Genomic DNA, 56,510 nt, shown 5'->3' with positions numbered 1-56,510 from the left:
ACCTGGGGCGCGAGACCCTGGCCGCGGTGCTGGCCGGTGACCTCATCTGGGACCAGCACTGCCACCGGGCGGACGACATCGCGACGGCGATCCGCCTGTCGGAGGAGTTCGGGTACCGCCTGGTCGTCAACCACGGCACGGAGGGCCACCTGCTGGCCGACTACCTGGCGGAGAAGGGCATCGACGTGATCGTGGGTCCCCTCATGACCAGCCGCTCGAAGGTGGAGCTGCGCAACCGGACGCTCGCCACCCCGGCCGCACTGGCCCAGGCGGGCGTGCGGATCGCGCTCACGACCGACCACCCCGTCATCCCCATCAACTTCCTCATCCACGAGGCGAGCCTCGCGGTGAAGGAGGGGCTGGACCCGGTCGTCGCCCTCGAGTCGCTCACGATCAACCCCGCGGCCATGTTGGGGCTGGACGATCGGGTGGGCGCACTGGCGCCGGGCCGCGACGCGGACTTCGTCCTGTGGACCCAGGACCCGCTGGAGCTGGATGCCCGCGCGTCCCGCGTCTTCGTCGACGGCCGCGAGGTCTTCCGCTACGACGAGGAGTCCGGCCTGGCCGATGTCGCGGACCCGTGGGGTCCCACCCGCATCGCCCAGCCCAGCACCCGCTGATCACCGACCCGGCCCGACTGCAAGACACCACCCGCCCCGCGCAGAACCAGGAGGACGCAGCTCCACGTGACTCAGGACGACCGACTCCGCCGCCCCCAGGAGGACACACCCGCCGGCACGCCCGCGGGTGACGCCGTCGTGCGCCCGGACGAGCGCGGCACCGCGCCGCGGCCGGGCGCGTCCTCCACCGGGTCGGAAGCCGGCACTGCTCCGCGAGGCGGCACGGCCGAGGCCGGCACGGCGCCTCGGGGAGGCGCGGCTGAAGCCGGCACCGCACCGCGCGGGGGAGCGTCGGAGGCCGGGACCGTCCCCCGGGGGAGCATGGCGGAGGCTGGCGCGATCCCCCGGACCGGGACCTCGGGAGCGGACTCGAAGGGCTCCCGGCGTGCCCGCGTGAGCGGTCTGCTGGGACGCAGTCGGCCGGGAGGGACGGCGAACGCGGCGCGGTCCGCGCAGCAGATCGCCCGGCGGGCGGTCACGAAGATCGTCGAGGATCCGTCGCCCACGACGCAGCCCATCCCGATCGTCGCGGTCCTGCGGAACACGCCGTACTCGGCGCCCGTGCAGGAGGCCGCGAAGAGCGAGGACGAGGCGCGGATGATCCTCGACCTCGCCGTCGATCTGGGGCAGATGATGCTGCGGGCGGGCGCGTCGTCGCAGGACGTCGAGGTCTCCGTCATCGCGACGTGCACCGCCTACGGACTGGCGACCGTCGAGGTCGACCTCACCGCGAACTCGCTGACCGTCCACTACACGGACGGCATGGGCAACATCGTCACGGTGATGCGCGTGAATCGCGAGGACTCCGTCCATTTCGCGAAGCTGTCCGCGATCCACGCCCTTGTGACGGAGATGGTCGACGGGAGGATCGATTCTGAGCGGGCCCGCGAGCGCCTCGACGCGATCCGCAAGCAGAAGCGTCCCTACCCGGAGTGGCTCGTCGACGTCTCATGGGGCGCGCTGGTGGCGGGCTTCGTCAACCTGGTGGGCGGGTCCTACGTGTCCTCTGCCCTGGGCTTCCTCATCGCGATCGCGAACCAGCGCTTCGGCGCGCTGCTGGGCCGCACCGGCATGCCCTCGTTCTTCATCGTCGTCATCCAGGCGCTCACCATCACGGTGCTGGCGATGGGGGCGGCGACGCTCCACCTCATCGCCAGTCCCCAGTTCCTGGTGGCCGCGGGCATCGTCCTGCTGCTGCCCACGATGGGACTCATCTCCGCAGTGCAGGACGCGATCACGGACTTCCCGCTCACCGCGTCCGGGCGCGCGATCTCCGTGGCGCTCACCTTCGCTGCGATCGTGACGGGCATCGCCGCGGGCATCATGATCGGGCGGCTGCTGAACCTGCAGACGATCGAGGTGACGCTCCCGGCGACCGGCACGCAGTTCCTCACGACGCTCGTGTCCCTCTTCGCGGCCGTCATCGTCGCCGCCGGTGGCGCGACGGCGATGCAGGCGACGAAGCGGTACATCCTCCCTGCCGCGATCATCGGCGTCATCGGATTCGCGATCATGGTGGCCTGCCTGGTGGGCGGACTCAACGGGATCCTCACGAGCTTCCTCGCCTCGACGGTCGTGGGGGTGCTGGCCCGGCCGGTCGCCCTGCGGCTGGGCGCGCCCGCGATCGTCCTCGTCATCCCCGGGCTCTACCCGCTGCTGTCGGGACTGTCGATCTTCAATGCGGCCTACCTCATTGTGCAGCCGGAGGAGTCCGTCGGACTGGCCACCGGTCTGTCGTCCCTCTTCACTGCGCTCACCGTGAACGCGGCACTGGGGGTGGGCGCAGTCTTCGGCACCTTCCTCGCGACGTGGCTGCCGTACGGCCAGGGCCGCCGGACGAAGGCCGAGGCGATCGTGCAGGACGAGGGTGGGGACGCGGAGGAGACCGCGACCGGCGCGCCCTGACCGGGAGGCCCAGGCTTCGACCTGACGGGGAGGCTCAGGCCTCGAGGCGCCAGTCGACCGGTGCGGCACCCATCTCCTGGAGCAGGGCGTTCGTGCGGGAGAACGGGCGGGATCCGAAGAAGCCCCGTGAGGCGGACAGCGGCGAGGGGTGCGGCGATTCGATGCGCGGCACGTCCGTGAGGCGCGGCGCCAGTGACTGCGCGTCCCGTCCCCACAGGATCGCGACGAGCGGTGCGCCGTCCTGCGTCCGCCGCTCGACGAGCGCCTCGATCGCGCGGTCGGTCACCTGCTCCCAGCCCTTGCCGCGGTGCGAGGCGGGTGCGCCCGGCGCCACCGTCAGGCACCGGTTCAGCAGCATGACGCCCTGGCGGGACCACGGCCGTAGGTCGCCCGTGGCGGCGGGCGGGACGCCCAGGTCGTCGTGGAGCTCGCGGTAGATGTTGACGAGTGAGCGTGGCAGGGGTCGGACGTCCGGGGCGACGGAGAACGACAGCCCGATGGGGTGCCCGGGGGTCGGATAGGGGTCCTGTCCCACGATGAGGACCCGGACCTCGGTGAGGGGTTCGCGGAACGCGGCCAGGATGTCGTCACCCGACGGCAGGTAGCCGCGGCCGGCCCGCACCTCCTCGCGCAGGAAGTCGCCCATGCCCCGGATCACGGGTTCGACGGGGGCCAGGGCCTGCGCCCAGTCCGGGGCGATGAGTGTGTCGAGACGGGCCTGCGGACTCATGCCCTCCACCATACGGCGGGCCGTGGTGCGTGCTGTGCGCCGGGCGTCGGTCTGTGAGCGACTCATGGGCGGCGCACAAGGCGTGTGCGGACCTGCTCATGGGCGGGGTCTCGCATGCGCAGGCAGGGGTGGATATGCTCGAACAGGTTCAGTGACGAACGGTCACGCGCACGACGATCGAGGAGGCGGCATGACAGGATTCCCGGAGAAGAAGCACTACCCGATGCTCATCGGCGGTGAGTGGGTCGACGCACTCGACGGCGACACGGCGGATGTCATCACCCCCATCGATCGCAACGTCGTCATCGCGACGGTCCCGCGCGGCAAGGAGGCGGACGCGGATCGCGCCGTCGAGGCAGCGAAGAAGGCGTTCCCCGCGTGGTCGGGCCTGCACTTCAAGGAGCGGCAGCGCCTGCTCCTCAAGGCCGCGGACGCGCTCGAGGAGAACATCGAGAACCTCGCGCAGCTGACCGCGCTGGACACCGGCAACGCCCTGCGCACGCAGGCGCGTCCCGAGGCCGCAACGCTCGTCGACCTCTTCCGCTACATGGGCGGCATCGCCGGTGAGGCGAAGGGCGTCGTCCTCCCCGCCGGCGACGACCAGCTGCAGTACACCCGTCGCGAGCCCGTGGGCGTCGTCGCGGGCATCCTGCCGTGGAACTCGCCGCTCATGATCGCGGGCTTCAAGACCCCGGCGGCGCTGGCGGCCGGCAACACGCTCGTCCTCAAGTGCGCCGAGGATGCGCCGCTCACCATCCTGGAGATGGGCCGCATCATCGCGGACATCCTCCCAGCCGGTGTCCTCAACATCGTGACGGGCCGCGGCTCCGTCATCGGCGAGCGCCTCGCCGTTCACCCGGACGTCGCGAAGGTGTCATTCACGGGCTCGACGCCGGTGGGCCGCCACCTGGCGGAGGTCGCCGGACGCCGTCTGGCGCACACCTCGATGGAGCTGGGCGGCAAGTCGCCCGCGATCGTGTTCCCCGACTCGGACCTGGACGAGGTCGCGGACCAGGTGGTCCTGTCCACCCGCTTCGCGCGCCAGGGCCAGTCCTGCACCTCCGGCTCGCGTCTGTTCCTCCACGAGGACATCTACGACTCGTTCCTGCAGAAGGTCGTCGACCGCGTCTCGAAGATGAAGGTGGGCGACCCCCGCGACGAGGCCAGCGACATCGGCGCCGTCAACTCGGAGAAGCAGTGGAACACGATCCAGACCTACATCGAGCTGGGTGAGGCGATGGACGGTGTGGAGGTCGCGTACGACGGGCGGAAGACCCTCGAGGTGGGCGAGCCCGGCTACTACCACGCGCCGATCATCTTCTCGCAGGCGCGCAACGACTGGCGGACCAGCCAGGAGGAGATCTTCGGTCCCGTCCTGTCCGTCATCCCGTGGAACGACTTGGACGAGGTCATCGACGAGGCGAACGACACGGAGTTCGGCCTCGCCGCGTTCGTGTTCTGCCGTGACCTGGACCAGGCGATCGCCACCGGCAACCGGATCCAGTCCGGCTGGGTCCAGATCAACCAGGGCGGCGGCCAGGTGGTCGGCCAGTCGTACGGCGGCTACAAGCAGTCCGGCCACGGACGCGAGGCCTCGCTCGAGGGTCTGCTCGAGGGATTCACACAGATCAAGCAGGTGAATGTGAAGCTGCGCTGAGCACCGCCCGCTGACGCCGAGGCGCCGGTCCTCCCCACCCGGGGGAGGCCAGCGCCTCCGCGCGTTCGAGGAGGGGCGCACCGGCGCCCGAGCGGATCGTCGGCGTCCGCGATCAGCTGCGCACCGGCGGGGACTCCGCGCAGGTGGGCGACCCGCGGGTAGACTCTGCAGGCGAGGGAGGTGTCCATGACGGAGAAGGCACAGGGCGAGGCGGTGCACCCGCACGGGGAAGCCACCGCACAGGCGGACCACCAGCAGGGGGAGCTGTCCGCGGTGGACGCCGCGATCCTCGAGTTCGAGCGCACCTGGTTCACCTACGGCGGTGCCAAGGACCACGCGATCCGCGAGCGCTTCGACCTGAGTGCCGGCGCCTACTTCCAGCGCCTCTCTGTTCTGCTGGACGATCCCCGCGCCTACGCGCACGACCCCATCCTCATCAAGCGCCTGCGCCGGATCCGGGACTCCCGGCAGCGCAGCCGCTCCGACGCGCGCCTGGCACGGTGAGGAGCTGAGCATGCCCACCTACCCGGAGGACGAGTTCGACCGACTCCCGCCCACCGGGCGCCGCGGCGCCCACCGGCAGGAGTCGACCCTCAGCCAGCGCAGCGCCTACGTGCTCATCGCGATCGTCGCGATCGTCGCGGTCCTGCTGATCGTGGGCGTCGTCAACATCATCCGCACCTCGTTCCACGACCCGGAGGAGCAGGTCCAGGAGCCGCCTGCGGCGACGGAGACGGACTCGCCCGGCGAGGACGGGACGGACGAGGGTGAGGAGACGACCGCGGACGTCGACAAGGAGTCCGTCGTCGTCTCGATCCAGAACATCTCCGGTGTGAACGGCGCAGCGGCCGCCTTCCAGGAGGCGATCGAGGGGAACGGCTGGACCGTCCAGGACGTCGGCACGCTCTCCTCCCCGGAATCCGTCTCGACCGTCTACTACTCCGCGCCGGAGCACGAGGCGCAGGCCGCAACGCTCGCGGAGGAGCTGGGCGTCGAGCAGATCGAGGAGTCCGCGGAGTACCCGGCGGAACTCACGCTGGTCCTCGCCTCAGACCTCGCGGCGGAGGGTCCGCAGGGCACCGCGACGGACGGTGCGGAGACCGGCGAGGAGTCGACTGCTCCGCTGGGCTGACCTCTCCCGTCCGCCTCCGCGCGGCGATCGCGTCCCGCTCTCAGCGAACATTTTTGCACTCTCGGGTGTCGAGTGCTAAATGTAGTGTGTGATCCTCGCTCATCACTGAGGGCTCTGCACCCTGCGGAAGGGAGCAGCGGACAGGGCCCCGCCGTCGCGGGCATGATGGCGCGAGGGGGACATCCACCCCGAAAAGGGAGGCAGCAAGCCACATGGCAAAGCTCATCGCATTCGACGAAGAGGCCCGACGCGGCCTCGAACACGGCCTCAACACGCTGGCCGATGCGGTCAAGGTGACACTGGGGCCGCGCGGCCGCAACGTCGTGCTGGAGAAGAAGTGGGGCGCACCCACGATCACCAACGACGGCGTCTCCATCGCCAAGGAGATCGAGCTCGAGGATCCCTACGAGAAGATCGGCGCGGAGCTCGTCAAGGAGGTCGCGAAGAAGACCGACGACGTCGCCGGTGACGGCACGACGACGGCGACCGTGCTGGCCCAGGCACTGGTGCGCGAGGGCCTGCGCAACGTCGCGGCCGGCGCGGACCCGCTGAGCCTCAAGCGCGGCATCGAGAAGGCCGTCAAGGCGGTCTCCGACGTCCTGGTCGACTCGGCCACGGAGGTCGAGACGAAGGAGCAGATCGCGGCGACCGCGGGCATCTCCGCCGGCGACCCGGCGATCGGCGAGCTCATCGCCGAGGCGATCGACAAGGTCGGCAAGGAGGGTGTCGTCACCGTCGAGGAGTCGAACACCTTCGGCCTGGAGCTCGAGCTCACGGAGGGCATGCGCTTCGACAAGGGCTACATCTCCGGCTACTTCGTGACGGACACGGAGCGCCAGGAGACGGTGCTCGAGGACCCCTACATCCTCATCGTCAACTCGAAGATCTCGAGCGTGAAGGACCTCCTCCCGGTCCTCGAGAAGGTGCAGCAGTCGGGCAAGCCGCTGTTCATCATCGCCGAGGACGTCGAGGGCGAGGCCCTGGCGGTGCTCATCGTCAACAAGATGCGCGGCACCTTCAAGTCCGTCGCCGTCAAGGCACCGGGCTTCGGAGACCGCCGCAAGGCGCAGCTGGCCGACATCGCGATCCTGACCGGTGGTCAGGTCATCGCGGAAGAGGTGGGCCTCAAGCTCGAGAACGCCACCGTCGACCTGCTGGGCACCGCCCGCAAGGTCGTCGTGACGAAGGACGAGACGACGATCGTCGAGGGTGCCGGCGACTCCGACGAGATCGCGGGCCGCGTCTCGCAGATCCGCGCGGAGATCGAGGCCTCGGACTCGGACTACGACCGCGAGAAGCTGCAGGAGCGCCTCGCGAAGCTGGCCGGCGGCGTGGCCGTCATCAAGGCCGGCGCCGCGACCGAGGTCGAGCTGAAGGAGCGCAAGCACCGCATCGAGGATGCCGTGCGCAACGCGAAGGCCGCCGTGGAGGAGGGCATCGTCGCCGGTGGTGGCGTGGCCCTCATCCAGGCCGGTGAGTCCGCGTTCGACTCGCTGTCCTCGCTCGAGGGCGACGAGGCCACGGGCGCCTCGATCGTGAAGGTGGCCATCGACGCGCCGCTCAAGCAGATCGCGACCAACGCGGGCCTGGAGCCCGGCGTCGTGGCCGACAAGGTGCGGGGCCTCCCGGCCGGGCACGGCCTCAACGCCGCGACCGGTGACTACGGCGACCTGCTGGCCGCCGGCATCAACGATCCGGTCAAGGTGACCCGCTCCGCACTGGAGAACGCGGCCTCGATCGCAGGCCTGTTCCTCACGACGGAAGCCGTCGTCGCGGACAAGCCGGAGCCCGCGGCTCCGGCCGGCGACCCGACCGGCGGCATGGGCGACATGGGCGGCATGGGCTTCTGACCCACCGCGCACGCGCGCTGCACGCAGGGCGGGAGTGGATCCGGACGGATCCACTCCCGCCCTGCGGCGTTCCCGGCGCCTGCGCACGGAGGAACCGACACGATGCGGGCGCCTCCTCATGCATGATGCACAACCCTTTAGGCTGGGAGCATGGGCCCCGTCATCTTCCTCATCCTGCTGGCCGTCCTCATCGGATCGCTGTCGCAGCGGGTCACCGGGATGGGGTTCGCGATGGTGTCCGCCCCGTTCCTCGTGCTGCTCATGGATCCGATCGCGGGCGTCGTGCTCGTGAACCTCTGCGGGATCGTGTCGTCCGTCCTCGTCCTGTCGCGGACCCACCGGGAGGTCGACTGGTCGCGCGCGTGGCGGCTGATCGTCACCGCGATCGTGGGGACCGTGCCCGGCGCCCTCCTGGCCGTCGCGCTCCCCGGCCATGCGCTGGAGATCCTCATCGGTGCGCTCGTCGTCGTCTCGCTGACCACCTCGATGGTCCTCACGCGCTACGCACGGCCCGTGCGGCTGGGAATGCCCGCACTCGCCGTCTCCGGGCTGACCGCGGGTGCGATGAGCTCGGCGGCGGGCGTGGGCGGTCCGGCCCTCTCCGCCCTGGCGCTGCTGACCCGCTGGGAGCAGCGGTCGTTCGCGGCGACCATCCAGCCCGTGTTCGTCGCGGTGTCCTCCAGTGCCGTCATCATGAAGCTCGTGTTCGACCACGACGCCTGGCCCGGCCTCGCCTGGACGACCTGGGTGCTCATCTTCGTCGCGCTGGGCGCCGGCCAGCTGCTGGGGGAGTGGCTGTCCCGCATCGTGCCCGTGTCCGGTGCGCGGGCGGGCATGCTGATCCTGGCCTTCCTGGGCGGCTTCCTCACGATCGCACGGGGTCTGGGACTCATGTGAGCCGCATCGGATTGTCGGGCCCAGGGAGCAGTGGGGCGGACCGACCCCGCTCAGAGCGCATACAGGATCGGCTGGGATACTTGAACCCGGAATGACATCGGTTCGCACGCCGTCGGGTGATCGCGACTCGCAGTCTCGCCGTCAGAAAGGTCCGACAGGATGATGTCCCTCGTCTTCTTCCTGCTCCTCGCGGGGATCGCCGCAGCATTCCTCATCGGCTCGCGTCGCCAGAAGGCCCGGGAACTGGAGGAGCGCGCAGAGGAACTGGAGCGCGTGAAGAAGACGGTCGAGGAGGACGTCGTCGCCTTCGGCGAGGAGGTCGCGGACCTGGACCTCATCACGGCCGGTGCAGAACTGGACGAGGGCGGTCGGCAGGACTACTCGCGGGCGATCGACGAGTACGACCGGGCCAAGGACCTGCTGGACCGCATCGAGACGCCGCAGCAGGTCTCGCATGTGACCGAGGCGATCGAGGACGGCCGCTACGCGGCGAAGTGCGTGCGCGCCCGCGTCGAGGGCAAGCCCCTGCCGGTGCGCCGCCCGCCCTGCTTCTTCAATCCCCAGCACGGTCCGTCCGTCGAGGACGTTGACTGGGCGCCCGTGGGCGGACAGCCGCGCCCGGTCCCGGTCTGCGCCGCGGATGCGGAGCGCGTGAGCTGCGGAGCAGAGCCGAACGTCCGCACGGTGCCGGTGGGCAACGGCCTGCAGCGCCGCGCCTACTGGGAGGCGGGACCCGCCTACGCGGAGTACAACCGCGGCTACTTCAACTCCTACGCGGGCTCCGGCCTGCTGCCCGGCGTCCTCATGGGCGCGATGATGTTCGGCGGTTTCGGCGGCGGCTGGGACGGCGGCATGGACGGCGCCGGCGACATGGGCGGAGGCGACTTCGGCGGCGACGCAGGCGGTGACTTCGGTGGAGGCGACTTCGGCGGGGACATGGGCGGCGGATTCGACCTGGGCGGGTTCGACTTCTGATGATCGGTGACGGGATACCCGGCATCGAGATCCGCGACGAGGCGATCACACTGGGCCAGCTGCTCAAGCTCCACGGTGTCGCCGGCACCGGTGCGGAGGCGAAGGACATGCTGGCGGCCGGGGTCGTGACGGTCAATGACGTCGTCGAGACCCGACGCGGAGCGAAGATCCGCCCCGGCGACATCGTCGACGCCGCCGGTGAGGTCTTCTCCGTCGTGACCCGTGCGGACTGACCAACCCGCATCTCCCGCGCGCTGACGCGCACGCGTGCCCGTCACGCACCGGCACGGTGCGGACCGGATCACTCCAGCACGTCGACCTCGTCGACGACATCACGGGCGAACGCGCGCACCTGCCGCACGAACGCGCCGGGACGCTCGAGGTGGAAGCCGTGGCCGGAGCGGGCACGATGGGTGCGCACGTCCGGGAGCAGCATCGCCGCGCGTGCGGCGTCACCGTCGTCCATCGCCCCCAGCAGCACCCCGTCACGGGTGTTCCAGTCGCAGTGGATGAGGAGTGCCGGCCGAGCCAGGGCGGACAGTGTGTCCGCGTGGTCGAAGAGGTCGTGGAACGACCCGTCGTAGAAGGACAGACCGAACGCGGGGTCGTAGTGCTCCAGAGCGCGGTAGACCTCGTTCATCGCCGGCGGCATGTACGGCAGCACGACCGGCTGCCCGGGATGCGCGATGTGCCGACGGAGGGCGTCCGCCCTGATCCGTTCCCCCGGGGGGCCGAACAGGTCGAAGAGGCGGCTGCGCTCCAGCAGGTACCCGGTGAAGTCCTCGGAGTCCCCGTGCGTGAGGAAGTCGTGGCAGACGGTCGCCAGCTCCACGTGGTTCCACGTGGCCTCCGCGCGCGGCAGCACGGAGGAGAAGAATGGGGGATCCTCCAGCACGACGGCCACGACCTCGTCGGGACGGGCCGCTCCCATCCACGCGGCGATGAGACCGCCGGAGGAATGCCCGGCCACGATGGTCTGCTCGCCGATGACCCCGGCGATGAAATCTGCGAACAGCTCTCCCAGGACGGGCCCGTTGTACAAGTCGGGATCCCACGCGGATCCGCCGTGGCCGGGCACATCCACCGCGAAGACGTGGAAGTCGCGTGCGAGCGCCGGCAGGACCGGACCCCAGGACCACAGATCGGTGCTCTGGCCGTGGAGGAGCAGGAGCGGGGGACCTGCCGCCGGTCCTTCGGCGAAGCGCAGCCAGTGCCCGTTCACCATCGTCGTCCGGGTGACGAAGCCGGTGCGCTCGCTGCGCATGCGCGCGACCGGCTGATGGAGGAGGTTGCGGGCGGTCCAGAGTCCCGCGGTGGTGGCGACCGCCGCTGCGAGGACTCCTGCGGTCCCTGCGGTGCGGCGGAGGATCGACGTGCTCATCCGGTCTGCATCGGACATGCTGGGCCCTTCGCGTGTGGGTCGGGGAGGTCCGTCGTCGTCAGGCTATCGCACCGGGGGCCGGACTGCGCTGATCAGCGGTCCATCCCGGGAGCGTCCCACAGTGGGGACCACTTCGACATGTCGGATTCGACGGGCAGGTCCTCGTCGAGGATCCCGCGCAGTTGGATCTCATAGGCGCTGTCGCGCTGGTGCTTGCCCACCTGCGTGAACGGATAGAAGGTGCCGCGCTTGTAGAGGTAGACGAGGGCGGTCGTCCGTCCGTCCGACGCGCGGAAGTAGACGGTCGAGCACAGGAGCATGGGGCCGAAGCCCTGCGCCTCCAGTGCGGCATTCACCGCGTGCAGGCTGGTGACGAGGTCGGACGTGCTGTTCACCTGCTGCGTGACGACCTGCCACGTGTAGCCGAAGCCGTCGTTGACCTGCTCGACCTCCGTGTTGGGGTCCGCGGCGATGAGTGCGCGGGCCTCCTGCTCGGCGCGGTCGAAGGCGCCTCCCTCCACCTCGCGGAAGGCGACGGCGCCCACACCAGTGGGGATGATCCCGGACCGGGCCTCGAGGGTGAGGGCGGCAGGCGGCACCGCGAAGAGATCGTCCAGGTTGGGCTCCTTGGGCTTGGAGCGGCCCAGCAGGGAGTCGAGGAATCCCATCATTGATCCTTTCGTGGAGGCGCCGTCAGCGGTGCGGGATCGTCAGAGTTCGGTCGAGAGCTGGCGGCTGATCTTCTCCAGCTGCGCCAGCCGCTTCTCCAGGCTGGGGTGGGTGGAGAAGAGGCTGCCCACGTTGAAGAAGGCGAGGTGCGCGGCGCCGGCAGACTGCCGCAGGTCCTGCTGGGGCATCTTCTGCGTCTGACCGCTGATCTTCACCAGTGCGGAGGCGAGCGTCGAGGGACTGCCGGTCAGCATCGCGGCGGCGCGGTCCGCGGCCAGCTCGCGGTAGCGGGACAGGACTCGGATGAGGACGAAGCTCAGGGCGTAGACGATCACACCCACCAGCATGAGCAGCAGCTGGATGGGCACGCCGTTGTTGTTGCCGCCCCTGCGGCCGCCAGAGAACAGGAAGGCCCGCATCATGAGGCTCGCGACCACACCGGTGACACCGGCGACCGTCATGACGGTCACGTCGCGGTGGGCGACGTGGGAGAGCTCGTGGGCGAGCACCGCCTCGACCTCCTTGGGCTCCAGCTCGTTGAGCAGGCCCCGGGTGACGGCGATGACGGAGTGGTCGGGGGAGCGACCGGTGGCGAAGGCGTTGGGGACCATCGTGTCCGCGAAGGCGACGCGCGGCTTGGTCATGTCCGCCTGCTGGCACAGCCGGTCGACGAGGCTGTGCAGCTCCGGCGCCTGCTCCGGGCTGACCTCCCGCGCACCCATCGCGCGCATGGCGACGGAGTCGGAGAAGTACCACTGGAACCAGAAGATGCCCACGGACAGGACGAGCGCGACGATCGCGCCCCCGGCGCTCTGTCCCATGATCCACCAGATGGCGAGGATGAGGACCACGTACAGCAGTCCGTTGAGGAACATCGTGAGGCCCATCCGCGTGGACAGGCCTGCGTCCTTGGGGAATCGGGTCCGGGCCACTGATGCTCCTTCTGTGCGGTGCGGTATCCCGTCGCAGTGGGACGGGACGGGTGGGGGAGCGGTGACGCCGGAGGGCCGGATCCCCACGGGTCCGGCCCTCCGGCGTGCGTCAGGCTCCGTTGGGGATGAAGCCGTCGCCGTTCAGCAGCTCCCGGATGTCCTCCAGGGTGGCGTCCGCTGCGGGGACGACGACGTCGGATGCGCCCAGGTAGTCGTCTGCGACGGGGGTCGCCTTCTCGATGATGAACGTGTGCAGATCCGTGAGCGCCTGACGGACCGCGGCGTCGTCACCGCTGTCGAAGGCGGCCTCCACTCGGTCGTCGTAGCCCTGCAGGGCTGCCGACTCGACATCTGAGACGTCGAACTGGCCCTCGCCCATGATGCGGATGATCATGCCTGACCACCCGCCTGACCGGGCTGCTGCTGCGGCTGGTCCGTCGCGTCCGCGTCCGTCACCTGTGCGTCCTCCGCCTCGAGTGCGGCGCGGGGGGCGCTGCCGCCGGCAGGGAGTCCCTCGCGCATGCGCTGGAGCTCGATCTCGACGTCCTGATCCGAGGACAGCGAGTTCAGCTGGGCCGCGATGTCGTCCTGCGGGGTGCCGGACAGATCGTCCAGTGCGCCGGAGGCGATGAGCTCGTCGACGGCGCCGGCGCGCGCCTGCAGTGACGCGGTCTTGTCCTCCGCGCGCTGGATCGCCAGACCCACATCTCCGAACTCCTCGGAGATGCCGGTGAAGGCCTCCCCGATCTTCGTCTGCGCCTCTGCCGCGTTGTACGTGGCCTTGAGGGTCTCCTTGCGGGTGCGGAAGGAGTCGACTTTCGCCTGGAGTCGCTGGGAGGCGGTCGTGAGCTTCTGCTCCTCCTGCACGAGGTTCTGATGCTGGGCCTGCAGGTCACTGATCTGCTGGTTCAGGCCGGACTTGCGGGTCAGGGCCTCGCGGGCCAGGTCCTCGCGATTGACGTCCAGTGCCTTCTGCGCCTGGCCCTGCAGCTTGGACTGCTGCTGCTCGAGCTGCCCGATCTGCAGTTCGAGGCGCTTCCGGCTGGTCGCGACGTCCGCGACACCGCGGCGCACCTTCTGGAGGAGCTCGAGCTGCTTCTTGTACGAGTAGTCGAGGGTCTGGTTGGGATCCTCCATCCGGTCGAGGGCCTTGTCGGCCTTCGCCCCGAATATCGTCTTGATCCGCTGGAACATGCTCATGAGCGTGGGGTCTCCGTTCTGACGGCCCGCGGCATCCCAGAGAGGCGCCGCGGGCGGGCGCGAGCGATTCTCGCCACCACACTAGTCGCTGAGCCTGGCAATTCCCGTGGTCGTTCCACGATCCGTCCGCGCGGAGATCGCGGGGGTCCGTCGGGACGACCCGGCGGACCCCCCGCGGGTCACGGCTGGAACATGCGCGTGTTCGCGTCCTCGACCTCCTGGTACTGCTGGCCGGCCAGTCGGAGGGCCTCGTTGATCGAGCGCAGGGAATCGTGGACGGTCAGCTGCACGCCGCGCCACTCCTGGGCCGCGGCCTGGAAACCGGAGGACGCGGCGCCCTGCCACGTGTCCGCCAGTGAGGTGAGGTCGGCCAGCAGCGCGTCGACCAGCGCGGCGATGTCGTCGGAACGCGTCTGCGCGGTGGAGGCGGTGCTGAGAACGCGGTCGACGTCGACCTGGAACAGGGACATGGGTCCTCCCGGATGGGTGCTCGCCGTGGCGGGGCGAGGGGCACCAGCTCTTGGCGCCGCTCCCATGGTGCGGCGCATCCGCCCCGACCGTCCCGGGATCGGTGGCCTGTGGATCCCCAGCGCGCGTCCACATGCGGGGTGTACGCAACGCCGCGGTCTCCGTGCACGGCCTGTGGCCGTGCCGGAAGCGCTGCCGTCGACTCCACCCGGGCGCGTGGGAGAGGCGGGGCCCGTCTCGCCCGCGCGGGCGAGACGGGCCCCGGGGCCTGCCGGCGGACCTTCTGTCAGCGCAGCTCGAGCATCGCGGACAGGGTCTCCTCCTGCCCGCCCCGCACCACCGTGAACTCGACCGGTTCATCCGGCGTGGACGATCGGACGAGAGCCTGGAGGTTGACGCCGGAGTTCACCGGCTCGTCGCCCACCGCGATGATCTCGTCGTCCTCCTGGAAGCCCGCGGTCGCCGCCGGGGTGCCGTTCTCCACCGCGGTCACGCGTGCGGAGCCGCGGGTGATCCCGTCGACGCTCACGCTCGAGTTGACCATCGTGACGCCCAGCAGAGGGTGCTTGGCCTCGCCGGTCTCGATGAGCTGGTCCGCGATCGTCGTCGCCTGCTCGATCGTGATCGCGAAGCCGATCCCGATCGACCCGCTCTGCGCCTCGCTGGAGGTCGGATCGGACAGCGTCGCGGCGGACGAGTTGATGCCCACGACCTCGCCGTTGCCGTTCACCAGCGGGCCGCCGGAGTTGCCGGGATTGATCGCGGCGTCGGTCTGGATCGCGTTGGTGATCGTCATCGCGACCTCCTGCTCGCTCACGTCGCCGATGTTCTCCGTGGAGACGGGGCGGTTGAGCGCGGAGACGATTCCCGTGGTCACGGTGTCCGCGAGTCCCAGCGGGTTGCCCAGCGCCATGACCGGATCGCCCACGAACAGGTCGTCGGAGGCGCCGATGGGCAGCGGGGTGAGGTCCTCGGGGACCGTGTCGAGCTTGAGGACCGCGACGTCCGTCTCCGGGTCGCGGCCCACCAGGGTCGCGGGGATCATGCTGCCGTCGGACATCGCGACCTGCACCTCGCCCCCGTCCGTGTCCGCGGGTGCGACGACGTGGTTGTTCGTGACGACGTGGCCCTCCGCGTCGTCACGAAGCCGGAGCCCAGCCCGGACACTTCGCCGTCGACCCCCACCTGGATGGACGCGACGCCGGGCATCGTCTGGTCGGCGATCTGCGCCCAGTCCGGGGTCTCCGTCGACCGGTCGAGCGTCTGGTCGCCGGGGGCGGGCTCGTTCGGCTCCGTCTGCTCCTGCGCGACGGGGGAGGAGTCGCCGCTCAGCAGCCACGCGCCACCGCCGCCCAGCGCTCCGCCCACGATCGCGGCGGCCACGGCGGCGGCGATGAGCGCGCCCCAGCCGGGGCCTCGGCGGCGGGTTCCCGAATCCGGTCCCGCGGGCGGCAGCCCACCCGCGGGGAACGAATCCTGCGGGTACGGCGCACCATCGGCCGTGTGCGCGACGTCGCCCGGCTGCGGACCCTGCGACGGACCGGCGGCCGTGTGCGGGTGTTGTCCCCACTCCTGCGCACGCTGCTCGGTCGGCAGCCCGCCCGCCACCGCCCTTGCTGCCGCACCGTCTTGCCGCGGTCCACTCGCGTAGCGTGCGCCGGCCGGGCCGTAGGGGTTGGGCTTGCCGCTGCCGGTCGAGTCCTGTGCCTCATGGCCGATCTGCGGGACGATGGGCGGTAGCGTGCGGGCCCCGGGCGGCGGCGACGACGGGCGGCGGGGTGCCGCGTCGGGGAACGTCTGGCGTGAGTCGCTGGCCCGCCGGCCCGGCGCAGGAGCCTGCGCACCGGGATCGCGCGGGACTGCGGGTCGCGTCGGATCCGTGGGCTGACTCATGACTGGTCCTTTCGTGGGGTGGTCTGCGGGCCGGCCTGCGCGACCGGCATGCGAACCGAATCCGGTCCGGGGATGGGCAGGTCGACGCGGAACGTCGCGCCGCCTCCTGGGGTGGGGTGCACGCTGATGCGCCCGGAATGGGACTCGACGATCGCCTTGACGATCGACAGCCCCAGGCCCGAGCCTCCGGTGTCGCGCCCCCGCGAGGCGTCCAGCCGGTAGAAGCGCTCGAAGATCCGATGCGCGTGCTCCGGCGCGATGCCCTCGCCGTGGTCGCGCAGTTCGAAACGCACACGGCCGTAGGGGAACTCGGACAGGTCCTCGCCCAGTTCCAGCGGACCGGTCACGAACGGATTCGAGTGGGTCGCCTGGCCGACCGCGATCGCCTGCGAGTGCTCGTCCGTCGCCGAGGCCGCGCTCGCCCACCCGTTCACGGGTGCCTGGCCGTGCGGCGGGGTCACGGGTCCGGCCGGTGCCCCGTGCGGGGTCCCTGCGGCAGGAGTCTCCGCAGCCGGCGGTGCGGTGTCCGCGGCAGGTGCGGCAGCCTCGGCGGTGGGTTTCTGGGACCAGGGGGCGGGGAGCCGCAGGAACGAGGGGACGGGCGGGAAGCCGCGGCGGTCCTTCTTCCGGTCCTTCTTCTCCTCCGGGCGGTCGCTCTGCGCGGGAGCGGGCGCGGCGTACGTCTGGCCGGGCACGCCCACGGTGCCCACCGCGAACTCGATCGCGGAGCCCTCCTGGGTGTGCCGGACCGCATTGCCGGCCAGGTTCACGATGACCTGCCGCAGGCGGGCCTCCGCACCCAGGATCGTGGGAGTGGCTGGTGCATCCTCGCCGTGCAGGCCGATGAAGCTGATGTCCCGGTCCGGCGCCTGGGCCACGGCATCGGCCGCGCCGTCGCGCACCAGCTGGGTCATGTCGACCGGGCCGATCTCCGTGGGCCGGCGCTCGTCCATGCGGGCCAGCTGGACCAGGTCCTCGACGAGGACGGTCATGCGCTTGGCCTCGGACTCCATCCGCTGCATCGCCTGCCCCACCTGGTCCGGATCCGTGATCGCGCCCTGGCGGTAGAGCTCCGCGTAGCCGCGGATCGTCACGAGCGGCGTGCGCAGCTCATGCGAGGCATCGGACACGAACTGACGGATCCGCTTCTCCGACCGCTTGCGGCCGTCGAAGGAGTCCTCGATGTGGCCCAGCATCGTGTTGAGGGCGGCGGACAAGCGGCCCAGCTCCGTGTCCGCCGGATAGGAGGGCACGCGTTGGGACAGGTCGCCGGCGGCGATCTTCGAGGCCGTGTTCTCGATGTCGTGCAGGGGTCGGAACGTGTTCGTGATCGCGAAGTAGCCGATCCCCGCCACCAGCGCGAGCGCCAGCATGCCGATGCCCAGCACCGTGTTGCGGGCGCGCTCGCCCACGGCGTCGATGTCCTGGTCGAACGGCACCGCGATCGCGACGATGAGCTGGGAGTTCTCGACCCGCAGCGCGCGCACCCGCCACTGCGAGGCGGTGCCGTCCGTCGTGAAGGGCGCCCCGCGCAGGGCGGTGACCGCCTGGTCGTCGATGACCGGCAGCAGCGGCTTGTTGTCCTCGACGGGGGAGACGGGGGCGTAGACCTCCGAACCCTCGCTGTCGTAGAACTGGACGTAGTACGTGCCCGGCAGCAGCTGCCGCAGCGACTCCTCCGTGGGCGACACGTCACCCGTGCCGGCCAGCGGCGACGGCGTCACGACCGTCTCCGCCGCCTGGATCGCGAGCGCCTCCGAGGCCTGGATCAGCTGCGCGTCCGTCCGGTCGATGAGGCTGGACCGCAGGTTCTCCAGCACCCATGCGCTCGTCCCGGACAGCACCACGAGCATGAGGGTCATCATGATCGTGAGGAGCTTCGCGGTGAGGGACCACTCGTCCCACAGCACACGACGGCGGCGCTTGACGTGGCGATTCACAGGGGGCGGTGCTCCCTCCCGCGCGGATGGGCGGCGGGGGTCACTTCGACTCGGAGGTCCGCAGCATGTAGCCCACGCCGCGCTTCGTCTTGATCATGGGGGTCCAGTCCAGCTCGATCGGATTGCCGGCCTCGTCCTGGGTGGGGGCGACGTCGATCTTGCGACGCAGGTAGGAGATGTAGGACTCGACGATGCCGGTGTCGCCGCCGAAATCGTACTCCCACACGTGGTCGAGGATCTGCGACTTCGACAGGACGCGGTTCGCGTTCAGCATGAGGTAGCGGAGCAGCTTGAACTCCGTGGGGGACAGGTCGATGAGGATGCCGCCGCGGCGGACCTCGTGCGTGTCGTCGTCCAGCTCCAGGTCGCCCACCTCGATGACGGCCGACTCCTCCTCCTCTGCGCTGTGCGTGCGGCGCAGCACGGCGCGGATGCGGGCGACGACCTCCTCGAGGCTGAAGGGCTTCGTGACGTAGTCGTCGCCGCCCACCGTCAGGCCGGTGATCTTGTCCGAGGTGTCGTCGCGGGCCGTGAGGAACACGACGGGGATGTGCTTGCCGGCCTGGCGCAGGCGACGGGTCACCGCGAAGCCGTCCATGTCCGGGAGCATGACGTCGAGGACGAGGAGGTCGGGGTCCTTCTGCTCCGCGATGCGCAGCGCGTCCGTGCCGTTCGCGGCGGAGAGGACGTCGAAGCCCGCGAAGCGCAGGCTGGTGGAGAGGAGTTCGCGGATGTTGGGCTCGTCGTCCACGACGAGCAGGGTCGCTTCGAATTCGGGGTTCGGGTTCTGATGCGAGGTCGTCATGAATCAAGTGTGACGATCAAGTCTGGAAGTCTCCTGGATCTCGCCTGAATGCGATTGTGCGGCTCATCACACTCTGGTAGCGGCGAAGGAGTCCGCGGAAGCGCGCTCCCAGTCCTGCGTCCAGGGCGCGGGGGCGTCGGTCAGGAGCTGGCCGGGGCGCAGCCAGTCGGTCAGCTCCGCGTAGGACACGACCCGGGTCTGCGAGATGCGGCGCATGAGCATGGACCGGTCCAGCTCGTGGGGACCGCGGGCGCCCAGGGTCGCGATGAGCTGGGCGACCTCCGTGACCGTCGCGCGGTGGTAGCGGAAGACGCGCTCGCCCTTCGACACGGGATCCAGGCCGCGCGTGAAGCGGGGATCCTGCGTCGCGATGCCGGTGGGGCAGTGGTCCGTGTGGCACTTCTGCGCCTGGATGCAGCCCACCGCCATCATCATGGGGCGGGCCGCCAGGCAGAAGTCCGCGCCCTGGATGAGGCGGCGGACGATGTCGTGGCCGCTGGCCACCTTCCCCGCCGCGCCGACCCGGATGCCGTCCCGCAGGCCCGCGCCCACCAGGGCCTCGTGGAGGACGGTGAGCCCCTCCGTGAGCGGGGTGCCCATGTGGTCCTGGTACTCCAGGGGCGCGGCGCCGGTGCCGCCCTCCGCGCCGTCGACGATGATGAAGTCCGGACGGATGCCGGTGTCCCTCATCGCCTTGCACAGGGCCAGCACGTCCCGGCGGGTGCCCACGCACAGCTTGAAGCCCACGGGCTTGCCGTCGGAGAGGCGACGGAGCTCGCCGATGAACTCCAGGAGCTCGCGCGGCGTGGAGAAGGCGGAGTGCGCGGGTGGGGAGATGCAGTCCTGGAAGGCGCGGACCCCGCGGATCTGCGCGATCTCCTCCGTGACCTTGGGGGCCGGAAGGACGCCGCCCAGCCCCGGCTTCGCCCCCTGCGAGAGCTTGAGGGTGATGAGTCTGATCTGCGGCAGGAGCGCCTTCTCCCGGAAGGCCTCCGGCGAGAAGCGCCCGTCCGCGGTGCGGCAGCCGAAGTAGCCGCTGCCGAACTCCCAGCCGATGTCCGCGCCGCTGTCCAGGTGGAACTGCGTGAGCCCGCCTTCGCCGGTCTCGTGGAGGAATCCGCCCTTCGCGGCGCCCGCGCCCATCGCCTTGACCGCGTTGGCGGAGAGGGAGCCGTAGCTCATGGAGGAGATGTTGAAGAGGCTCGCGTCGTACGGCTGCGTGCAGTCGGGGCCGCCGATGCGCACGCGGTGCTCCTCCGCGGCGAGGGGTGCCGGCGCGATCGAGTGGGTGAGGAACTCGTAGCCGGGCTGGCGCACCTCCAGCTCCGTGCCGAAGCTCTTGACGGACGGGCGGCCCTCCGAGCGGTCGTAGATGAGGGCGCGGACATCCCGATCGAAGGGCTTGCCGTCCCAGTTCCGCTCGATGAAGTACTGCTGGATCATGGGGCGGACCTCCTCCAGGAGGAAGCGCGCGTGACCCAGGAGCGGGAAGTTCCGCAGGATCGAATTGCGGGGCTGGAGGAAATCGACGACCGCGATGACGGTCAGCGCCAGGCCCACGGCTGCCAGAACCCACCACCAGGGGCTGATGGCGATCGCCAGGACGATCCCCAGGGTGAGGAGGAGGGCGGGGGCTGCGGCGAAGACCAGGAGTGCCATTCGTTCAGGGTAGCGACCCGCGCGCACGGATCCGGGGACGTCAGCCGGAGGGGCCGTCGTCGGCCATCCGCGCGCGGAAGGCCGCCACGTGCGTGCGGTTCGCGCAGTTTCCGCGGTCGCAGAACCGCTTGGACCGGTTGCGCGAGAGGTCGACGAAGAGCGCGCCGCACCCGGTGGCCGCGCAGGTGCCGAAGCGCGAGGTCTCCCCGTCCAGGACGACGTCCGCCAGTGCGACGGCGACGTCCGCCGCTGTGCGCTCCGCGATCCCCGCTTCATCGGGGACGGCGTGCAGGTGCCAGTCCCAGTGGTCGTGCTTCCGCAGCTGAGGCAGGGCGCGCGTCTCCGTGAAGAGCTCGTTGGCCAGGCGTGCTACGCGGGCGGCCCGTGCGTCGTCGGCGGGGTCGTCCGGTGCATCCGCCAGGGTCGCGCGCAGGCGGCCGCGCAGATCGTGCAGGTGGTCAATGTCCGTGTCGCCGATCCGGATGGGCGGTGAGAAGGAGTGGTCGATCGCGAAGGTGCGCACGTCCGCCAGCGTGGACAGCGTCTCCCCGTCGTGATCGGAGTTCACGAGCTGGGTGATGAGCGTGAGGATCGACCGGGTGTGGACGGAGAGCGACATGGCGTCGATGGTGCCACGGATTGACGTCGAATGTAAGGACCATCTCGCACTTGACTCATGACGACGCGATTGTGTGCAATGGAGGCGTCCCCGCTCGCGCAGGAGCCGGGATCGCCCCGATGCGCGACGACCGTCGGGGCCGACGCGCGGGAGAGGAGTGCGCATGTCAGACACCGCAGTGCGGACGGACACCCCACCGGCGGCGACGCTGAATCGCACCGTCCTGGGCATCGGACTGGTGCTGGCCTCCGCGTTCTTCTTCGCGGCCTCAGGCCCGTTCGCCAAGGCGATGTACGCGGAGGACTGGTCGCCGGGCGCGGTCGTCCTGCTGCGGCTGTCCGGCTGCGCGGTCGTGCTGCTGGTCCCCACGCTCGTGTCGCTGCGCGGACGCTGGCGGGAGGTGCTGCGGGGATGGCGGACCGTCGTGTCCTACGGGGTCGTGTCGATGGCCGGCGTGCAGCTGCTGTACTTCCTGGCGGTCGAACACCTGGCCGTGTCCGTGGCGCTCCTGCTGGAGATGACCGCGCCGCTGCTCATCGTGTTCTGGCTGTGGGCGACGACCCGCATCCGCCCGGCGACCGTCACCTTCATCGGCATGGCCGTCTCCCTCGCGGGACTCCTGCTGGTGCTGGACCCCGGCGGTGGAGCGCTCTCCCTCCAGGGCGTCGTCTTCGCGCTGGGTGCCGCAGTGTGCCTGGCCAGCTACTTCCTCGTCTCCGCGAAGGTGGAGGTCGACATCCCGCCGGTGGCGCTCACGGGTTTGGGGATGATCGTCGGCACGGTCGTTGTCGCCGTCGTGCTGCTGACGGGAGTCATCCCGGCGGACTTCGCGACCTCGGACGTCCAGCTGGGGACCGCGCACTTCCACTGGTCCGTGCCGATCGCCGTCATCATCCTTATGACCGCCGGCGCCTACGTGACCGGCATCCTGGGACTGCGGATGGTCGGTGCGACCGTGGGGTCGTTCGTCAACCTCACGGAGGTGCCGTTCTCCGTCATCGTCGCGTGGCTGATCGTCGCAGAGCTGCCCACGACGATCCAGATGTACGGCGGTATCGGGATCGTCGCGGGCGTCGTCTTCATCAAGTGGGGCGAGGTGCGGCAGGAGAAGCGCATCCAGCGCCGTGCAGTCCTGCTGTCCGACCCCGCGACGGGTCCGCTCACGATCGTCGAGACGGAAGAGCTCGAGGGCGGGGCGGACGAGACCGGAGGGTCGTACGACGCACACGGGATCGGCGGTCGCGCACGAGTCGAGTGAGGTGCTCAGGCGGCGCCGGACTCCCGCAGCTGCGCGATCTGCTCCGGCGTCCGTCCCAGCTCCGTGAGCAGCGCATCCGAGTGCTGGCCCACGGCCGGGATCGGGTCCATGCGGTAGTCGACATCCGAGTGGGTCACCGGCGGCAGGAGCATGTCGATCGGTCCGGCCGGGGTGTCGACCGGCTGCCAGCGGTCGCGGGCGAGGAGCTGGGGGTGCTGTGCGACCTCGGTCATGTCCCGCTGGCGCGCGTGCGCGACCTGGGCCTCGAGGAGCAGGGCCTGGCATTCCTCGCCGGTGAGGTCGGACAGCTTGGTCGTGATGACGGTCTCCAGCTCCTCGCGGTGGGCGAAGCGCTGCGGGGCGCTGTCGAAGCGGGGGTCGACGGCGATCGCCGGATCACGGAGTGCCACCGCGCAGAAGCGCTCCCATTCGCGTTCGTTCTGGATCGCGAGCACGATCTCCGTGCCGTCGCCGCACGTGAAGGTCCCGTAGGGGGCGATCGCGGAGTGCGAGGTGCCGGCACGGACCGGACGGGTGCCGCCGTAGCGGGTGAAGTAGAGGGGGAAGCCCATCCACTCGACGAGCGAGTCGAAGAGGCTGATCTGCAGGGTCGCGCCCTCGCCGGTGCGCTCGCGGTCGTAGAGCGCGGTGAGGATGGAGGAGAACGCGTACATGCCGGCGGCGATGTCCGCGGTGGAGATCCCGGTCTTCGCGGGGTGCTCCTCCGTGCCGGTCACGGAGAAGAGCCCTGCCTCCGCCTGGACGAGGGCGTCGTAGGCCTTCATCGGGGTGTACGGGCCGTCCGCGCCGTAGCCGGAGACCGACGCGTGGATGAGGCGCGGATTGCGCTCACGCAGCCGGTCCGCACCCAAGCCCAGGCGCTCAGCTGCACCGGGCGCGAGGTTCTGGAGGAAGACGTCCGCGGAGTCGATGAGCTCGTCCATGATGCCGGCCGCCTCCGGCGACTTGAGGTCGAGCGTGAGGCTCTCCTTCGACCGGTTGATCCACACGAAGTGGCTCGACATCCCCTGGACGGTCGTGTCGTAGCCGCGGGCGAAGTCGCCAACCCCGGGTCGTTCGATCTTGATGGCCCGGGCACCCAGGTCGGCGAGCTGGCGGGCGGCGAACGGGGCCGCGACGGCCTGCTCGCAGCTGATGACGGTGATGCCCTCGAGCGGGCGGGCGCTGGACACGCGATGCCTCCGATTCCGTGCGGGACGGGTGCGGTTGTGGTGGGTGCGGGGCAGGGGCCCTGCCCCGCGGGGTGGTTCCACCGTACGCTTCCGAGTCTCACCGCAGAGTGACGGCGAGCTCGACCGTCCAGTCCTCGGCCGAGGTTCCGGTCGCCGTCTGCCGGATGTCCGGAACATCGCGGATGTCGGTGGTCCCGGCGTGGTGGGCGTAGGCGTCGAGCAGCGCGACCATGGCCGGGTGGATGACGCCCTCCGGCAGTTCTGCGCTGTCGCCCGGCCATACCGCGCACAGCTCCACTCGCGCTGGAAGCTCACCGGCCTCGACGCCGTCCCCTCCCCAGTCCGGAGGCAGGGTGTGGGGGACCGGCAGACAGCAGAGGAGGTCGACCGTCTCCCGATCGGTCGCCCGCATCGTGATCCACAGGGGGCCGGAGGGCACGATCCCGTCCTCCGCGAGCGCCCGCATGAGGTCGAGGGTGGCCTGCTCGGCGTCGTCGTTCGTGTCCTCGTACGATCCGGGCTCAGCTGTCGCGGGATCGATCGGGACCTGCAAGGCGGTCGCGACGAACGGCTGAGCGGGTCTGACACGTTCGACGGTCTGGACGGGACGAGTGAGCGACTGCACGATCGCCACAGCTCGCGCGTGTGCCCGGTCCTCCTCGAGCCGCGCGGCCAGCACGTTCGCGCGATGGGCTTCCAGTGCCCCGATGGGCACGGCACCGGCGGCGGGGTCGCTGGGGGTCGACCCCGCCGCTGTCGCCGCCTCCGGGACGGGGACACCCGCATCACGCAGCGTCTTGAGGGTCACGCCGGCGCGGACCTGGTCCTCTCCGTACTTCCGGTAACCGTTGACGGGGTCGACCGCGGCGGGAATCAGGATCCCGCGTTCGTCGTAGTGCCTCAGGGCCTTGACGCTCAGCCCGGTGAGGGCGGCGAACTCTCCGATGTTCATCATGGGACCAGCGTGGGGCCTCTCCTCAGGGGAGGGTCAAGAGCGGGTTCGGCACCCGCGTCACCGCGTCTCGATCGTGTACGCGTAGCCCTGTTCGGTGAGGAAGCGGCGGCGGTGGCCGGCGAAGCGCTCGTCGACGGTGTCCGCGGTCACGACGGTGTAGAAGGTCGCGGCCTCCGCGTGCGCCTTGGGGCGCAGGATCCGGCCCAGGCGCTGCGCCTCCTCCTGCCGGGACCCGAAGGCGCCGGACACCTGGATGGCGACCGAGGCCTCGGGCAGGTCGACGGAGAAGTTCGCCACCTTCGACACGACGAGGACGCGCACCCGGCCGGCACGGAAGTCCGCGTACAGCTCCTCGCGCTCCCGCTCCGGCGTCTTGCCGGTCAGGACGGGCGCGCCCAGCGCCTCGCCCAGCTCCTCGAGCTGATCGATGTACTGCCCGATCACCAGGATCTGCGACTCCGGGTGCTCTGCGACCAGCTGCCGCACGACCGGCACCTTCGTGTCCGCGGTCGCGGCCATCCGGTAGCGGTCCTCGCCCTCCGCGCTGCCGTACGCCCGCCGCATGTCCGACGCCAGCGGTACGCGGATCTCGTGGCAGGTCGCGGACGCGATGAACCCGTCGCGCTCGATCTCCTTCCACGGCACCTCGAACTGCTTGGGGCCGATGAGCGAGAACACCTCGTCCTCGCGCCCGTCCTCCCGCACCAGCGTCGCGGTCAGCCCCAGTCGCCTGCGGGCCTGCAGGCTGGCCGTCAGCCGGAAGACCGGCGCGGGCAGCAGGTGCACCTCGTCGTAGACGACCAGGCCCCAGTCGCGCGCGTCCAGCAGCTCCAGGTGCAGGTAGGAACCCTTCCGCCGAGTCGTGAGCACCTGGTACGTCGCGATCGTGACGGGCCGGATCTCCTTGACGGACCCCGAGTACTCCCCGATCTCGTCCTCCGTCAGCGTCGTCCGCCGCAGCAGCTCCGCCTTCCACTGCTTCGCGGACACGGAGTTCGTCACGAGGATGAGCGTCGTCGTCGACACCCGCGCCATCGCGGCCGCCCCCACGATCGTCTTCCCCGCCCCGCACGGCAGCACGACGACGCCGGACTCGCCGGCCAGGAACGTGTCGACCGCCCGCTGCTGGTAGGGCCGCAGCGACCACGCCTGCGGGTCATCGCCCGCTGCACCGGACGACCCCGCGCCCGAGGCCGTGTCCGTCTGCCCGGGACCGGTCCCGTCCGCGTCCGGCCCGGCCCCCGGGATCCCGCCCGTCCCTGTCCCGTCCGCGCCGTCCGGCTCATGCGACTCGTGAGCCAGGGCCATACGGTGTGCCTCGCCGTCGACGTACCCGGCGCGGTCCGCGACCGGATGGCCCAGCTTCAGCAGGACGTGCTTGAGCTCCCCGCGCTCGGACGGATGCACGGTCACCGTCGCCTCGTCGATCCGTGACCCAGTCTTCCCCGCCAGGTCCGGCTGCTCCAGCAGGTGCGCCAGCAGTGCCGCGTCCGTCGATTCGAGCACGAGCCCGTGGACGGGGGACTGGTGGAGGGTGAGGACGCCCCACCGGTCCATGACGTCGACGATGTCGAGCAGCAGCGCGTGCGGCACCGGGTGCTTCGCGTAGTCCAGCAGGACGTCCACGACGGATTCCGCGTCGTGCCCGGAGGCCCGCGCGTTCCACAGCCCCAGCGGCGTGATCGTGTACGTGTGCACGTGCTCGGGCGTCTTCGACAGCTGCGCGAACGGGGCGATCGCGATCGCCGCCTCAGCCGCGTCCGGGTGGTCGGACTCCAGCAGCACCGTCCGGTCGGACTGCACGATGAGGGGGCCGCCCGTCATGAGGCGCTCCTGCCCGCCCAGGCCCTGCCCGTCCTGCGTCATCCGGTCATTCTCCTCACGTCTGTGCCACCCGTTCGCGTCTGTGTCACCGGCTCATGTCTGCGCCGCCGGCCGCACGCGCACGATCCGCGCGAGCGACACCCGCAGCGAGGTCCCGGTGTCCGTGCGCGCCACCAGCCGCCCGCCGGTGACGGTCTGCGGCACGACCCGGACCGTCCGGTGCGTGCCGTCCGAGGTCGTGACGGTCAGGTCGACCGCCGTGCCCGTCGCCGCCGCCTCGCCCAGCTCCGCGAGCACCGCGTCGAGGGCGCCGCCGCTGTCCGCATCGTCGGCTCCCGGACCAACGGCCCCGCCGCTCCCGGTATTCCCCGCGCTCGCCCCGGTGTCACCGGTGCCGGAGGCCGCCGAGGCCGCACCGCCGCTGCGGTCCGCTCCCGTCCCAGCCCGGTCGCCCGCACCACCGGACCCGTCCGACCGTTCGGCGCCCGCGCCACCGCGACCCCTCGCACCAGCGCGACCACCGGCCCGCCCACCGGCACCGCCGCGCGCGCCCACCTGTCCTCCCGCCTGCGTCGCGATGAGCGCCTCGGTCCAGCTCTCCACCCGCTCCGCCGGCACCCGTGTCGTCCGGACCGTGGGCGCGGGCACCGGACTGGGGGACGGGGCGCGCGTGCCGGCCGGGTCCTGGGCGGAGGAGTCCACGACGAGGACCGGACGGTCCTCCGTCTCGAGGAGGACGCTCACCCGGTCCGAGGACGCCTCCGCGATCGCGACCGTGGGCGCCAGCCTGCGCAGCCCCAGCGCGGCGGCGGCCGGATCCTCGAGGATCACGTCCAGGTCAGCCGGGTCGTCGACGAGGACGACGGACCGCGCCCGTGCCACCCGTACCCGGTGCAGGCGGGCGCCGGCGGCGGTGATCATGTGCTCGAGCGTCGTGGGGATGCCCGTGCTGGAGACGTCCTGCAGCACCGCGCGGATCGAGTCAACCGTCTCCCCGGCCCGCAGTCCACGGGTCACAGATTCGTCCGTGAAGCGGTAGACCGTCCCCTGGCCGCGGGTGTCGACGTCCGCGATCCGCTCCAGCTGCATCTGCACCGCGTGGTCGAGCGGGCCGAACGCCACGCCTGTGAGATCGGACTGGAGGGTGACCGTCGACTCGAGCGGGGGCAGCGCCGCGGCGACCGCCTCGATCAGCGCGGCCGGCGGTCCCGCCGCGAGGCCCTCCCGGTGCCCCAGGACGTCGTCCGGGTCGTCGCGGTCGACGATCCACTGCGCCGCAGCCTCTCCGAACGCGGTGAGCGCGTGGTCCCGGGACCGTCCCAGCGGGGAGGCGGTGAGACCGAAGAACTCCGTCTCCGTCAGCACCTGGTCGACCTCGTCCGCGGACACCGCCTCGAGCAGCGGATGGGTGTATCCCAGCAGCGCGACGAGGTCGTCCTGGGACACGGCGGAGCCGGCACCGTCGCCGTCCGCGCGCGCTCCCCGACCCGCGCCCGTGCTCTGCGCCGCGCGCAGCAGGGTCACGAGGACCAGCCGGCGCAGCTCCAGGATCTGAGGGCGCGCAGTGTGGAAGCCCGCGAACGCCGTCCGCGCCCGCTCGTCGCGGCCCAGCAGATGGATGCGCTCGCCCGCCGGCGTCGAACCCGCCAGCACGTGCGCGATGCCCACGGGGTGCGTGAGCCACGCCGTCAGGAGGTCCGCCCACACCTGCGCGCGGGGTGCACGCGCCGCCTGGTCGAACTCCGCCGTGGGCTTCCACTGCGGGTCCGCCGGGTCGCGCGTCGTGGACAGCCAGCCCAGCGCCGCCGCCAGCTCCGCCACGAGGGCGAACTGCCCGGCATCCGCACCCGCCGCCCGCGCCAGGGTCTGCGCATCGCGACGGCTCACGCCGCCGCTCACCAGCTGGGGCACGTCCCGGTGGGCGAACTCCGCGACCGCTGTGAGCGCCAGGGCCGTCGCCGAGGCCGCCCCGGCTCCCTGCGCGTTCTCCCGCAGGGCCGCGGAGACGGGGGAGACGGCCAGGGGCCGGGGATCGCGGGCGGACTCCCACGGCTGCGGGGTCGCGCGGGCGGCGGCCGTCACCGGCAGGAGACCGCCCGCCTCCGGCTGCACGCGGAAGCCCGCGGCACGCGCAGGGTCGCCGCCGTCGGCCGGCCACAGCAGACCGGCGCGGACACCGGACTCCAGGGCGGCCTCGGCAGCGGGGGTGAGGGCCGCGGCCAGCAGCTCCTGCCGGTCGACGACGGGGGAGACGCGGGCGAGGACGGCGGCGCGGTGGACGATGCGCAGAGCCGCGGCGTCCAGGGATTCGAGACCCCGGGCGACCGCCGCGCGCGAGGCGGCCAGCGCGGCCAGCCGCGCCAGATCGGTCACATCGGTGCGCAGCAGATCGGTGCGCGTCGCGATGAGCGCGCGCAGGACGGGCAGGGGTGCGGCGCGCAGCCAGGCGGCGAAGGACGGCGACTCGGGCATCCTCCCCATGGTAGTCGGGACAGTCGGATCCGGTCCGGCCCCGGCGCCCACGACCCGTCTGCGCGGGGCTATCATGGTGGGCGGAAACCGGTCGATCGCAGGAGGAGGTGCCCCATGGCAGCGCAGACGCAGAGACCCCCGGGCGCCGTCCTGGGCACGGTCGCGGCGGTGCTCGCACTGGCCGGATTCGCGTGCCTCACCGCGGTCGTCATCGCGGGACTGGCGGGCGGGGCGATCGCCCCGGTCTTCACGTGGCTGGGAATGATCCTGCTTCCGCTCGCATTCCTCGTGATGCTGGCGGTCCTGCTGCAGGGCATCGCGCATCGCAGCCGCGCGAGCCGCGTCGCCGCGGACCTCTAGACCGCACGAGCGCCACAGCCCCGCACTCCCGGCCCCAGCCCCGCAGTCCCGGACCCGCCCGCCTCGCGGAAGCGGAGGGACCGCACCCCCACACACACCCCTGACACAGGACGGTCGCGCCCCGTCCGCGAAAGGATCGACATGCCCACAGGACGCGTCAAGTGGTTCGACCCCGCGAAGGGCTTCGGCTTCGTCACCGCGGAGGACGGCGAGCAGGTCTTCCTGCACGCCTCCTCCCTGCCCGACGGCGCCGAGGTGGGCCCCGGCACCCGCCTCGAGTTCGACATCGTCGACGGCCGCCGCGGCAAGCAGGTCCTCAAAGCCCACATCCACGAGGCCCCGGCCCGGGTCCGCCGCAATCCCAAGAAGACGGCCTCGATGATCGAGGACGTCATCCGCCTGCTGGAGGACACGTCCGCCGGACTGCAGCGCGGGCGGTACCCTGATGAGGGGCACTCCCGCCGCGTCGCGGAGGTGCTCCGCGCAATCGCAGACGACCTGGAGGGCTGATGTCCGGACTGTTCGACCGCTGGATGGCGTCCCTGACGGACGCCGCGCCGGCCGATGCGGACCCCGCAGAGGCGGCACCCGCCGCTGACGCCGTGCCCCAGGCCGCGGAGGCGGAGCAGGCTGCGACCGCACAGGCCGCCCCCGCCCGTCCTGCCCGCCGGCAGGCGCCGCCCGTGCTCGACACGGTCCTCGTCGACGCGGTCGACGTGGCGCGCAGCGCCATCACCGAGGTCGCGGGCGAGTCCGAGGTGGGCGCCCACCTGGGCGCCGTCGCCGAGGGCACCCGCCTCGTCACCCACAGCTTCGCATGCACGAACCCCGCCTATCGCGGCTGGCACTGGATCGCCGTCCTGGCGCGAGCGCCCCGGTCCAAGAAGGCGACGGTCTGCGAGACCGCGCTGCTGCCGGGCGCGGATGCGCTGGTCTCCCCGGCGTGGGTCCCGTGGGAGGAGCGCCTGGAGCCCGGCGACATGGGCCCGCAGGACGTGCTGCCCCGCGCGGAACACGACCCCAACCTGGAGCTGGGACTCGAGCAGGTCGACGTCCACACCGGTGACGACATCGACCAGGTGCCCAACTTCGAGTTCGGCCTGGGCCGCACCCGTGTCCTCTCCCGCGAGGGGCTGTCGAACGCGGCGAAGCGCTGGGCGGATTCCGACGCGGGACCGGACGGCGAGTTCGCCCGCAAGTCCCGCGGCCAGTGCTCCACGTGCGGCTTCCTCCTGCCCATCGCCGGCAGCATGCGGACGCGGTTCGGCGTGTGCGCCAATGAGTGGGCGCCGTTCGACGGACGCATCGTCGCGCTGGACTCCGGCTGCGGTGCGCACTCGGAGACGGACGTGCCGCAGCAGTCGCAGCACACCGCGCAGGCCGTCCTGGACGACTTCGCCGACGAGCTCGACCTCGTCGATCTGGCCCCGCAGGCCCAGGAGGCGCACTCCCGCAGATGAGCTCCATGTTCCGATCGCTCGCGGAGCCCAACTACCGCCGCTGGTTCGGCGGGGCTCTCGTGTCGAACACCGGAACGTGGATGCAGCGCACCGCGCAGGACTGGATCGTCCTCACCCAGCTGACCGATGAGGACGCGACCGCGCTGGGCATCTGCATGGCGCTGCAACTGGGCCCGCAGCTGCTCCTCTTCCCCATCGCCGGCAGTCTGGCCGACCGGTTCCGTCGGCGGTGGATGCTCCTCGCCACGCAGGTCCTGCAGGGTTCGATGGGCCTCATCCTCTTCGCCCTGACCGTGACGGACGTGATCGTCCTGTGGCACGTCTACCTCCTGGCGCTGTCCCTGGGCATCGTCGCGACGTTCGACGCGCCGGTGCGGCAGGCGTTCGTCTCCGAACTGGTGGGCGAGAAGCTGCTGCCCAACGCCGTCTCCCTCAACTCCGCCTCCTTCAACACCGCCCGCATGCTGGGCCCCGCGGTGGCCGGCGTCCTCACCGCCTCCCTGGGCGCCTCGCTCGTCTTCCTGCTGTCCGGCCTGGCCTTCGCCGCGACCGTCACAGTCCTGCTGTCGCTGGACGGCGCCTCCCTGCGGTCGCCGTCCCGCGAGACCCGCCGAGGCCCCGGCCGGGGGATCGGGGGCGGCTTCCGGTACCTGCGCACCCGTCCGGACATCCTCGTCGTCCTGGGGATCCTCTTCGTCGTGTCGACGTTCGGCATCAACTTCAACATCTACACCGCGACGATGGCGCGCATGGAGTTCGACCGCGACGCCAGCGGGTTCGGCCTGCTCAACTCCGTCCTGGCGGTGGGGTCGCTGACCGGCGCGCTGCTGGCCGCCCGCCGGGAGCGGCCGCGCCTGCGGACGGTGTTCTGGGGCGCCGGTGCGTTCGGGGCGGCCTGCGCGGTCTCCGGCCTCATGCCCACGTACGTCTCGTTCGCCATCGTCCTCACGACGGTGGGACTGTCCTCGATCACCATGCTGACGGCGGCCAACGCCTACGTGCAGTCGACGACCCCGGCCGGCGTGCGGGGCCGGGTCATGTCGATCTACCTCGCGGTGGTGCTGGGCGGTGCGCCGCTGGGCGCCCCGTTCGTGGGGTGGGTCGCGAACGAGCTGGGAGCCCGCGCGGCGCTGGGCGTGGGGGCGGCCTCGGGCGCGGTGGGATTCCTCATCGGCGTCGTCTGGATGATGTCCGCGAAGCATCTGCGCGTCCGCTACGTCCGCCGGTCGCGCCGGTTCATCCGTCTCAGCTACGACGGCCGCGCCCCGCGGACGTGAGCGCGGGACACGTCACAGATCCATCACAGTGAGCGGTCCCGGTCCGGACCCGGTGCGACCGGCGGCGGACCTCCGTAGACTCGGACCCGCGCAGTCGCGACCAGAACGGAGCCTTCCCCATGACCGCAGACATCGTCGTCACCGTGCTCGCCGCCCTGGCGATGCTCGTGGGCATCGTGGGGATCGTCGTCCCCGTCCTGCCGGGATCCGCGACGATCGCGGTCGCGGCGCTCGTGTGGGCGATCGTCATCGGGACCGGGGCGGGCTGGTCCGCGTTCGCAGCGATCACTGTCCTCGTGGCGCTGGGCATGGCGGCCGGCTGGGTGCTGACCGGCCGGCGGCTCAAGGAGCGGGGCATCCCCAACCGGTCGCTGCTGATCGGCGGGGTGCTGGCGGTCGTGGGCTTCTTCGTCGTCCCCGTCGTGGGACTGCTGCTGGGCTTCGTCGCGGGCCTGTGGGCCGCGGAATGGAAGCGCCTGGGCGACCCGCGTCAGGCCTGGGACAGCAGCTGGGCGGCCCTCAAGGCCGCCGGCATCGGCATCCTCATCGAGTTCTCCTGCGCCGCCCTGGCGCTGGCCGTCTTCACCGGCACCGTCATCCACCACTTCGTGACGACGGTGCCGGCCTGACGGTTGCTCAGGCAGTGGCGCCCCACTGCTCCAGGACGTGGTCGATGCACTCCAGCAGCGCGCGCACGTCCGCGGGTTCGACCGCGGTGAACGTCGCGATGCGCAGCTGGTTGCGGCCCAGCTTGCGATAGGGCTCCACATCGACGATGCCGTTGGCGCGCAGGACGGACGCCAGTGCGGCCGCGTCGACGGTGTCCGCGAAGTCGATCGTCGCGACGACCGGCGAGCGATCGGCCGGGTCCGCGACGTACGGCGAGGCGACGGGGGAGTCCTCCGCCCACGCGTAGACGAGACCGGAGGACTCCGCGGTGCGCGCGCCGGCCCACGCGAGTCCGCCCTGGGCGTTCATCCACTCGATCTGCTCCGCCAGCAGGATGAGCGTCGCGAGTGCCGGGGTGTTGTACGTCTGGTTCTTCCGGGAGTTCTCCAGCGCCGTCAGGAGGTTGAGCGATTCGGGGATGAACCGATCCGTGGCGGCGATCTCCTCGACGCGGGCCAGCGCGCGGGGGGACAGGAGGGCGACCCACAGTCCGCCGTCGGAGGCGAAGTTCTTCTGCGGTGCGAAGTAGTAGACGTCCGTCTGCGCGATGTCGACGGGGATGCCGCCGGCGGCGGAGGTCGCGTCGATGACGACGAGCGCGTCGTCCGCGATGCCCGCCGGACGCTCGATGGTCGTCGCGACGCCCGTCGAGGTCTCGTTGTGCGGCCACGCGTACACGTCGACGGATTCGTCGACCTGCGGCAGGGCGGACGTGCCGGGGGCCGCGTCGACGACGAGCGAGTCCTCGAGGAACGGCGCTGTCCGCGTCGCCTTCGTGAACTTCGAGCCGAACTCCCCGAACTGCGCGTGCGAGGCGCGCGAGCGGACGAGGCCGAACGTCGCCGCGTCCCAGAAGGCCGTAGAGCCGCCGTTGCCCAGGACGACCTCGTAGGCGGACGGCAGGTCGAAGAGCTGTGCGAGCCCCTCCCGCACGCGGCGCACGACGTCCTTGACGGGGGCCTGGCGGTGCGAGGTGCCCATGAGGCCGGGACCGGCGGCGGCGAGCGCCTCCATCTGCTGCGGTCGGACCCGGGAGGGGCCGGCGCCGAAGCGGCCGTCGGCGGGCTTGAGGCTGTCGGGGATGACGATGTCTGCGGGTGCGTTGGTGTCTGTGCTCACGGCCGCGATCCTATTCCACGGACGGCGGGTGCCGGGGAGGGCGGCCCCACCAGCACCATTGAGCGAACGTTCAATCTGCACTAGAGTCGAGGGCCGGGGGCTCCGCTGCAGCGACGCAGCGAGGTGCGGTCTCCGCCCGGACGGTGTGGTGACGCCGCACGGGGACGTCATTCGAAGGAGAGTGGGGAAGAACAGTGAGAACTGCGATCACACGGGGGCTCGCCGTCCTGGGCGCGACCGCGCTCGTCGGCCTGGCGGGCTGCGCGGGCACGGCCGGACAGTCCAGCGAGGACGCCGGCGGCGGCGACGGCGTGGAGTACGGTGCGACGGCTGAGGAGTACCAGGAGGCGCTCGCGGACATGGACCCCGTGACCCTCACCTACCAGCCCGGCGCGCAGTCGGGGCAGGGGCACACGGGGCAGGCCGAGCAGACCTTCATGGACCGCGTGGAGGAGATGTCCGGCGGGAAGATCACGTTGGAGCCCGCCTGGGGCCAGTCGATCGCGGCGTTCGACGAGGTGACGGAGGCGACCGCGGACGGCCGCATCGACATCGGGGTCGAGATCCCCATCTACACGCCCAGCAAGTACGCGGCGATCAACGAGCTCATCAACCTGGCGCCCTCGACGCCGGCCAGCCCGTACGCCACGGAGATCGCGACGACGGCGGCCATGATGGAGGTCGCCTGGAATACCCCGGAGATCGTCGAGAACTACGAGTCGATGGGCGTCGCGTTCCTGCGCCCGGTCATGTTCGAGACCTCCAACGCGCTCATGTGCACGGAGCCGGTCACCTCCCTGGACGACTTCGCGGGCAAGCAGATCCGGGTGGGCTCCGCGTCCGACCTGGCGATCGTCGAGAGCCTCGACGCGTCACCCGTGTCCATGCAGTTCACGGAGGCCTACGAGGCCCTCCAGCGCAACACGATCGACTGCACGCTGGGCGGTCTGCGCATCGGCTCCGAATACGGGTTCCTCGAGGTCGCCCCGCACGTGACGTTCCCGGAGGACGCCGCGTGGGGCCGGAGTCCCACGGCCGTCGTCGCCGGGCCGGGCTACACGAACCTGCCCCTGGCGGCGCAGCAGCTGATCTTCGACGCCTACGCGGAGTCGAACGCGCGCAGCCTCGAGGCCTCCGTCGCGTTCGTCGCGGACGCGGTCACCGGGCTGCAGGAGAACGGCGGCGACATCGAGCGTCTGGAGGGGGATGCGAACGAGGCGCTCCACAGTGCGATCGACGGCCTGCGGGAGAAGACGCTGTCCTCGGACGCGCTGGACGGCGAGGACGCCGCGAACAGACTGGACGAGGCCTACGGGAAGTGGATCGGGATCGCCGAGGAGGAGGGTCACGTGGACGACGGTGACTACATCGGCTTCGCGGACGGCTACTCATCCGATCCGGTCGACCTGTCGAGTTACGGTCAGCGGATGTTCGAGGAGATCTACCTGCCGCACCGCCCCAGCTGAGCAGTCGGTTCGAGCGCGCACTACTCCGTCTCCGCGTCCGCGGGACGGAGTAGCGTGGGCGCCATGGACGAGACTCAGCAGACCGAGACTCAGCAGACCGGGGCACAGCAGGCCGGGACTCAGTGGACAGCAGGCGGTGCGGGTGACGCGCAGCCGCTCGCGGCCTCGGCGCAGGCGGCGATGGCGGAGCTGGCCCGGCAGCGGGTCGAGTACGACGATGTGGACCTCGACCTGCCGGCGGACACGCCGCACGGCATCTTCACCGACTGGTACGAGGATGCGGGCCGGCAGCTGGGGGAGCCCAACGCGATGGTCGTGGCGACCGACGACGATGCGGGCCCCGCGGCCCGGATCGTCCTGCTCAAGGGGTACGACCCGCGCGGGTTCGTCTTCTACACGAACCGGCAGTCCGCGAAGGGGCGCCAGATCGCGGCGCACCCGCGGGTCGCGCTCGTGTTCCCGTGGCACGACATGCAGCGGCAGGTCCGCGTCCGCGGGATCGCCGTGCCCGTCACGGATCGGGAGTCGGACGACTACTTCGCGGTCCGCCCACGGGGGTCGCAGCTGGGAGCGGCCGCCTCTGACCAGTCGCAGCCCATCCGGGACCGCGGCGAGTTCGACGCCCGCGTGCGCGAGCTGGAGGCCCGCTTCGAGGGGCGGGACATCGAGCGCCCGGACCACTGGGGCGGCTACCGGATCCTGCCGTACGAGATCGAGTTCTGGCAGGGGCGGCGCAACCGCATGCACGACCGCTACCTGTTCACCAGCCGCGACGGTGCGAGCGCTTCACTGGACGATGCGGACGCATGGTCCACGGTGCGACTCCAGCCCTGAGCGGGCTCGTGAGCAGGTCGGCGGAATACTCCTTTCCACCGGCCCCCACCTAAAATGGAGGCAGGGGCATCCGGGCGTGATCTCCGGGTGCGTGGACTGCCGACGACGCGTCGGAACGGCGAGAAGGAAGCGTGGGACGTGAACGACCTCATCGACACGACAGAGATGTATCTCAAGTCGATCATCGAGCTCGAGGAGCAGGGGATCGTGCCTCTGCGCGCGCGGATCGCGGAGCGACTGGAGCACTCCGGGCCCACCGTTTCGCAGACGATCGCACGCATGGAACGGGACGGTCTGGTCATCGTCGACGAGGACCGGCATCTGGAGCTGACGCCGGAGGGGCGCGAGCTCGCGACGCACGTAATGCGCAAGCATCGTCTTGCGGAACGTCTGCTGGCGGACGTGATCGGACTCGACTGGTCACTCGTCCACGACGAGGCCTGCCGGTGGGAGCACGTCATGAGCGAGCAGGTCGAGGCGCGCCTCCTCTCGATCCTCCCGGAGCACACGACCAGCCCGTACGGGAACCCGATCCCGGGTCTCGAGGAGCTGGGCGCGGACTCCGCTGAGGATACGCAGTCGCGGCCCCTGACCCGTGTGGTGCGGTCCGGTCAGTCGGAGACGGTCACCGTGAACTGGCTGGCCGAGCCGCTGCAGGTGGACATCGCGCTGCTGGCGCAGCTGCGCGAGACCGGGATCGTCCCCGGCGCCACCGTGCACGCGGAATCGGACGGCGACTACGTGAGCATCGGCGTCGAGGGGTCCGCGGACCTGCTGGACCTCCCCACGGAGACGGCGGCGCTGCTGTTCGTGACGCCCCAGGGGTGACATCCGGTCCATGACGGAGCGTGCGTGACGATCGATTCGCCGCTCGTGACGATCGATGCGTGACATCCGGTGCGCGTCGGGGGTATCCGCCCCCGGCGCGCGCCCGTCTGTGCCCGGTATCGGGGCTGTGACACGTCCGTCGGAGATGCTGTTACAACGGTAACAATCTTCTCATTGGGTCTCTGACCTGCGGATATGAAGGTCGTCATGGTGCGGGAAAGGCCTGTTGTCCCCAGTCTTGTGATCCAAACGTGACATGGCGTTGCCGATCGTTTACAGTTGTCGAGGCGCCCCCGGCTGGGGGCGGTCCGACCCGGGTTCCGCACGCCGCGCCCGGCACGATCGGATCAAGCATGTGGACCTGAGCGGCGGCGAGGACCCGGGAGACCGGGAGCACGGCCCCGGACGGGGCGGGGCATCTCCAGCCCGGTGCGACACCTCGTAGGAAGTGGAGAGGACATCGTGGCAACAAGGAAGCATGGGCGTCGCGCAGCGGATACCCGCGTGAAGACCCCGCTCACCGAGCTGACCGACGCGCTGAGCGCCAACTACGGCGTCGTGGGACGTCGCGCAGCGGTCGTCGCAGCGGCTGGCGGCCTGGTCGTCACCGCGACCCTGCCGGCCATGGGCCAGGGTGAGGACGACGAGGCGGCGGCTGTCACCGCAGAGGCGGACAGCGCCCCCACCACAGATTTCGTGAACCAGGCCAAGACGGTCATCCCGGAGACGGACGAGGAGTCCGACGACGAGGCCGTCGCTGGCAGCGCGGCCGTCTCCAACGTCACCGCGACGAAGGCTCCGGAGCCGGAGCCGGAGCCGGAGCCCGTGCGCACCGCCGGTGCAGAGGGCGGCGACTCCTCGGATTCCGGTGACTCGTCCGATTCGGGCGAGTCCTCGGGCTCCGACGAGTCGTCCGATTCGGGCGAGTCCTCGGGCTCCGACGAGTCGTCCGATTCGGGCGAGTCCTCGGGCTCCGACGACTCCCAGGGCGGCGGCGACGTCTCGCTGCCGGACGGTTCGAAGGCCGAGCAGGTCATCGCGATCGCCAAGCAGTACACCGGCGTGCCCTATGTCTACGGCGGCACCAGCACCAGCGGCTGGGACTGCTCCGGCTACACCTCGTTCGTGTTCGCCAAGGTGGGCGTCAACCTGCCGCGTTCGTCCGGCGCCCAGGCGTCCGCCGGCACCCGGGTGTCCGCTTCCGAGGCGCGCCCCGGCGACCTGGTCTACAAGCCGGGCCACATCGGCATCTACGCCGGCAACGGCATGATGTACGACGCCGGTTCCCCGTCCTCGGGCACCTCGTACCGCAGCCACTCGTGGATGGGAAGCGTCACCTACATCCGCGTTCTCTGATTCGCGCGACTGCAGATCGGCAGTCCGATGGCACCCGCACTTCGCCCCAGGTCCGGAGGAGTGCGGGTGCTGTCGTCTGTCGTGGATGAATCCGTCGCGAACAGCGGGGACACGCTGGGCGACATTTGTGCGGTTGCGCACCGCGCGGCGCGATCAGGGCCTAGGCTGTGGCCTGTGAGGCCAGGAGTTGCGACGAGCACCGGGTCGGCCCCGCGAGCGGCAGGTCTGTCGCTCGCGGGCATGCCGGCTCCGATCCCGTGCGCCGTCACCGGCGCCGAGGCGATACGCATATGCCCTCGCGCCGGACAGAGCCCTGCGGCTCCCGGCCCCGCTGTCCCGTTCGAACGGTGTCGTGCTTCTGCACGGCACCGTTTCGTGTTTCACGCGCACCTGCGCAGTCCCGGAGGTGTGTCGTGAAGACCCTCGTCCTCAACGCCGGCTACGAGCCCATGTCCGTCGTGTCCTTCAAGCGGGCCGTCGTCCTCGTCCTGACGGGGAAGGCCTCCGTCCTGCAGTCGGATCGTCAACAGCCCATCCGCAGCGAATCGATCGCGATCGACCGTCCCTCCGTCATCATCCTGGGGAGGTATGTGAAGCCGCCGCGCGGGCGCCGGGTGATGCTCTCGCGGCGGGGCGTGCTGCGGCGGGACGGGTTCCTGTGCGCCTACTGCGGCGGGCACGCCACGACGATCGATCACGTGCTGCCGCGGTCGCGGGGCGGCGAGAACTCGTGGACCAACCTCGTCGCATGCTGCCGCTCGTGCAACAGCGTCAAGGGTGACAAGACCCCGCGCGAGATGGGCTGGGCGCTGCGGTTCACGCCGGCGCCCCCGCGCGCCGGCCGGTTCTGGCTCAGCGAGCTCGAAGAGCCCGTCGACGAGTGGCGGCCCTTCCTCACCAGCTTCGGATGGGGAGCGGACCGCCCGCGGAAGACGGCCTCGGCGGCGGAGTGCAGCGCGGCGGCCTGACGGTCTGCAGCGTGGACGCGGAACGACGGATCCCCCGGAACCATGCGGTTCCGGGGGATCCGTGCTCCAGTTGAAGTGCTCAGCGCTTGGACAGAGTGCGGGAGATGAAGCCCCACACGACCAGCACGATGAGCGAGCCCAGGATGGCCAGCAGCCACGAGCTCAGCGAGAAGAACGCGTCGACGCCCTCGCCGAAGACGGCTCCGCCGATCCAGCCGCCCACGATGGCGCCGATGACGCCGCAGATGAGTGCGCCCAGCCAGCCGCCGCCCTGACGGCCGGGGAGGATCGCCTTCGCGATGGCGCCTGCGATGAGTCCCAGGATGAGGAATGCGATGATGCCCATGAATGTACTCCTCCGATTCGGTGTGCGGACATTGTTAGTACGCACAATATGTGCACCTCCAAGTGTAGGTGCTGGAGGGACGTGCTGCGTTCACCTTCGACCTTTCGCATGTCACGATTCGAGTGCGGGTGACCCGGATGCTGGTGATGTGCCCCACGGTCGCCGGGTGGGCGGTACTCTGAGCCGCAACAAGCCACCGAACCGGAGGAGCTGACATGGCGCACCACGAGAACTCTGAAGTCGCGGACCCCCAGGCGATCGTCGTCGGTATCGACGGTTCCAACGCCAGCCGCAACGCGCTGCGCTTCGCGATCGGGGAGGCGAAGGCGCTGGGGCGGTCGATCCGCATCGTGGGCGCCTACACGGTGCCCAGCGTCGCGGCCGCCACGATCGACGTCTCATACGTCCCGATCGACGACTCGGCGGTCCGCGCCTCCGTCACGACGACGCTCAAGGAGGCGGCGGCGGAGGTCAAGGCGGCGGACGTGCCGGTCGAGGCGATCATCGAGATCGGCGACGCCGCGGGCGTCCTGGTCGAGGAGTCCAAGCAGGCGAGCCTCACGGTCGTGGGCTCGCGCGGCAAGGGCGGGTTCGCGGGTCGCCTGCTTGGAACGGTGTCCTCAGCGCTGCCGGCCCACTCCGCCTGCCCCACGATCGTCGTCCCGGTGGGCTGGACGCCGGAGGCGCAGCGCGAGGCGCGACCCAGCTCGTCGCGTCCCGTCGCCGCCCACGACGGCAGCGTTGCGGAGCGGACGGACGAGGCGGACACGGTGCCCGGCGTCGACTACTCCGGACAGGTCGTCGTGGGTGTCGACTCGCTGGGCAAGGAGTCTCCGGCGCTGTGGGAGGCCGCCCACATCGCCGTCCGCCGTCACTCACCGCTGCACATCCAGGCCGTCATCACCACGACTGTCATCGGGCCGGAGTGGATCCCGTCGCCGGGTGACCTCGAGCGGCTCGTGCAGGAGGGGTCGGACAAGCTCGAGGCCGCCCGCCGTGCGCTGCTGGAGAAGCACCCGGAGCTGGATGTGCGCTGGACTCTGTTCGACGGGCAGCCTGCGGAGGTCCTGGTTCGGGCGTCCGACACCTGCGACATCCTCGTCATCGGATCCCGCGGCCGCGGCGGGTTCGCAGGACTGCTGCTGGGGTCGACCTCGCAGTCGGTCCTGCCGTACTCGGCGGCGCCCACGATGGTGGTGCGCGTCAAGAGGTGACGCGGGGTCGCGCCGGCCCTGGCGGTGTCCTCGGCGGCCCGGTCGAGTTCCACCGCCTCCCTCACTGCGGGCGCGTATGAGCGGGAGAGCGTGCGGCAGGGCGAGGGCGTGGGGCTGTCCCAGGGTGACGAGGCGGGTGGGGTACTCAGCGGGCGCCGCGCATCGTTCGCTGCGAACGTCGCTCAGGCTCCTGTGGCTACCTGGACGCGATGGCGCACAGGCGCCTGGGCGGCGGGGCGAGTCCACGGGTCGTGACCGCGCGGGCCGGGATGCTGGTCGTCGACGCGGCCGGCGGAACGGCACAGGCCGCGTTCGACAGCGTGTGCGACGACCTGGTGAGCCGGGCGCGGGGGAGCGGGAAGCTGTGACGGGCACGAACCCGCTGTCGTTCCCGCTGCCCCATCCGGACGGGCCGCGCATGTTCGACCAGGCGGCCCCCTGGCGTCGTTGGAACTCACGTGTGAGTCGACTCGAGCCATCGAGGACTGGAACATCTCTGCTGCCGATGGTCAGACTGTGCGCCCCCGGGCAGATTCGAACTGCCGACACCCGCTTTAGGAGAGCGGTGCTCTATCCCCTGAGCTACGGGGGCACGCCCGTGCGTGCACACGAACGTCGTCATCCTAACGGGTCGGAACAGGCCGCACGAAACACGTCCGCGCCGCCGCCGCGCTCGCCGCTCGCCACGTGCACGTCCGCCCGGTCGCCGCCCGCGCCCGCACAAATCCCCGCCCATCCGGTGCGCCGCCACCGCGCGGAACCACTGAACCGGTAGTGTCGGTCCCGTGTCACATCCTGATCCCACCCTTCCCCCCACGGTCGATGACGTGTTCGCCGACTGGAGGTCTCAGGCTGCCCGGATCGGCGGTCGCGACACCATGCTGCGCTTCCGCGAACCGCGCGACGGCTCGATCGATCTGACCGGCGCGCACCCCTCCGGCCTCGCCCAGCTGCTGGCCGGCCGGGCCACCCGCCTGTCGAGCCTCCTTCGCGATCCTGACCTGCTGGCCGAAGCCCGTCGCCGCGCCCGCTCCATCCGCAGCAAGGCGGACCAGCTGCAGCGCCAGCGCGGCATCGCCGCCGCCCAGCTGGCCATCGGGTTCGCCTCCTGGACCCGGACGCATGAGACCGGCCGCACGGACTTCAACGCGCCGGTCATCCTCCGCCACGTCGAGCTGGTGCCGCGCGGTTCCAGTGTCGAGGACTACGAGATCCGCCTCTCCGACGAGATCACGATCAACCCCGCCCTCGTCGACTACCTGCGCCGCGAGCACGACCTCATCGTTGACGTCGACGAGTGGATCGCCGCCACCGGCTTCGCCCACGGCTTCGACCCCGCACCGGTCTTCTCCCGCCTGCGGTCGGCGACCCGCCCCGTGGTCGGCATGCTCGTGAACGAGCGCCTGGTCGTCTCCACCTTCGCGAACCTCACCTCCCCGTACACGGCGGAGTCGTTCCCGCAGGAGCACCCGGTGCTGCGGGCACTGGCCGGCGACGCTGAGGCCCGGGTGGGCTTCCGGGTGACCGGGACCTCGGACGCGGGAGACGCAGAGGACCCGGCGCAGACGGATGACACGCAGCTCATCGACCGCGCCGACCCCGCGGATCTGGGTCCGCGTCCGCTCGCGGACCGCGCCCCGCACGAGGAGTTCCTGGCCATTGACGTCGACGGCGACCAGCAGGCCGTCGTCGATGCGGCGATCGACGGGCAGTCCCTGGTCGTCGACACTCCGCCCGGCACCGGCGCGACCCAGCTGGCCGTCGCCCTGTCGACCTCGCTGGCGCACGTGGGCCGCAGTGTCCTCTTCGTCGCGCAGGACGAGGACGAGCTGGGCGACTTCTCGCAGCGCATGGCGCGCGCGGGCCTCGAGGGATTCGCGATCGACGGCCGCAGCGGCGGCGAGGCGCTGCGCACCGGCCTCATCGGTCTCATCTCCTCTGCCGAGCGGTCCCCGCAGCCGGAGCTCACCGGCCTGGTCGACCAGCTCAACGACCAGCGCTCCGCCCTGCGGGAGCACTCGGAGTCGCTGCACCGCGTCCGCGAGCCCTGGGGCGTGTCCGCCTACGAGGTCATGCAGCGCCTGGCCGCGCTCACCGCGGTGAAGGACGGGCCCTCCACTTCCGTCCGCTTCGACCGCTCCGTGCTGGAGCTGTCGCCGGAGGAGCGCGCGTCCGTGCGCGACCGACTGCTGGAGCAGTCCCGCATGGGCGCCTTCACGATGGAGGTGAGCGACACCGTCTGGTTCGGTGCCCGCGTCGACTCCCCGGACGAGGTCACCCGGGCGCAGGAGCGGGCCGTCCGCGCCGGCGAGCTGGTGCCCGCGTTCTCCGAGGCCGCTCTGCCGGTCCTGCGTGAGTCCGGTCTCAACCCGGAGCGCACTGTGGGCGCCTGGGGCCGTGCGCTCCTGCTGCTCCAGGAGATCAGGACCACGCTCGACACGTTCTCACCGGAGGTCTTCGAGCACAGCCTCACGGATCTGCTGGCCGCGACCGGCACCGCGGAGTACCGCGCGTCGGTGGGTCGCGACATGGGCCTCTTCGAGCGCAACCGTCTGAAGAAGGCCGCCCGCGAGTTCCTGCGCCCCGGCGCGCAGATCACCGACATGCACGCGGGCCTGCTCGCCGCCTCTCAGCAGCGGCAGGAGTTGCGGGAGTTGGCCGGCGGCGACATCCGCCCCCGAGTGCCCCGCGGCATCCCGGAGGCGGTCGCGGAGTACCGCGCCCTGTCCGCGGAGCTCCAGGCGCTGCGCCCCGTGCTGGACACCACCCCGGACGGCGGCGACCTCGAGGGCATGCTGGTCGAGGAGCTCGAGGCCCGACTGCGGGCCTTGGGCGAGGACCAGGACTCCCTCGTCGACCTCCCCGCCCGCACCCGCGCGGACGACGAGCTGCGCGCGGCCGGTCTGGGCGAACTGCTGGACGACCTGCGCGACCGCCGTGTGCCCCACGAGGTCGTGGGACTCGAGTTCGACCTGGCCCTGTGGGCGACGATCCTGCAGGACCTGGCTGGCGCGGACGCGCTCATCGGCGCCCACGACGGCGATGTGCTCCACCGCATCGCGGCGGACTACCGGGTGGCGGACCGCCAGTACGTCGCGGCTGGCGCCTCGCGCCTGCGCTACGGCCACTCCCGCCGCTGGAAGCGCATCATCGCGGAGAAGCGCGAACAGGCCCAGGCCGTGCGCGACGCCCTGCGCGCCGACCGGCCGCGCGTCGTGGACCTGACCCGCAGCGCCCCGGACGTCGTCACGACCCTGGCGCCCATCTGGACGGTCACGCCGTTCCAGGTGCCGGGCCTCTTCGCGGACGCACCGCTGTTCGACACCGTCATCCTCGCGGACTCCGGCCGCCTCACGACCGCCGAGGTCCTGCCCGCCCTGGCCCGCGCCAAGCAGGTCATCGCCCTGGGCGACATGCGCCTGCCCGGCCCCCGCGAGTTCAGTGTCACCGTCGACCGCCGCACGCTCACGACGGAGCCGCCCGTGGCCAGCGTGTGGGAGGACCTGGCCGCGTTCCTGCCTCGCCACCGCCTCCACACCAGCTACCGGGTGTCGCCGTTGGAACTGGTGGAGCTGTCGAACCGTCACTTCTACGACAGCCACATCACGACCGTCCCCACCGCCTTCACCGGCGACGGCAGCGGACTGGAGTTCGCCTACGTCCCGGACGCACTGGGATCGCCGGACACCGCGACGGGACAGGTCGAGAGCCTGGACGTCGAGGTCGACCGCGTCGTCGACCTGGTCGTCCGCCACGCGCGCACCCGTGCCCGCCAGTCGCTGGCCGTCATCACCGTCACCCCGTGGCACGCGCAGCGGGTGGCGACGGCGATCCAGCAGGCGATCCGTCAGTACCCGTACGTCGCCTCCTTCTTCGAGGATCCGGAGAAGGAGCCGTTCGTCGTGACGGACTGCGAGCAGATCCAGGGCATGGACCGCGACGCGGTCATCCTGTCGCTGGGCTACGGCCGCACGCGCCACGGCCGCGTCATCCCCACCTTCGGGCCGCTGTCGCAGCCGGGTGGCGAGCGTCTGCTGGCGGCCGCGATCACGCGAGCCCGCCGTCGCCTCACGGTCGTTTCCGCGTTCGAGGCCGACGATTTCGACCCGTCCCGCCTGGAGCACGGCGCGGCCCTGCTGCCGGATCTCCTCGCGGAGGTCGCCTCCGGCGGCGATCCCACCGAACGTCCCTACGGCGCCGTCACCGGCACCGGTGCGATGGTCCGCAGCGACGGCGAGGACGCGGACCGGATCGCGACGGAGCCCGCTGCGGAGCTGGGCGACCCCATCGTGACCGACCTGGCGGAGCGCCTGAGTCGCAAGGGCGTCCTCGCGCACCTCGACTACCAGGGGATCGACCTGGCGATCGCGAACTCCGCGGACGCCCTGCACGGCATGGTCGTCGCGGTCGACTCCGACGGTCCGCTGTACGCGCAGACGGACAGCATCCGCCAGCGCGAGCGTCTCCAGTCGGAGCAGCTGGCCCGCCGCGGCTGGCGCTTCGTCCGCATCTGGACGACGGACGCGTTCGTCGATCCGCAGCGGCAGGCTAACCGCCTGTTCGAGGTGTGGAAGGAGACCGTCGAGGAGCTCTCGCCGCAGGCGCTGCTGAATGCGGCCCGCGCAGCGGCGGTCGTCGTCGACCGGCAGGGGAGCCGTCCTCGGGTCGCCTCCGGCCTGCCCATGCACATGTACACCGACGACCAGCTCGTCGCGATGCTCGAGTGGATCCAGTCCGACGGCGTCTCCCGGACGGACGTGGATCTCAAGGAGCAGCTACGGGCCGGGCTGGCGCAGAAGCTGCGGTCCGCCCGCACCGAGGCCGCACTCGACAGTGCCGTGACCGCCTATCGCGCGCGGGTGGCCGCGTCGAAGCGCAGTGCTGTCGGCACGCCGGAGGATGGGCCCACGGAAGAGACCGCCGAGGCCGCGGTCCCCTCATCCGGCACCGCGCCGGCCGTGCGTGCCCAGGTCCGCGAAGAGCCCGAGGTCGTGCCCGCCGACCAGGTCATCCCCTCGTACGACACGGACAGCCTCCGCCACGCCGAGCTGCGCGACGCGGGTCTGCGGGACCTCTACGCCCAGACGGACGCCGCGCAGGACGAGGTGGCGGATGACGCTCTGAGCGCACCGAGCGACGGCGACCCGGGAGCGGAGCCCCCGGCGTCGGACGACTCGTCCTCCGACGCGGCTCACGACGCCCACGTGTCTGGCCACGACGCCGGCGGCGCGCGCGATGCGGACGACGTCGATCGGACTGCGTCCGGTGCGGAGGCCGAGGACGCGGCAGAGGCCGCAGCGGACGTGGACTCGCAGAGCAACGACTCGCACACCGTGGAGCCGGCGAGTGCGGACTCGGAGACAGCGGATTCGGAACACGCGGACTCGGAGCCTCAGGATGACGCCGCAGACGAGCAGCGTGAGCGCTGAGGAGCCCGCAGACGAGCAGCCGTCCCGACGGACGCTGAGCCCGGCCGCGCAGGCGGCGATCGCCCGCTACAAGCGCACCCTGGGCAACGTCGCGGATCCGCAGGGCGACGACGGGTCGCCCGCGCGGCAGCGCAGTGATCTGGAGCGCCACCTGGTCGACCGTCCGCCGCACTGGGCGCCACCCCACCGCGATCGGCCGTTCACGGGCGGCGCCCCGGCGCAGGAGGACCGCGGTCCGCGCGGCGACGACCGCCCCACGGGAGCCGGTTCCGCGCAGGACTGACGCCTCCTGCATGCAGAAGGGCCGGGAGCGGATCCGATGGATCGCTCCCGGCCCTTCCGTCGCCCTCGCAGCCGTGCTGGTGACGGGCTCAGGCGTGACTCAGCGGCGCGGCGTGTCGTCGCCGTCGACGCGCTGGTCGGGGACCTGCTGCTGGTTGCCCTGCGCCATGAGGTCGCGGATCTCTGCGAGCAGCTCCTCGGCCGTGGGCGGGACCTCGTCCTCGGCGACGCCGCGCTTGCGCAGCTCGTTGACCTTGTTCATCGGCATGACGATGACGAAGTACACGACGGCCGCGACGATGAGGAAGTTGATGGCTGCCGTGATGACGGCGCCGAAGTCGACGAAGGTCGCCTCGACCTCCGGGCGGATGCGGAAGCCCAGGCCGCCCATGTCAGGGGAGCCGACGGCGGCGATGAGCGGGTTGATGATCTTGTCGGAGATCGCGGTGACGATCGCCGTGAAGGCGCCGCCGATGATGACCGCGGTCGCCAGCTCGATCACATTGCCCCGGAGGATGAAGTCTCTGAAGCCCTTGAACATGGGGGGTGAGTCCTTTCACGAGCGCACATCCGAGGATGTGACGTGAGGTTGGGAAGACCCGGCACGTGCATGGCGGGAATGGGAATCGGCCCTGCCATCCTTGCCCGGATGGTTTCTCTGTACGACGACCATACTGTCACGGCCGACGAAGGGTAGTGTAAGCAGAAGCATTCTGGGCTTCCATCTCATTCGCGCGTGTTCTGCGCAACGATATGTGGACACCGGTGCGGTCACCAGGGTCAATTCAGCAGCGCGAAACTCAGGTAGGCGCCGGCGTCGCGGGACAGCGCTGCGGCCTCGGGCTCGGTGACCGCCAGGGTCACGACGGTCGACCCCTGCGCGGCGGGGCCGGCGGGGGAGTGGACCGCGGTGACGATGGCTTCCTCAACCAGTGCTCCCGTCGCCCCCAGCCCGCCGAGGTCGTCGTCGCCGTCCGCTGCATCCCCCGGACCTGCGCCGCCCGCCGCGAAGACGCGCAGGCGGTGGCCGGGCCGGATGACGGAGACCGACTGGGCATCGCCGAAGACGGTGGGGACGAGGACGGTGCCCGGCGGGCGCAGACCGGCGTCCGGCCCCAGGAGTGAAGCACTGGTGAGGGGCGTACCCGCGGCGATCGCTCCGCCGGTGCTCACACCGTCCGCGTCCGGGACCCGGGAAAGGGCGCCGTCGGGGGACAGCGCTGCGGGGTACTGCTCGACCCGGACATCACCGGCGCTCAGCACCGTGCCGGGATCCAGATCGTGCGCGGCGACCAGCACCGGCGCGGTGCCCGTGCGCGGGACGATCATCCAGGCCGCCAACAGGGTCGCCAGGCAGAGGAGGGCGACGCCGGCCGGGCGAGCGGGGATCCGGGTGAGGACGGCACGCGGTTCGTTGACGGCCTGCCGCACGGCAGCGAGAACGTTCATGCCCCGACTCTGACGCGCGCACGCGCGCCCCGCCAGGGGTCACGCGTTCCTGTGGACGGGCGCGGGGAAGAGCGGCGGCCTGTGACCTCGAGTCGCGTCGCGCGTGACCTCGCGTCGTGCGCGACCTCGAGTGCGGACAGGCCCTCGCCTGCGCTCGCGTGGGGTCAGGCGGACGCGGTCGAGGCCGCAGGCGCGCTCGAGGAGCCGGAGTCCGAGGAGGACCCGCCGGAGGAGCCCGACGAGCCGTTCGAGCTGGAGGAATCAGAGGCGCCGGACGACGCGGAATCGCCGCTGGAGCCCGTCGAGGCCGTGCTCGAGGCGCTGCTGCCGGAGCGGGAGTCCGTCGCGTAGAAGCCCGACCCCTTGAACGTCACGCCCACCGTTCCGAACACCTTGCGGAGGCGCTCCTCGCCGCACGACGGGCACTGCGTGAGCGTCGAGTCGGAGAACTCCTGGTGGATGTCGAAGGCGTAGTCGCAGTTCTTGCAGCGGTACGAGTAGGTGGGCATGGTGACCTTTCACATGTGGGTGCGTCTGCGGACGCGAGCCTCATGAATGATAAGGCCACTGCGCACCGGGGCCCGCATGCGGGTGGACGCAGGAGCTCCGTGGGCGGTCTGAGCACTACCCGCTCTGAGCGACCTCGCTCGACCGAGCGTCGGTGAGGATCCGGGACACCCTTAGGTCCCAGGGCTCGGCCGGCAGGCTGTCATGCACCTCGTCGTCCCAGCAGACACCGGCGAAGGCGAGGCGTTCGCGCAGGCGGGCGTGCTGCGGTTCCGCCAGCACCCCCTGCGGTCCGAAGGTCCGGTCGTAGAAGCCGCCGCCGTTGCCCAGCCGTGCCCCGCGGGCATCGAAGGCGAGGCCCGGGGTGAGGACGAGGATGCGGGAGGCGGGTGCGTCTGCGAACTCGGCCAGGGCCTCGGCGACGGGGAGGGGAGCCGCAGGCTCCCGGATGTCCCACGTGCCCCGGGGCAGGGAGTCCAGGGGAGCGGTGGCGCGGCCCAGCAGGAGCGGCCGGCCCGTCCGAGTCGCGGGCAGGAGGACGGGGAGGCCTGTCGAGATGAGGTCCTCCAGGAGGTCGTCGAGGATGGGCTCGCCCGGCAGGGCGGCGTACGCGACGACCGCGGTCGGGGCTGCGGTCTCGACGGAGTGGCGGATGCGGGAGGACAGGGCGACCTGCGCGGGCGACGGGTGCGGGTCCGTGATCCGCGCCGTGCGCCGGGCCCGGATCTGCGCCCGCAGCGCGGCCTTGTCCGCCGGTCGCGGTGTGGGGAACGCGATCTCCATGGAACCCAGCCTAGAATGTCGTCCATGTCGAACAGCGAGTTCCCTCCGGTGCGCAAGGCCGTCATCCCCGTCGCGGGACTGGGCACACGATTCCTGCCAGCGACGAAGGCGACGCCCAAGGAGATGCTTCCGGTCGTCGACAAGCCGGCGATCCAGTACGTCGTGGAGGAGGCGGTCGCGGCCGGTCTCACCGACGTCCTCATGGTGACGGGGCGGAACAAGCGGCCGCTCGAGGACCACTTCGATCGCGTCGACGGGCTGGAGGCGGCCCTGCAGGCGAAGGGCGACCAGGAGAAGCTGCAGCTGATCCGGGAGTCCTCGGAGCTGGCGGACATCCACTTCGTGCGCCAGGGCGACCCGCTGGGTCTGGGCCACGCCGTCCTCAAAGGCGAGCAGCACGTGGGTGAGGAGCCGTTCGCGGTCCTGCTGGGCGACGACCTCATCGACGAGCGCAGCCCCGTCCTGCCGGACATGATCGCCGGCTACGACCGCACCGGCGGCAGCGTCATCGCCCTCATGGAGGTGCCGCACGAATCGATCAGCATGTACGGCTGCGCCGCGGTCCAGGAGACGGAGGTCGACGGTCTGGTCCGCGTCACGGACCTGGTGGAGAAGCCGGACCCGGCGGACGCACCGTCGAACCTGGCGGTCATCGGCCGCTACGTCCTGTCGCCGGAGATCTTTCCCCTGCTGCACCGCACGGAGCCGGGCCGGGGCGATGAGATCCAGCTGACGGACGCGCTGAAGGCGCAGGCGCGCGGCGACGGCCACGGGGTCTACGGCGTCCTCTTCACCGGCGAGCGGTACGACACCGGCGACAAGTTCTCCTACATCAAGGCGGTCATCCAACTGGCCAGCCGCCGCGACGACCTGGGCGAGGAGCTGCGGACGTGGCTCAAGGAGTTCGTCGCGGGTCTCGAGGACTGAGCGGGTGCGGAGTGACGGGCGCGCAGACGCGACCGGGCGCGCGCGGATGACGGCGGCGGACCGCGATCGGCCGGGGAGGTCCGCGCGCTGATGGCGGGCAGTGGACTCTGGCCCGCGGAGCTGGTGTGGGGCCCCGTCCGACTGCGTCCGCTGCAGCGGACGGACAGGCGCGAGTACAACGAGGTCCGCCGGGCGAACGCGGACTGGCTGCGCCCGTGGGAGGCGACCGTCCCGGACCCCACGTGGCAGGCGCCGGGATTCCTGGAGATGCGCGCCCAGTACGCGCGCGCCGCACGCCAGGGGCGTTCCCTGCCGTTCGTGGTGGAGGTGGGCGGCCGCTTCCGCGGGCAGCTGACAGTGTCCGGCTTCCAGTGGGGATCACTGGCGAGTGCGACGATCGGCTACTGGATCGACCGGCGCGTCGCGGGGCAGGGGCACACCCCTTTGGCCGTGGCGCTCGCGACGGACCACTGCTTCGCGGCGGGACTCCACCGCATGGAGATCGCGATACGACCGGAGAACTCGGCGAGCCTGCGCGTCGTGGAGAAGCTGGGCTTCCGCGACGAGGGTGTGCGCGAGCGCTACATGCACATCGACGGCGACTGGCGCGACCACCGGATCTTCAGCCTGCTGAGCGAGGACGTGCCCTTCGGCCTCCTGCACTTCCACACGCGCGAGCAGGGACTGCTCGGAGGCGACCCCGCTCCGGACCATCCCGGCCGGCCCGGTGCGTCCGGCGCATTCGGGCGCCTCGACGATCCCACCGGCTGAGGGACGTGCGGGACGGCTCCGCCGACCTGGGCATTTCGTGACGGGATCGAGACACGCGTGCCGTGGTCCGGTGGGGAGCGCCGTCCCGACTCTAAGGTTGGGTTGTGGACACGAGCATCGCCTTCTTGCTGATCGCAGCAGTGCTGTTCGTCGTCATCGTGCCCACAGTGCTGAAGCGTAGTGCGGAGAAGGATGAGGACGCGCAGCCGGCACGCGTGCGGACGGTCGACGTCGAGCGCACGCAGCGCTGCGCCGTCGACGCCTCGCGCCCGCAGCTGCTGCGCGACGAGGCCCACCCCGCCCGCGTCGAGCTCCCCGTGCCCGCGGTCCGCGTCGAACCGACCGCGCCCCGCCTGAGCCTGCGCGCGCCGCGGCCCGCTCTCCAGGTCGTGGACGGCTTCGCGCAGGAGCCGGCGCGACCGCTGCACGGGACGCGGCCGGACACGGTCGCCCCGGACGCGGTCGCCCAGGATCGCCCGCACGCACTGCCCCTGGCGGTGGGCGCCGCACCGATGCTGGACCTGAGCGCGCCGCCTGACCTGAGCACCGCGCACGGTGCGAGCGCACACCACCGCGCCGCCCCCGGCACCGCCCGCCTCACCGCCCTGTCCACGATGGATGTGCACCTGTCGCACTCCGGTTCCTCCGCTTCCGACCCGATGGACGCCACCATGACCTCCTCCCACCGGACCACTCCTCGTCGCGTCGCCGCCGCCGCCGAGCGCATGCCCCGCGACCTCCCCGCGGACGTCCGGGCCCGGCTGACGCAGCCCGGACAGCAGCGCACCGCGCACACGACCGGCGGTGCGCAGACCCCTGGCCGTCCCGGCCAGTCCCGCCCGCAGTCGCCGTCCGCCGGAACCGATGCGCGGCGGACCGCGCCCCGCGCCACGGCACTCACCGTCGAGACCCGCCGCCGCATCCGTCGACTGCGCGCCGTCCTGCCGGTCGGCGGCCTCGCGGTCGTCGCACTGACGCTCGCGACGCTCGTGTGCGCGGGATTCGTCGTCTTCGGCTCGATGCCGTGGGGCGTCCCCGTCGTCACCGCCGCGCTGGGCCTGGCCGGGCTGGCTCTGGTCCGCTGGCTCAACACGGAGATCCGCGCGCTGCGCTCCGGCACCGCTGCCGAGGCCCCCGCACCGCAGGCGCGCCCCCGCACCACCGCGCAGGCGGACCGCACGGCCCGGACCCCCGCACGCACGACCGGTCCCGCACGTCGTCGTGCCGAGCCCCCCGCGCCTGCGGCACGGACGTCCGCACCGCAGCGCGAGCGCCTGACCGCGGCGGACCTGGACGCCGAGCCGATCACGGCGGACCTGCCGATCGTCCGCGAGACGGCGGCCGCGCACGCCCAGCAGAGGAGCGTCGCCCAGCAGGTGCGCGAGGCCTACGCGGCTCGCGCCGAGGTGGACAGCATGCAGACGACGGACCGCTCTGCGACCGAGGGTGCGGACCGGCCGAACCAGTCGACCCAGGCACAGCCGGTGTCCGGTCAGCATGCGGCCGGCCGGGACGCTGACGACCGGACCGCTGCTGTCGGACCGGCGCACGATCTCGCGACTGCCGACGCGTCGAGGGAGGACCCGACGGACGAGAACCGATCGGCCGAGGACCGGTCGACGGAGACGCAGGCGACTGCGGCCTCGGCGTCACCGGCACCGCGGACGCGGTCGGTGTTCGCGGGCTCCGCGCAGCAGGACGGCCCCACCGTCGCCGAGACGCTGGCCCGTCGTCGCAGCCCGGGGGAGTGGACGCCGTCCGTCCTGCCCGTGCCCCGCTACGTCGAGGCCGAGCCGGCCGCCCCCGCCGAGCCGGCACCGGTCGTCGCGGACGCGTCGTCGTACTCGCTCACGCCCGCGGACAAGGAGTCGCTCGCGGAACAGTTCGCGGAGGAGCTGGGCTACCGCCCCGCACTCGCGGACGCGGCGGCACCGCGCACGGAAGGCGGTCCGCTGGGCCACGGCCGCACCGCGATCCGCGGCAGCGGCGCGCCCGCCGCAGACGGAACGCGCGCGCAGGGAACCCCCGATCGCGACTCCGCGGTACCCGCGCAGCTGGGCGACATCCTCGCCCGCCGTCGGGCCTGATGCGCTGAAGGGCCTGATCCGCTGGTGGGGCCCGGTGGGCTGAGCTCCTGAAGCACTGAAGGAGGGAGGTCCCCCACCCGATGGGTGGGGGGGACCTCCCTCCTTCAGCGTCCGTGCGGTCGCTGCCGCGCCGCTACGGACCGACTCAGGTGAGACGGGGAAGCGCGACGTACTTCGTCTCGAGGTACTCGTCGATGCCCGTCGAGCCGCCCTCGCGACCCAGACCGGACTGCTTGACTCCGCCGAACGGAGCGGCCGGGTTCGACACGAGTCCCGTGTTGAGGCCGATCATGCCGGACTCGATGCGCTCGGACAGGCGCATCGACCGCTGGATGTCACGGCAGAACAGGTAGGCCGCCAGACCGTACTCCGTGCCATTGGCCAGCTCGATGCCCTCGTCGTCCGTCTCGAACGTGACGATGGGGGCGACGGGGCCGAAGATCTCCTCGACGCGCAGCGTCGCGTTCTCCGGGATGTCCGACAGGACGGTCGGGGCGTAGAAGTAGCCGTCGCCCTCGATCCTCTTCCCGCCGGTCAGGACCGTGGCGCCGGCCTCGACGGCCTGGTCGACGAGCTCCGCGACCTTGTCCAGCTGATCCTGATCGACCAGCGGGCCCAGCTGCGTGCCCTCGTCCAGACCGTTGCCCACCTTCATGGCGCCGATCCGCTGCGCGAGCTTCTGAGAGAACTCCTCCGCCACCGGCTTCTGCACGTAGATGCGGTTGGCGGCGGTGCACGCCTCGCCGTTGTTGCGCATCTTCGCCAGCAGCGCGCCCTCGACGGCCGCGTCGATGTCCGCGTCGTCCATGACGAGGAACGGCGCATTGCCGCCCAGCTCCATCGAGGTCTTCATGACGGTGTCCGCCGCCTGCTTCATGAGGTTGACGCCCACCTCCGTCGACCCGGTGAAGGAGATCTTGCGGGCGATGCCGGACTCCATCCACGGGGTCACGACCCGGCGGGCGGAGGACGAGGTGACGACGTTGAGGACGCCGTCCGGCAGACCGGCGTCGCGCAGGGCGTCGACCAGCATGAAGGAGGTGAGCGGGGTGAGCTGCGCGGGCTTGAGCACCATCGTGCAGCCGGCGGCGATCGCCGGGCCGATCTTGCGCGTGCCCATCGCCAGCGGGAAGTTCCACGGGGTGATGAGGATGCACGGGCCCACGGGCTCGCGCGAGATCATGAGGCGGTTCTTCCCGTCCGTCGACTGGGTGAAGTCGCCGCTGATGCGGACGGCCTCCTCGGAGAACCAGCGGAAGAACTCGGCTCCGTAGCCCACCTCGCCCTTGGCCTCCGCGAGCGGCTTGCCCATCTCCGCCGTCATGATCGCGGCGATGTCGTCCGCGCGCTCGGTCAGCAGTTCGAAGGCGCGGCGGAGGATCTCCGCGCGCTCGCGGGGTGCGGTCGCGGCCCAGTCGGCCTGCGCATCGCGGGCGGCGTGGATCGCGTCCAGCGCGTCCGCCTCGGACCCGTCTGCGATCGTGGTGATGACCTGCCCGGTGGCGGGGTTGCGGACCTCCAGGGTGCGGCCGCCCTCGGCATCGCGCCACTGCCCGTTGATGAACAGTCCTGTGTTGAGCTTCTCGATGATCGGGGAAAGATCCACGGCGTCTCCTTAGTGAATGGACGGTGAGTCCCGGACGGGTGCCAGTGTACGTGCCCTGCGCCACACTCTTCAGCGGCGTCTCACAGGCTGTCCGCAGGACGCCGGGGCCGCCCGTGTCCGTGCGCGGGCGTAGCGTGGGGGCATGAGCACCGACATCATCACCGTGCGTCTCTACGACGACGACCAGCCCGCGGGCTATCGGGTCCTGGTCGACCGGCTGTGGCCCCGGGGCGTCGCGAAGGACTCCCTGGAGCACGACGAGTGGGACAAGGACGTCGCCCCGTCCGCGGATCTGCGCAAGCGGTTCCACGGCGGCGACCTCACGTTCCACAACTTCTCGCAGGCGTACCGGAAGGAGCTGCGGGAATCCGACGCCCCCGGTGCTCTGCTGGACCGCTTCGCGGACTCCGGCGAATCGCTCCTCGTGCTGCTCTACGGTGCGAAGGACCGGGAGCAGAACCACGCGCTGGTCCTGGCGGACGTGCTCACGACGCTGCAGGAGGAGCGGTCGTGACGGGGGCGGACTCCCTCACCCTCACCCGTCGCGCAGCGGGACCCGCGGACGTCCCCGCTCTCGTCGCCCTCGTCGAATCCGCGTACCGGGGCGAGGACTCCCGGGCCGGCTGGACGACGGAGGCGGACCTCCTGGACGGCCAGCGGCTGGATGCCGGGATGGCAGCGGAGATGGTGGGGGCCTCGGGCGCGGTGGTCCTCCTGTTCCAGGAGGACGGTGCTGCCGCGGACAGCCGGCCCCTCGCCTGCGTGCAGCTGGAGGACCGCGGGGACGGGGTCGCCTACTTCGGGACCTTCGCGGTCGACCCGCGGCGGCAGGGCGGCGGGGTCGGCAGACGCGTCATGGCAGCGGCGGAGGACGAGGCGCGCGCACGCTGGGGTGCGTCCCGCATGCGGATGACCGTCATCCGGCAGCGGGAGGACCTCATCGCCTATTACGAGCGCCGCGGCTACGCGCTGACGGGGGAGCGGGAGCCGTTCCCGTACGGGCAGGAGCAGTTCGGCCTGCCCCAGCGCGACGACCTGGAGTTCGTCGTGCTGGAGAAACCGCTGGACTGAGCACGCGGTGACGCGAGGAGCCCTGACCGATCACCGGTCAGGGCTCCTCGCGCACGTCCGCGTGCGGCCGGGTCAGCCCGCGATCATCGCGGGAACGACCAGACCGCCCACCAGCAGGACCGGGCCCACGACGACCATCGACATGCCGAAGCGCATGAGGACACTGGTGAGACGGTCCTTCTCCTCGCCGGGCGCGGTCGCGACGACCGTGGCGCCCAGGGTGGAGAACGGCGAGACGTCGACGACGGCGGAGCACACGCCCAGCGCGGCGATGAGCGCCCAGCCGGGCAGGCTGCCGTCCGCGACGAGCGGCAGCGCCAGCGGGACCAGCGCGGCGAGGATGCCGGTCGTCGACGCGAACGCGGACACCAGACCTCCCACCAGGCACAGGGCGAACGCGGCGATGAGCGGCGACCCCAGCGCCTTCGCGCCGTCGCCCAGCAGCTCGACCGCCCCCATCGTCTCGAGGACGCCCACGAACGTGATGATGCCGCCCACCAGCAGGACCGTCGACCAGTCGATGCGGACGACCGCCTCCTTCGCCCGCGACGGCTTGAGCAGCAGGAGGATCGCGGACAGGCCGAAGCACAGGACGCCGATGTCCGGATCGCCGCCCACCGCGGCGATGACGACGACCGAGGCCAGCAGGACGATGATCGCGAGCACC

General features: G+C 71.3%; 53 protein-coding genes and 1 tRNA gene (2 of these 54 running past the window's edge). 29 read left to right on the top strand and 25 right to left on the bottom strand.

Features of this window, described 5'->3' with window-relative positions; all coding sequences use genetic code 11:
• Both HGBR_RS04480 and HGBR_RS04475 read left to right on the top strand, forming a co-directional pair.
• A protein-coding gene (locus HGBR_RS04480) for an amidohydrolase (protein ID WP_019158132.1) crosses the window boundary here: on the top strand, positions 1-620 show its 3' end. The gene continues 670 nt to the left of window position 1, outside the view; the window shows 620 of its 1,290 coding nt (coding positions 671-1,290); its start codon lies beyond the left edge, outside the window; it ends in the stop codon at positions 618-620.
• A 66-nt stretch (positions 621-686) separates the two neighbouring features.
• Positions 687-2,525, top strand: coding sequence for a threonine/serine exporter family protein (locus HGBR_RS04475; RefSeq protein WP_019158131.1), 1,839 nt, complete (start codon positions 687-689; stop codon positions 2,523-2,525).
• A gap of 34 nt (positions 2,526-2,559) precedes the next feature.
• Here HGBR_RS04475 and HGBR_RS04470 read toward each other — a convergent pair whose 3' ends face one another.
• Entirely contained in the window at positions 2,560-3,255 is a 696-nt protein-coding gene (locus HGBR_RS04470) for a uracil-DNA glycosylase (RefSeq protein ID WP_019158130.1), read from the bottom strand.
• A 190-nt stretch (positions 3,256-3,445) separates the two neighbouring features.
• Between HGBR_RS04470 and HGBR_RS04465 the strand changes: the two genes are divergently transcribed.
• The 7 genes from HGBR_RS04465 to HGBR_RS04435 all read left to right on the top strand — a co-directional run bounded on the left by HGBR_RS04465 (position 3,446) and on the right by HGBR_RS04435 (position 9,999).
• On the top strand, positions 3,446-4,912 hold the full coding sequence (locus HGBR_RS04465) for an aldehyde dehydrogenase family protein (RefSeq protein ID WP_019158129.1): 1,467 nt from the start codon (positions 3,446-3,448) through the stop codon (positions 4,910-4,912).
• Between the two features lie 186 nt (positions 4,913-5,098).
• Positions 5,099-5,416 (top strand): DUF3263 domain-containing protein, encoded by a 318-nt coding sequence (locus HGBR_RS16385; protein WP_019158128.1) that lies wholly within the window; start codon positions 5,099-5,101, stop codon positions 5,414-5,416.
• Positions 5,417-5,426: 10 nt separating this feature from the next.
• Positions 5,427-6,044, top strand: a complete 618-nt coding sequence (locus HGBR_RS16380) for a LytR C-terminal domain-containing protein (protein WP_019158127.1) — start codon at positions 5,427-5,429, stop codon at positions 6,042-6,044.
• A gap of 212 nt (positions 6,045-6,256) precedes the next feature.
• The gene (gene groL / locus HGBR_RS04450; RefSeq protein ID WP_019158126.1) at positions 6,257-7,894 is read left to right on the top strand and encodes a chaperonin GroEL; all 1,638 of its coding nucleotides are present in this window, start codon (positions 6,257-6,259) and stop codon (positions 7,892-7,894) included.
• 150 nt (positions 7,895-8,044) lie between these two features.
• Positions 8,045-8,791 (top strand): sulfite exporter TauE/SafE family protein, encoded by a 747-nt coding sequence (locus HGBR_RS04445; protein WP_019158125.1) that lies wholly within the window; start codon positions 8,045-8,047, stop codon positions 8,789-8,791.
• Positions 8,792-8,950: 159 nt separating this feature from the next.
• Positions 8,951-9,766, top strand: coding sequence for a hypothetical protein (locus HGBR_RS04440; RefSeq protein ID WP_245533261.1), 816 nt, complete (start codon positions 8,951-8,953; stop codon positions 9,764-9,766).
• Entirely contained in the window at positions 9,766-9,999 is a 234-nt protein-coding gene (locus tag HGBR_RS04435) for an RNA-binding S4 domain-containing protein (RefSeq protein ID WP_019158123.1), read from the top strand. The genes HGBR_RS04440 and HGBR_RS04435 overlap by 1 nt, the downstream gene beginning before the upstream one ends.
• 68 nt (positions 10,000-10,067) lie before the next feature.
• On the opposite strand, the gene HGBR_RS16375 is transcribed toward HGBR_RS04435, so the two are convergent.
• The 11 genes from HGBR_RS16375 to HGBR_RS04380 form a co-directional block, all read right to left on the bottom strand.
• Complete coding sequence (locus HGBR_RS16375) at positions 10,068-11,165, bottom strand: alpha/beta fold hydrolase (RefSeq protein WP_019158122.1); 1,098 nt, start codon at positions 11,163-11,165, stop codon at positions 10,068-10,070.
• Positions 11,166-11,239: 74 nt separating this feature from the next.
• Complete coding sequence (gene pspAB, locus HGBR_RS04425) at positions 11,240-11,815, bottom strand: PspA-associated protein PspAB (protein WP_019158121.1); 576 nt, start codon at positions 11,813-11,815, stop codon at positions 11,240-11,242.
• 42 nt (positions 11,816-11,857) lie between these two features.
• Complete coding sequence (gene htpX / locus HGBR_RS04420) at positions 11,858-12,748, bottom strand: zinc metalloprotease HtpX (protein WP_019158120.1); 891 nt, start codon at positions 12,746-12,748, stop codon at positions 11,858-11,860.
• A gap of 109 nt (positions 12,749-12,857) precedes the next feature.
• Positions 12,858-13,142 carry a PspA-associated protein PspAA gene (pspAA, locus tag HGBR_RS04415; RefSeq protein ID WP_019158119.1) on the bottom strand — a complete coding sequence of 95 codons (285 nt, stop codon included), beginning with the start codon at positions 13,140-13,142 and terminating at the stop codon, positions 12,858-12,860.
• Positions 13,139-13,948 carry a PspA/IM30 family protein gene (locus HGBR_RS04410; RefSeq protein ID WP_019158118.1) on the bottom strand — a complete coding sequence of 270 codons (810 nt, stop codon included), beginning with the start codon at positions 13,946-13,948 and terminating at the stop codon, positions 13,139-13,141. Before HGBR_RS04410 ends, pspAA begins: the two co-directional genes overlap by 4 nt.
• 179 nt (positions 13,949-14,127) lie before the next feature.
• Positions 14,128-14,418: a WXG100 family type VII secretion target gene (locus tag HGBR_RS04405; RefSeq protein ID WP_019158117.1), complete on the bottom strand. Its 291-nt coding sequence runs from the start codon at positions 14,416-14,418 to the stop codon at positions 14,128-14,130.
• Between the two features lie 284 nt (positions 14,419-14,702).
• Complete coding sequence (locus HGBR_RS19320) at positions 14,703-15,755, bottom strand: S1C family serine protease (RefSeq protein WP_161601835.1); 1,053 nt, start codon at positions 15,753-15,755, stop codon at positions 14,703-14,705.
• Between the two features lie 550 nt (positions 15,756-16,305).
• Complete coding sequence (locus HGBR_RS04395; RefSeq protein WP_019158115.1) at positions 16,306-18,249, bottom strand: sensor histidine kinase; 1,944 nt, start codon at positions 18,247-18,249, stop codon at positions 16,306-16,308.
• A gap of 40 nt (positions 18,250-18,289) precedes the next feature.
• Entirely contained in the window at positions 18,290-19,054 is a 765-nt protein-coding gene (locus tag HGBR_RS04390) for a response regulator transcription factor (RefSeq protein ID WP_019158114.1), read from the bottom strand.
• 66 nt (positions 19,055-19,120) lie between these two features.
• Entirely contained in the window at positions 19,121-20,713 is a 1,593-nt protein-coding gene (locus HGBR_RS04385) for an FMN-binding glutamate synthase family protein (protein WP_019158113.1), read from the bottom strand.
• 40 nt (positions 20,714-20,753) lie between these two features.
• A complete protein-coding gene (locus HGBR_RS04380) occupies positions 20,754-21,332 on the bottom strand; it encodes a CGNR zinc finger domain-containing protein (protein WP_019158112.1) in 579 nt (192 codons plus the stop codon).
• Between the two features lie 163 nt (positions 21,333-21,495).
• Between HGBR_RS04380 and HGBR_RS16365 the strand changes: the two genes are divergently transcribed.
• Entirely contained in the window at positions 21,496-22,590 is a 1,095-nt protein-coding gene (locus HGBR_RS16365; RefSeq protein ID WP_019158111.1) for an EamA family transporter, read from the top strand.
• A gap of 5 nt (positions 22,591-22,595) precedes the next feature.
• On the opposite strand, the gene HGBR_RS04370 is transcribed toward HGBR_RS16365, so the two are convergent.
• The 4 genes from HGBR_RS04370 to HGBR_RS04355 all read right to left on the bottom strand — a co-directional run bounded on the left by HGBR_RS04370 (position 22,596) and on the right by HGBR_RS04355 (position 29,034).
• Entirely contained in the window at positions 22,596-23,783 is a 1,188-nt protein-coding gene (locus HGBR_RS04370; RefSeq protein WP_019158110.1) for a CaiB/BaiF CoA transferase family protein, read from the bottom strand.
• Positions 23,784-23,880: 97 nt separating this feature from the next.
• A complete protein-coding gene (locus tag HGBR_RS16360) occupies positions 23,881-24,738 on the bottom strand; it encodes a MerR family transcriptional regulator (RefSeq protein ID WP_019158109.1) in 858 nt (285 codons plus the stop codon).
• A gap of 57 nt (positions 24,739-24,795) precedes the next feature.
• Complete coding sequence (locus HGBR_RS04360) at positions 24,796-26,562, bottom strand: DNA repair helicase XPB (RefSeq protein WP_026077331.1); 1,767 nt, start codon at positions 26,560-26,562, stop codon at positions 24,796-24,798.
• Positions 26,563-26,655: 93 nt separating this feature from the next.
• Positions 26,656-29,034 carry a helicase-associated domain-containing protein gene (locus HGBR_RS04355; RefSeq protein ID WP_019158107.1) on the bottom strand — a complete coding sequence of 793 codons (2,379 nt, stop codon included), beginning with the start codon at positions 29,032-29,034 and terminating at the stop codon, positions 26,656-26,658.
• Between the two features lie 114 nt (positions 29,035-29,148).
• Here HGBR_RS04355 and HGBR_RS04350 point away from each other — a divergent pair, with 114 nt between their 5' ends.
• The 5 genes from HGBR_RS04350 to HGBR_RS04330 all read left to right on the top strand — a co-directional run bounded on the left by HGBR_RS04350 (position 29,149) and on the right by HGBR_RS04330 (position 32,760).
• Positions 29,149-29,394: a hypothetical protein gene (locus HGBR_RS04350; RefSeq protein ID WP_019158106.1), complete on the top strand. Its 246-nt coding sequence runs from the start codon at positions 29,149-29,151 to the stop codon at positions 29,392-29,394.
• A gap of 141 nt (positions 29,395-29,535) precedes the next feature.
• Complete coding sequence (locus tag HGBR_RS04345) at positions 29,536-29,904, top strand: cold-shock protein (protein WP_019158105.1); 369 nt, start codon at positions 29,536-29,538, stop codon at positions 29,902-29,904.
• Entirely contained in the window at positions 29,904-30,854 is a 951-nt protein-coding gene (locus HGBR_RS04340) for a DUF3027 domain-containing protein (RefSeq protein ID WP_019158104.1), read from the top strand. The genes HGBR_RS04345 and HGBR_RS04340 overlap by 1 nt, the downstream gene beginning before the upstream one ends.
• Before the next feature lie 5 nt (positions 30,855-30,859).
• Positions 30,860-32,131, top strand: coding sequence for an MFS transporter (locus tag HGBR_RS04335; RefSeq protein WP_245533260.1), 1,272 nt, complete (start codon positions 30,860-30,862; stop codon positions 32,129-32,131).
• A gap of 119 nt (positions 32,132-32,250) precedes the next feature.
• Positions 32,251-32,760, top strand: coding sequence for a DUF456 domain-containing protein (locus tag HGBR_RS04330; RefSeq protein WP_019158102.1), 510 nt, complete (start codon positions 32,251-32,253; stop codon positions 32,758-32,760).
• 7 nt (positions 32,761-32,767) lie between these two features.
• On the opposite strand, the gene serC is transcribed toward HGBR_RS04330, so the two are convergent.
• Positions 32,768-33,919 carry a phosphoserine transaminase gene (serC, locus tag HGBR_RS04325; protein ID WP_019158101.1) on the bottom strand — a complete coding sequence of 384 codons (1,152 nt, stop codon included), beginning with the start codon at positions 33,917-33,919 and terminating at the stop codon, positions 32,768-32,770.
• Positions 33,920-34,113: 194 nt separating this feature from the next.
• On the opposite strand from serC, the gene HGBR_RS04320 reads away from it, so the two are divergent.
• The 5 genes from HGBR_RS04320 (at position 34,114) to HGBR_RS04300 (ending at position 39,371) form a co-directional block, all read left to right on the top strand.
• Complete coding sequence (locus HGBR_RS04320) at positions 34,114-35,385, top strand: type 2 periplasmic-binding domain-containing protein (RefSeq protein WP_019158100.1); 1,272 nt, start codon at positions 34,114-34,116, stop codon at positions 35,383-35,385.
• A gap of 63 nt (positions 35,386-35,448) precedes the next feature.
• Positions 35,449-36,219 carry a pyridoxamine 5'-phosphate oxidase gene (gene pdxH / locus HGBR_RS16355; RefSeq protein WP_083882752.1) on the top strand — a complete coding sequence of 257 codons (771 nt, stop codon included), beginning with the start codon at positions 35,449-35,451 and terminating at the stop codon, positions 36,217-36,219.
• Between the two features lie 138 nt (positions 36,220-36,357).
• Complete coding sequence (locus HGBR_RS04310; RefSeq protein WP_026077330.1) at positions 36,358-37,047, top strand: iron-dependent transcriptional repressor DtxR; 690 nt, start codon at positions 36,358-36,360, stop codon at positions 37,045-37,047.
• Positions 37,048-37,551: 504 nt separating this feature from the next.
• Positions 37,552-38,403, top strand: a complete 852-nt coding sequence (locus HGBR_RS04305; protein ID WP_019158097.1) for a C40 family peptidase — start codon at positions 37,552-37,554, stop codon at positions 38,401-38,403.
• Between the two features lie 413 nt (positions 38,404-38,816).
• Positions 38,817-39,371 carry an HNH endonuclease gene (locus HGBR_RS04300; RefSeq protein WP_019158096.1) on the top strand — a complete coding sequence of 185 codons (555 nt, stop codon included), beginning with the start codon at positions 38,817-38,819 and terminating at the stop codon, positions 39,369-39,371.
• 79 nt (positions 39,372-39,450) lie between these two features.
• Here the strand turns inward: HGBR_RS04300 and HGBR_RS04295 are convergent, their stop codons facing one another.
• Positions 39,451-39,717 carry a GlsB/YeaQ/YmgE family stress response membrane protein gene (locus HGBR_RS04295; protein WP_019158095.1) on the bottom strand — a complete coding sequence of 89 codons (267 nt, stop codon included), beginning with the start codon at positions 39,715-39,717 and terminating at the stop codon, positions 39,451-39,453.
• Between the two features lie 215 nt (positions 39,718-39,932).
• Here HGBR_RS04295 and HGBR_RS04290 point away from each other — a divergent pair, with 215 nt between their 5' ends.
• Together HGBR_RS04290 and HGBR_RS19805 are read left to right on the top strand one after the other, a co-directional pair.
• Entirely contained in the window at positions 39,933-40,931 is a 999-nt protein-coding gene (locus tag HGBR_RS04290) for a universal stress protein (protein WP_019158094.1), read from the top strand.
• A 209-nt stretch (positions 40,932-41,140) separates the two neighbouring features.
• Positions 41,141-41,299 (top strand): hypothetical protein, encoded by a 159-nt coding sequence (locus tag HGBR_RS19805; RefSeq protein ID WP_019158093.1) that lies wholly within the window; start codon positions 41,141-41,143, stop codon positions 41,297-41,299.
• A 151-nt stretch (positions 41,300-41,450) separates the two neighbouring features.
• Here the strand turns inward: HGBR_RS19805 and HGBR_RS04280 are convergent.
• Positions 41,451-41,523: transfer RNA gene (locus HGBR_RS04280), tRNA-Arg, on the bottom strand.
• A gap of 193 nt (positions 41,524-41,716) precedes the next feature.
• Between HGBR_RS04280 and HGBR_RS16350 the strand changes: the two genes are divergently transcribed.
• The gene (locus HGBR_RS16350) at positions 41,717-46,360 is read left to right on the top strand and encodes a DUF4011 domain-containing protein (protein WP_147522224.1); all 4,644 of its coding nucleotides are present in this window, start codon (positions 41,717-41,719) and stop codon (positions 46,358-46,360) included.
• Complete coding sequence (locus HGBR_RS04270; RefSeq protein ID WP_147522222.1) at positions 46,350-46,643, top strand: hypothetical protein; 294 nt, start codon at positions 46,350-46,352, stop codon at positions 46,641-46,643. Before HGBR_RS16350 ends, HGBR_RS04270 begins: the two co-directional genes overlap by 11 nt.
• A 99-nt stretch (positions 46,644-46,742) precedes the next feature.
• Here the strand turns inward: HGBR_RS04270 and mscL are convergent, their stop codons facing one another.
• The 4 genes from mscL to HGBR_RS16345 form a co-directional block, all read right to left on the bottom strand.
• A complete protein-coding gene (mscL, locus tag HGBR_RS04265) occupies positions 46,743-47,183 on the bottom strand; it encodes a large conductance mechanosensitive channel protein MscL (protein WP_019158091.1) in 441 nt (146 codons plus the stop codon).
• Positions 47,184-47,422: 239 nt separating this feature from the next.
• On the bottom strand, positions 47,423-48,091 hold the full coding sequence (locus tag HGBR_RS04260) for an SAF domain-containing protein (RefSeq protein WP_083882716.1): 669 nt from the start codon (positions 48,089-48,091) through the stop codon (positions 47,423-47,425).
• A 164-nt stretch (positions 48,092-48,255) separates the two neighbouring features.
• A complete protein-coding gene (locus HGBR_RS19315) occupies positions 48,256-48,600 on the bottom strand; it encodes an FmdB family zinc ribbon protein (RefSeq protein ID WP_083882715.1) in 345 nt (114 codons plus the stop codon).
• A 115-nt stretch (positions 48,601-48,715) separates the two neighbouring features.
• Positions 48,716-49,381, bottom strand: a complete 666-nt coding sequence (locus HGBR_RS16345) for a 5-formyltetrahydrofolate cyclo-ligase (RefSeq protein ID WP_019158088.1) — start codon at positions 49,379-49,381, stop codon at positions 48,716-48,718.
• Between the two features lie 15 nt (positions 49,382-49,396).
• Between HGBR_RS16345 and galU the strand changes: the two genes are divergently transcribed.
• From galU to HGBR_RS04235, 3 genes are all read left to right on the top strand, one after another.
• A complete protein-coding gene (galU, locus tag HGBR_RS04245; RefSeq protein ID WP_019158087.1) occupies positions 49,397-50,308 on the top strand; it encodes a UTP--glucose-1-phosphate uridylyltransferase GalU in 912 nt (303 codons plus the stop codon).
• Between the two features lie 90 nt (positions 50,309-50,398).
• Entirely contained in the window at positions 50,399-51,079 is a 681-nt protein-coding gene (locus HGBR_RS04240) for a GNAT family N-acetyltransferase (RefSeq protein WP_019158086.1), read from the top strand.
• A 125-nt stretch (positions 51,080-51,204) separates the two neighbouring features.
• Positions 51,205-53,166: a hypothetical protein gene (locus HGBR_RS04235; protein WP_147522220.1), complete on the top strand. Its 1,962-nt coding sequence runs from the start codon at positions 51,205-51,207 to the stop codon at positions 53,164-53,166.
• Positions 53,167-53,311: 145 nt separating this feature from the next.
• Here HGBR_RS04235 and HGBR_RS04230 read toward each other — a convergent pair whose 3' ends face one another.
• Positions 53,312-54,772: an NAD-dependent succinate-semialdehyde dehydrogenase gene (locus HGBR_RS04230; RefSeq protein WP_019158085.1), complete on the bottom strand. Its 1,461-nt coding sequence runs from the start codon at positions 54,770-54,772 to the stop codon at positions 53,312-53,314.
• Between the two features lie 142 nt (positions 54,773-54,914).
• Between HGBR_RS04230 and HGBR_RS04225 the strand changes: the two genes are divergently transcribed.
• Both HGBR_RS04225 and HGBR_RS04220 read left to right on the top strand, forming a co-directional pair.
• Positions 54,915-55,286, top strand: a complete 372-nt coding sequence (locus HGBR_RS04225; RefSeq protein ID WP_019158084.1) for a DUF488 domain-containing protein — start codon at positions 54,915-54,917, stop codon at positions 55,284-55,286.
• Positions 55,283-55,843, top strand: a complete 561-nt coding sequence (locus HGBR_RS04220; protein WP_019158083.1) for a GNAT family N-acetyltransferase — start codon at positions 55,283-55,285, stop codon at positions 55,841-55,843. Before HGBR_RS04225 ends, HGBR_RS04220 begins: the two co-directional genes overlap by 4 nt.
• Positions 55,844-55,915: 72 nt before the next feature.
• Here the strand turns inward: HGBR_RS04220 and HGBR_RS04215 are convergent, their stop codons facing one another.
• Positions 55,916-56,510 carry the 3' portion of an SLC13 family permease gene (locus HGBR_RS04215; protein WP_019158082.1) on the bottom strand. Its footprint extends 782 nt past the window's final position, so 595 of the gene's 1,377 nt are visible here — the last part of the coding sequence; its start codon lies beyond the right edge, outside the window — the gene reads right to left on this strand; the stop codon is at positions 55,916-55,918.

This window comes from Brevibacterium senegalense, assembly GCF_000285835.1.
GTDB classification, from domain to species: domain Bacteria; phylum Actinomycetota; class Actinomycetes; order Actinomycetales; family Brevibacteriaceae; genus Brevibacterium; species Brevibacterium senegalense.
The sequence above is the reverse complement of the archived record's forward strand: the minus strand, read 5'-3'. Positions and strand labels throughout refer to the sequence as shown.

Coding starts and splice junctions, on each gene's coding strand:
- HGBR_RS04290 (WP_019158094.1), top strand. CDS start 39,933: ATGGCGCACCACGAGAACTCTGAAGTCGCGGACCCCCAGGCGATCGTC.
- HGBR_RS04355 (WP_019158107.1), bottom strand. CDS start 29,034: ATGCCCGAGTCGCCGTCCTTCGCCGCCTGGCTGCGCGCCGCACCCCTG.
- mscL (WP_019158091.1), bottom strand. CDS start 47,183: ATGTTCAAGGGCTTCAGAGACTTCATCCTCCGGGGCAATGTGATCGAG.
- pdxH (WP_083882752.1), top strand. CDS start 35,449: ATGGACGAGACTCAGCAGACCGAGACTCAGCAGACCGGGGCACAGCAG.
- pspAB (WP_019158121.1), bottom strand. CDS start 11,815: ATGGGATTCCTCGACTCCCTGCTGGGCCGCTCCAAGCCCAAGGAGCCC.
- HGBR_RS04470 (WP_019158130.1), bottom strand. CDS start 3,255: ATGAGTCCGCAGGCCCGTCTCGACACACTCATCGCCCCGGACTGGGCG.
- HGBR_RS04390 (WP_019158114.1), bottom strand. CDS start 19,054: ATGACGACCTCGCATCAGAACCCGAACCCCGAATTCGAAGCGACCCTG.
- HGBR_RS04335 (WP_245533260.1), top strand. CDS start 30,860: ATGTTCCGATCGCTCGCGGAGCCCAACTACCGCCGCTGGTTCGGCGGG.
- HGBR_RS04410 (WP_019158118.1), bottom strand. CDS start 13,948: ATGAGCATGTTCCAGCGGATCAAGACGATATTCGGGGCGAAGGCCGAC.
- HGBR_RS16375 (WP_019158122.1), bottom strand. CDS start 11,165: ATGTCCGATGCAGACCGGATGAGCACGTCGATCCTCCGCCGCACCGCA.
- HGBR_RS16345 (WP_019158088.1), bottom strand. CDS start 49,381: ATGGAGATCGCGTTCCCCACACCGCGACCGGCGGACAAGGCCGCGCTG.
- HGBR_RS04360 (WP_026077331.1), bottom strand. CDS start 26,562: ATGACGGGCGGCCCCCTCATCGTGCAGTCCGACCGGACGGTGCTGCTG.
- HGBR_RS16365 (WP_019158111.1), top strand. CDS start 21,496: ATGTCAGACACCGCAGTGCGGACGGACACCCCACCGGCGGCGACGCTG.
- HGBR_RS04380 (WP_019158112.1), bottom strand. CDS start 21,332: ATGTCGCTCTCCGTCCACACCCGGTCGATCCTCACGCTCATCACCCAG.
- HGBR_RS04340 (WP_019158104.1), top strand. CDS start 29,904: ATGTCCGGACTGTTCGACCGCTGGATGGCGTCCCTGACGGACGCCGCG.
- HGBR_RS04440 (WP_245533261.1), top strand. CDS start 8,951: ATGATGTCCCTCGTCTTCTTCCTGCTCCTCGCGGGGATCGCCGCAGCA.
- HGBR_RS19805 (WP_019158093.1), top strand. CDS start 41,141: ATGGCGCACAGGCGCCTGGGCGGCGGGGCGAGTCCACGGGTCGTGACC.
- HGBR_RS04465 (WP_019158129.1), top strand. CDS start 3,446: ATGACAGGATTCCCGGAGAAGAAGCACTACCCGATGCTCATCGGCGGT.
- HGBR_RS04260 (WP_083882716.1), bottom strand. CDS start 48,091: ATGAACGTTCTCGCTGCCGTGCGGCAGGCCGTCAACGAACCGCGTGCC.
- HGBR_RS16385 (WP_019158128.1), top strand. CDS start 5,099: ATGACGGAGAAGGCACAGGGCGAGGCGGTGCACCCGCACGGGGAAGCC.
- HGBR_RS04225 (WP_019158084.1), top strand. CDS start 54,915: ATGAGCACCGACATCATCACCGTGCGTCTCTACGACGACGACCAGCCC.
- HGBR_RS16360 (WP_019158109.1), bottom strand. CDS start 24,738: ATGATGAACATCGGAGAGTTCGCCGCCCTCACCGGGCTGAGCGTCAAG.
- HGBR_RS04330 (WP_019158102.1), top strand. CDS start 32,251: ATGACCGCAGACATCGTCGTCACCGTGCTCGCCGCCCTGGCGATGCTC.
- HGBR_RS04445 (WP_019158125.1), top strand. CDS start 8,045: ATGGGCCCCGTCATCTTCCTCATCCTGCTGGCCGTCCTCATCGGATCG.
- HGBR_RS04435 (WP_019158123.1), top strand. CDS start 9,766: ATGATCGGTGACGGGATACCCGGCATCGAGATCCGCGACGAGGCGATC.
- HGBR_RS19315 (WP_083882715.1), bottom strand. CDS start 48,600: ATGCCCACCTACTCGTACCGCTGCAAGAACTGCGACTACGCCTTCGAC.
- HGBR_RS04345 (WP_019158105.1), top strand. CDS start 29,536: ATGCCCACAGGACGCGTCAAGTGGTTCGACCCCGCGAAGGGCTTCGGC.
- pspAA (WP_019158119.1), bottom strand. CDS start 13,142: ATGATCATCCGCATCATGGGCGAGGGCCAGTTCGACGTCTCAGATGTC.
- HGBR_RS04405 (WP_019158117.1), bottom strand. CDS start 14,418: ATGTCCCTGTTCCAGGTCGACGTCGACCGCGTTCTCAGCACCGCCTCC.
- HGBR_RS04350 (WP_019158106.1), top strand. CDS start 29,149: ATGGCAGCGCAGACGCAGAGACCCCCGGGCGCCGTCCTGGGCACGGTC.
- HGBR_RS04385 (WP_019158113.1), bottom strand. CDS start 20,713: ATGGCACTCCTGGTCTTCGCCGCAGCCCCCGCCCTCCTCCTCACCCTG.
- HGBR_RS16380 (WP_019158127.1), top strand. CDS start 5,427: ATGCCCACCTACCCGGAGGACGAGTTCGACCGACTCCCGCCCACCGGG.
- HGBR_RS04295 (WP_019158095.1), bottom strand. CDS start 39,717: ATGGGCATCATCGCATTCCTCATCCTGGGACTCATCGCAGGCGCCATC.
- groL (WP_019158126.1), top strand. CDS start 6,257: ATGGCAAAGCTCATCGCATTCGACGAAGAGGCCCGACGCGGCCTCGAA.
- HGBR_RS04240 (WP_019158086.1), top strand. CDS start 50,399: ATGGCGGGCAGTGGACTCTGGCCCGCGGAGCTGGTGTGGGGCCCCGTC.
- galU (WP_019158087.1), top strand. CDS start 49,397: ATGTCGTCCATGTCGAACAGCGAGTTCCCTCCGGTGCGCAAGGCCGTC.